We start from the raw sequence: 57671 nt of genomic DNA, 5'->3' as shown, positions 1-57671 counted from the left end.
CCTGCATCTGGGGCAGTGCCTGCGCTCGCCCGCCGGGGAGTGGTCGCTCATCGACTTCGAGGGCGAGCCCTCGCGCCCGCTGTCCGAGCGCAGGATGCCGCAGCCGTCGGTGCGCGACGTGGCGGGCATGCTCCGTTCCTTCGACTACGCGGCCTGCTCGCACGAACCGTGGGCGCCGCAGTGGGCGGGCGACTGCCGGGCCGCGTACTGCACGGGATACGCGGAGGTCTCGGGCCGCGACCCGCGTACGGACCCGGTCCTGATGCGTGCCTACGAAACGGACAAAGCGGTCTACGAAGTCCTCTACGAGGCCCGGCACCGCCCCGACTGGCTCCCCGTACCCCTCTCGGCGATCAAGCGTCTCGCCACGAACGGCCCCGCCCCCGAACAGCCCTGATCCGCCCATCGCCCAGGAGGCTCCCCCGTGACCCCCCGCCCGCAGCCGCGCAAACCGTCCGACGACTCCGGCAAGAAGGGCAGGAGAAAGGCGGAGCCCGCGGGCCGGACGCCCGAACCGCCCCGGCAGAAGCAGCGCAAGACCAGCCGCCCCACCTCGCCCGTTCCCCGCGCCGACCGTGCCCGTCTGCTCGGCGGCACGCACCACGATCCGCACGGGGTGCTCGGCGCCCACGTCGTGCGCGACGGCATCGCCTTCCGCGCGCTGCGGCCGTACGCGCGCTCCGTGACCGTCGTCGCCAAGGATCTGCGGGCCGAGCTCCAGGACGACGGGGACGGGTTCTTCTCCGGGGTGGTCCCGCTGCGGGAGATCCCCGGCGACTACCGCCTGCATATCGCGTACGACGACGCCGAACTCGACATCCACGACGCGTACCGCTTCCTGCCCTCGCTCGGCGAGTTCGACCTGCATCTGATCGGCGAGGGCAGGCACGAGCAGCTGTGGCACGCGCTCGGATCGCGCCCGATGGTGCACGAGGGGGCGACCGGGACACGCTTCACGGTGTGGGCGCCCAACGCCCTCGGCGTGCGCGTGGTCGGCAACTTCAACTTCTGGGACGGCACCGCCTTCCCGATGCGCTCGCTCGGCGGCAGCGGCGTATGGGAGCTGTTCGTGCCGTCGGTCGGCGAGGGCGAGCTCTACAAGTACGAGATCACCCGGCCCGACGGCTCGAAGACGCTGCGCGCCGACCCCCTGGCCCGCCGCACGGAGACCCCGCCCGCGAACTCCTCGATCGTGCACGAGTCGCACCACGAGTGGCATGACGCCCAGTGGCTCGAACGCAGGGCGGAGGTGCCCGTCCATCAGGCGCCGTTCTCCGTGTACGAGATCCATCTGGCGTCCTGGCGGCCGGGCCTGACTTATCGCCAGCTGGCCGAGCAGTTGCCCGCGTACGTCGCCGACCTGGGGTTCACGCACGTCGAGCTGATGCCCGTGGCCGAGCATCCCTTCGGCGGTTCCTGGGGCTATCAGGTCACCGGTTTCTACGCGCCGACCGCCCGCCTGGGCACGCCCGACGACTTCAAGTTCCTCGTCGACGCGCTGCACAGAGCGGGCATCGGCGTCCTGATGGACTGGGTGCCCGCGCACTTCCCGCGCGACGACTGGGCGCTCGCCGAGTTCGACGGGCGCACGCTGTACGAGCACGAGGACCCCGGCCGGGCCGCGCATCCCGACTGGGGCACCCTGGAGTTCGACTACGGCCGCAAGGAGGTGCGCAACTTCCTTGTCGCCAACGCGAGTTATTGGTGCGAGGAGTTCCACATCGACGGCCTGCGCGTGGATGCCGTCGCCTCGATGCTCTACCTCGACTACTCGCGCGAGCACGGCGAATGGACCCCGAACGCGCACGGCGGCCGCGAGAACCTCGACGCCGTCAACTTCCTCCAGGAGATGAACGCCACCGTCTACCGCCGCGCCCCCGGCGTCGTCACCATCGCCGAGGAGTCCACGGCCTGGGACGGCGTGACCCGCGCGACGCACCACCAGGGCCCGGGCGGCTTCGGCGGGCTCGGCTTCGGCCTGAAGTGGAACATGGGGTGGATGCACGACTCGCTCGACTATGTGGCGAAGGAGCCGGTGCACCGCAAGTTCCACCACAACGAGATGACGTTCTCGATGGTGTACGCGTACAGCGAGAACTACGTCCTGCCGATCTCGCACGACGAGGTCGTGCACGGCAAGCGGTCCCTGGTGTCGAAGATGCCCGGCGACTGGTGGCAGCAGCGCGCCAACCACCGCGCCTACCTGGGCTTCATGTGGGCCCACCCGGGCAAGCAGCTCATCTTCATGGGCCAGGAGTTCGCCCAGGGCGCCGAGTGGGCGGAGGGGCACGGCCCGGACTGGTGGCTGCTCGACCCCGCGTACGGCGCCGAGGCCGACCACAGGGGCGTGCGCGACCTCGTGCGCGAACTCAACACCGTCTACCGCCGCGAACCCGCCCTGTGGCAGCGCGACACGGACCCCGGCGGCTTCGCCTGGGTCGACGGCGACGCGGCCGAGGACAACGTCTTCGCGTTCCTGCGCTACGGCGCCGACGAGACAGACGGCGCGCCGTTGCTCGCCGTCTCGAACTTCTCACCGGTGGTGCGGCACGAGTACCGCCTCGGCGTCCCCGGCGAGTTCACCGCCTGGCACGAGGTCCTGAACACGGACGAGGCCCGCTACGGCGGCGGCGACGTCACCAACCCGGACCCGGTCAAGACCGAGCCGGTGGCGTCGCACGGCCGCCCCGCGTCCCTGCGTCTCACCCTGCCGCCGCTGGCCACGGTGTGGCTGCGACCTGCTTGAGCGCCACCGGCAGCTCCCGCGTATGCAGGATGCCCAGGCGCTGCGTGGCCCGCGTGAGGGCCACGTACAGGTCGCTCGCGCCGTAGCCGCCGGGCTCGACGACCAGGACGGTGTCGAACTCCAGGCCCTTCGCCTGACGCGGGTCGATCAGGACGACCGCCCGCGTCAGGTCCAGGGCCTCCCCGGCCGTCACACCGGGGAGCTTTCCGGCGAGCTCCGCGTGCAGCTCGCGAGGGGCGATGACCGCGAGGCGGCCCTCGTCCCTGGTCTCGGCCGCCACCGCATCGGCGACGGCCGCGGCGAGGTCGTCCGTGCGGTGGGCCCACGGGAGTACCCCGGTGGACCGCACCGAACTCGGCGGTTCGAAGCCGGGGTACTCGACGCGGGGCACCTCGGCGGCCACGTCCATGATCTCCACCGGCGTGCGGTAGTTGACGCCGAGCCGGGTGTACTCCCAGCGGTCCTCGACGTACGGGGCGAGGATCGACTCCCAGGAGCCGCAGCCACCGGCCTCCGCCGTCTGCGCGGGGTCGCCGACCAGGGTCATCGAGCGGGTCGGGCAGCGCCGCATGAGCAGCCGCCAGGCCATGGCGGAGAGCTCCTGCGCCTCGTCCACGATGATGTGCCCGAAGGCCCAGGTCCGGTCCGCCGCCGCGCGCTCGGCGGCGCTGCGGTGATCCTCTTCCTCCTGGCGCTCGGCCATGCGCTCGGCGTCGATGATGTCGTGCGCGAGCAGGACCTCGGACTCCTCATCGTCCTTGTCCTCGAACTCGTACGTCCGCGAGGCGTACGACACGTCGAGCACGCCCTGCGCGTAGGCGATCTGCTTGGCCCGTTCGGCCTCCGCCATCGCCCGCGCCGCGCTGTCGTCGTTGCCGAGCAGTTCGGCGGCCTCGTCGAGCAGCGGTACGTCGGCGGCCGTCCAGGCGGTACCGCGCGGACGCCGGATCGTCCGGGCGTCCTCGTCCGCGAGGTGCGTCGGCTCCTCCAGGAAGTCCGTGAGGAAGCGCTCCGGGGTGAGCTGCGGCCACAGCTCCTCGATGGCCGCGTGCACCTCGGGGCTCGCGGCGATCGCCTTGCCGAGCTGGGCGATGTCGTCGGGGCCGAGGAAGTTCGGGCCGCCGTACGGGTCCGCGCCGAGGCGTTCGGCGATCTGCTCGGTGAGCATGTCGATCACGCGGAAGGCGAAGTGCGGCCGGCCGAGGTTGTGCGGGACGTCCGCCTCACGCGCCGCCTCGCGTGCCTCTTGGGCGATCGTCCAGTCGAGGATCAGGTCGCCGTCGTCGTGCTCGATGATCAGCGGGGCGCCGGGCTCGGGGGTCTGCTGCCGGTCGCGCACGGCGGCGGCGAGCACGTCCGCCATTTCCGCGCGGCCCTTCACCTCGGCGGCTTCGGGGGTGTCGGTGCCGGTCGCGGTCACGCCGGGGAACAGCTCGCCGACCGTCGAGAGGAGCACGCCGGTCTCGCCGAGCGCGGGCAGGACCTCGCTGATGTAGCCGAGGAAGGCGGGGTTCGGGCCGACGATGAGGACCGCGCGCTTGGCGAGCAGCTGGCGGTGGGCGTAGAGGAGGAACGCGGCGCGGTGCAGCGCCACGACCGTCTTGCCGGTGCCGGGGCCGCCCTCGACGACCAGGACACCGTGGTGCGGGGCCCGGATGATGCGGTCCTGCTCGGCCTGGATGGTCTGCACGATGTCGTGCATGCGCCCGGTGCGGGCCGAGTCGAGCGCGGCGAGCAGCACCTCGTCGGCGTCCGCGCCCTCGTGGCCGGTGCGGGTGGTGTCGCTGAGATCGAGGAGTTCGTCGTGCAGGGCCGTGACGTCGCGGCCCTCCGTGGTGATGTGTCTGCGCCTGCGCAGCCCCATCGGCGTATGTCCGGTCGCGAGATAGAAGGGGCGCGCGACTTCGGCACGCCAATCGATCACGAGTGGGGTGCGTTCGATGTCGGACGCGCGGATTCCGATGCGCCCGATGTGGTGATCACGGCCGTCGCGGAATTCGAGCCTCCCGAAGCAGAGGCCGTTCTCTCCCGCGTTGAAGGCGGCCAGCAGTCCGGACCGCTCGGCCACCAGGACGTCACGCTCAAGCCTGGCCTGCAGACCGTTGCCGACCTGCGACAACGACGCCTGCACGGCGGCTTGTGCCTCCTCGCGCAGCGCGTCGAGGCGCGCGTACAGCCCGGAGACGAATTGCTGCTCTTCCCGCAATTCCTCGGTTGACAATTCAGCCCCTCGCCAGTTACAGTGCTCTTATACAGATTCTCGCGATTCCGGTCTGCCCAAATGCGCAGGGGGTCGCGAAAGGATCCAATATACGCGAAGAAATGCCCCGAACGTCAATTCGTCCGGGGCATTTCTCTTTCTGCGTGCGTCTTCCGTACGTTCTGCCTGCGCCTTCCGTACGTCAGAGCACCTCGGCCTCGGCGAGATCGGCGAGGAGCCTGCGCTTGGGCCGGGCGCCCACCATGGACTTCACCGGCTCACCGCCCCGGAACACCAGCAGGGACGGCACGGAGAGGATGTTGTACGCGATCGCGGTCTGCGGGCTGTGGTCCACGTCGACCTGCACGATCTTCAGCCGGTCCGCCTCCTCGCGCGAGATCTCACCGAGCACCGGCGCGAGCTGCCGGCACGGCCCGCACCACTCGGCGCCGAACTCCACGAGCACCGGCAGTTCCGCCTTGAGCACCTCTCCCTCGAAGTCCGCGTCCGTCACCTCGGCCACGCCGTCCGCCTTGACCATCCCCATGTCTGCTCCTTCTCAGCCCGTCAGCTCGCACTGCGGGTCCGGTCCCCCCGGAACCGCCGCCTCGGCGCGCACCAACTGCGCGCCCACCTGTTCCCGTACCGCACTCAACTCGGCGATCAGCGAGTCGAGTTCAGCGAGCTTGCGGCGGTACACGTCGAGGGACGCGGGACAGGAGTCGCCCGCCGGATGCCCCGAACGCAGGCACTCCACGAACGGCCGCGTCTCCTCCAGGTCGAACCCGAAGTCCTGAAGGGTTCTGATCTGCTCCAGGAGACGTACGTCGTCCTCGTCATAGGTGCGATATCCGTTGCCGCTGCGCCGAGCGGGCAGCAGCCCCCGTGACTCGTAGTACCGAAGCGTCCGCGTGGTGGTGCCGGCCCGCTCCGCAAGTTCGCCGATGCGCATGTCCACGACGGTAATCCTTGACGCAGGCGTCAAGGCCAGTGCGCCGGTTCGCTAGTGCGCCGGTTCGGGCGCGCGGACGGCCTCGATGACGGCCGTCCAGCCGTCCGCGCCGTGCCCCTTGGCGATGGCCCGGTCCAGGACGGCCTTGATGCCGTTCAGGGACTGCACGTCCAGACCGCGGTGCGCGGAGGCGTGGATGATGTGGTCGACGTTGGCGGCCTCGGTGACCAGGGGAGCCTGGTCGCCCGGGTACGCGCCGGAGTCGACCTCGACCGCCGTCGACTCGACGGCCTCCGGGAAGATCGAGAGCAGTGCGCTCAGGTAGGGGGCGAGGTCTGCCCCCTTCACGCCGTCCGCACCGGCCAGCGCGAACGCGTGCACGAGACCGGACATGCTGGTCCAGAAGAAGTCGAGCAGGGCGTTGTCGTAGACGGCGGCGAGGCCGTGATCCTCGCCGAGGTGCACGTTGTTGCCGCCCAGCGCCTTGAGCGTGCCCTCGTGCTTCTCGTACACGGACTTGGGGCCGCTGTGGAAGAGCAGCGCGTCGGCGGTGCCGATCACGGTCACCGGCACCAGGATCGCGCCGTCCAGATAGTCGATCCCCTGCCCGGCGGCCCAGGCGGCGGCCTCGCGCGAGCGTTCCGGGGTGTCCGAGGTGAGGTTGACCAGGACGCGGCCCGAGAGGTCCGCGGCGATCGGGCCGAGCACGGCCTGCGACACGTCGTAGTCGTAGAGGCAGACGACCACCAGGTCCGAGGCGCGGACCGCGTCGGCGGCGGTGACCGCGCGCGTGGCGCCCCTGCTCACCAGGTCGTCGCCCTTGCCCGGCGTGCGGTTCCAGACGGTGGTGCGGTGACCGGCCTCGAGGAAGGCGCCGGCGAGGGCCTGCCCCATGGCGCCGAGGCCGAGAACGGTGACGGTGGCAGTGGCATGGGCATGGGCATGGGCATTGGCGTTGGCATCGGAGGCGGAAGGGTTGTTGTGGCTCTGGTTCGTCATGACGACCATGCTTGGCGGGCGCCCGCTTCCTCACAAGTACCGACTAATTAGTCAGGTACTTACGAAAAGGTAAGCATGCGCGGGGAGTTGAGAGGCTCGCTCAGCCGAAATCCAGCTCGCCGTACGGCCGCTTGAGCTCGTAGAAGTCCGGTGTGCCCGCCATCAGGACCACCCCGTCCCACAGCCGTCCCGCCGCCTCTCCCTTCGGCGCGGGCGAGACGACCGGACCGAAGAGCGCGCCCGTTCCCCGCACGGACAGCACCGGCGTGCCGACCTCGGGGCCGACCAGCGCGAGACCCTGCTGGTGAGAGGCGCGTACGGCAGCGTCGTACTCCTCCGTCCAGGCCGCCGACGCGAGCTCTACGGGCAGTCCGGCGTCGGCGAGCGCCGGCTCGATGCCGTCCCACTCCCCGCGCTCGTGCAGTCGTACGCCCAGCGCGTCGAGGTAGGCCCCCAGTGCGTCGCTGCCGTGCCGCGCGTCCACGGCGGCGCAGACCCGGCCCGGCCCCCGCATGTAGTCGCCCCACTCCCCCTCGGGATCCTCGGGGTCGACGTCGAGGCCTTCGTTCAGCACCGACAGGCTCATCACACGCCAGCGCACGGTGACGTCCCGCACCCGCTCGACCTCGCGGATCCACCGCGAGGTGAGCCAGGTGTACGGGCACACGGGGTCGAACCAGAAATCGGCGATCTGCGGGGCGCTCACTCAACTACCGTACGAGAGAGGCGAGTCAGCCCAGCTTGAGCACGCCGAGCGCCTGGTCGGCCATCCCGGACTCGCCGAGGGCGTTCGGGTGGACCGGCACGAAGTTCGTGCCGAACAGGACGGGCTCGATCCAGCGGGTGCCCTTCGGCTTGCAGGCGTCGTGCCCTTCCGACGCGGCGGCCAGGTCGACGAACGTGGCGCCCGTCTCGGAGGCGGCACGCTGCACGGCCGAGTTCAAGTGGGCCTGGAGATCCCGCAGGTAGGGGACGTCTCCGGTGGCGATCGGCATCTTGGCGAAGCACGTGGGGTCGGCCTTGGCCGGGACGATCCAGGGGTAGCCGAGGATGCCGATGCGGGCGTTCGGGGCCTTGGCCTTGATGTCCCGCAGGGCCTTCTTCAGCGCGGGATACGTGCTGTCGTCGATCTCCTTGGTGAACTTGTCGCCGTTGGCGTCCTTGCAGGGGCTGCCCTTGCCGCCGGAGAGCACGCCCGCGCTGCCGCAGGCAAGGATCGCGCCGATGAACGTGTTGTTGTCGTTGCCGCCGATGGTCAGCGTCACGACGTCGGTGTCGGCTTTGACGGCGTCGAGCTGCGGGGCGACACCGGGGTACTGCGAGGCCGCGAAGTCCTTGGTCTGGGCTCCGCCGCAGGTCACGTCGGTGAGCTTGGCGCCGGTGCGGTCGGCCACGACATGCGGGTAGTTGGCCGTCGAGCGCGCGCAGAGGAGCGGCGCGGTCGCGTCGAGGGGCAGGACGCCGGATCCGGCGCTGTAGCTGTCGCCGAGGGCCACGTAGTCGAGCGGTTCGCTGCTGCCGGTGGTCGCCCCGGCCGGTGCGGCCAGACCGAGAGTGGCGGTTCCGAGGGCGGCGAGAGCGGCCGCGAGACGGACGGCGCGGGAGCGGGTGCGGGCGCGTGCGCGTGCGCGGATCACCATCTGGAGTCTCCTTTGAATCCGATGGGGGGTCAGTTCCGGAGAGGAGCGATCAAGCCGCGGGCGCCAACAGCCTTGCTGCGTGGGGGATTTGGGCAGGCTTCAGCGGCTTTCGACGGTTCTTGGTGGTACAACGCTGAAGTTACTGGCAAGTTTGAAAAACAGTCAACAGTTTGCGCACGGGCCCACCTAGTTGGCGGAATGCTCCGCGAACGCACGCCGCACACGCGTGCAGAATTCCTCCACCTCACCCGGCTCGGGTTCCGCGCCCGCGGCGAACATCGCGGCCTGGAGGGCGGGTCCGTACGCATCGCCGTGGCGGTCGATGTCGGACGTACGGGCGGGCTGCACCACGAAGTGGATGTGGCCGGGGACGCGCCCGGCGTGGGACCAGAGGCAGACGTAGACCTGCTCGCACTCCTCGCCGACCGCCGCGCGCAGGGCGGAGGTCACCCGGGTCAGGAGCGGCCCGAGCCCGGCGCTCTCCCCCGCGTTCATCTCGTGCACGCCGGTGATGTGACGCAGCGGCTTGACGATGAGCGTGCCGGCGCCGAGCGGGCCCACGCAGTGCTCGACGGTCCAGTGCGGGGTGCGCAGGAGCGTGCCGCCGGGCAGCGGGGCGGTGCCGTCAGCGAGGCGGCAGGCGGTGCAGTTGCTCCTGGCCGCCGGCTCCTCCGGTTCTCCCGGCCTCACTTGTCCGTCCGGTACAGGCGGATGTCGCGGTTCACGAAGAGGTGGACGTAGCCGCAGCGCCAGCAGATGAGCCCGGTCGCCGACTCGTTCGCCCAGGCGAGGTTCATGAGCTCCATGCCGGAACTGTTGAGCTTGACCTCCCGGTCGCGGAACAGATCCCCCTTGCAGACCTGACAGTTGATCCACATCTCTCCGATGGCGGCTCGCCTCGGCTTGTTGCCCATGAGCTCCCGGCCCCTTCCCCGAATTCCCCGGATTCCCCGGATTCCCCGATGTCCGTGTCCCCGTCATCCAACTGACTCCGAGGTTATCCGGCACGGAAAAAGCGGGCGGGCCCGCCGCGGTCACGTTCGCACCGCGGCGGGCCCGCCCGCCTCGCACGCCACCGATCCGGTGGCCGACGGCTAGGCCGTCAGGGACTTCTTCTCGCTGTTGTCCGGCTGCGTCGGGACGCCGTCCGCGGCGTCCGGGTCCACCGGCCCGGACTCGGACGCGCCCTCGTCGAGCAGCGTCTTCTCGTCGAACGGCAGCCGTCCCGCAAGGACGTCGTCGACCCGCTGCCGGTCGACCTCCTTGGTCCACGTACCGATCAGGAGCGTCGCCACCGCGTTGCCGGCGAAGTTGGTCAGGGCGCGGGCCTCGCTCATGAAGCGGTCGACGCCGATGATCAGGCCGACGCCGTCCACCAGGGCCGGCTTGTGCGACTGGAGGCCACTGGCGAGGACCGCGATGCCGGAGCCGGAGACACCCGCCGCGCCCTTGGACGCGATCATCATGAACAGGAGCAGGGAGATCTGCTCACCGACGCCGAGCGGCTGGTCCATCGCCTCGGCGATGAAGAGCGACGACATGGTCAGGTAGATCATCGTGCCGTCGAGGTTGAAGGAGTAGCCCGTCGGGACGGTGATGCCGACGACCGGGCGGCTGACGCCCAGGTGCTCCATCTTCGCGATGAGCCGCGGCAGGGCGGACTCGGACGAGGACGTGGACAGGATGAGCAGGAACTCGCGGCCCAGGTACTTCAGGAGCTTGAAGAGGTTGACGCCGGTCACCAGGCGAAGCAGCGTGCCGAGCACGATCAGGATGAACAGCGCACAGGTGACGTAGAACCCGACCATGATCGTGGCGAGGGCCTTCAGGGCGTCGGTGCCGGTCTCGCCGACCACCGCCGCCATCGCGCCGAACGCGCCGATCGGGGCGGCCCACATGATCATGCCGAGCACGCGGAAGACCAGGCGCTGGATGTGCCCGATGCCGCGCAGGATCGGCTCTCCGGAGCGGCCCATGGCCTGCAGGGCGAAGCCCACGAGGAGCGCGACGAGCAGCGTCTGGAGGACCTCGCCCTCGGTGAAGGCGGAGACGATCGTCTTCGGGATGATGCCGAGCGCGAAGTCGACGAGACCCTTGTTCGCCTCTTCGGCCGCGTCGTGCCCCGCGCCCTTCTCGGAGTCGGAGATGTCCATGCCCGAACCCGGGTGCAGGATGTTGCCGACGATCAGGCCGATGGCGAGCGCGACGACCGACATCGCGACGAAGTAGCCGAGCGCGAGCCCGCCCACCTTGCCGACCTTGGCGGCCTTGCGGACCGAGCCGACGCCCAGGACGATCGTGCAGAAGATGATGGGCGAGATCATCATCTTGATCAGGTTCACGAAGCCGGTGCCGAGCGGCTTGAGCTCCGTGGCGAAGTCGGGGAAGAGCAGTCCGACACCGATACCAAAAACGACGGCGATGATGACTGCGATGTACAGGTAGTGGGTGCGGTCCCGTTTGGCAGCGGGCGCCGGTGCCACCTGGCTGTCGGTGGTGTCGGCCACGAGGGCCCTCCTTGAACGACTACGTCGGCGTTTCGGCCAGTGCGTGCGGCTCACGTCCTGGGCAGGCGGATCTCGGGTGACTATCTCTCGCCCTGTGAGGGCGGTCACCCTTACGTTCATTTAGTTCGCACTTAAACGGCGAGGCAGACTGGCCTCATGTCCCTCGCCCGCCCGCCCCGGCCGCGCAGCCTCGCCGGGCAGCTCTTCGCGATGCAGATCGTCCTGGTCACCGTCGTGGTGGCCGGATGTGCACTGTTCACGTTCCTGAGCGACCGGCAGCAGGCCGAGGAGGGCGCGCGCCGCCAGGCGACGGCCGCGGCGCGTGCGGTGGCGGATTCCCCTTCCGTACGCGAGGCCGTGCGCGGCGAGGATCCGACGAAGATCCTCCAGCCGTACGCGACCGACGTGCTGCACCACACCGGGGTCGACTTCGTCACGATCATGAACAGGGACGGCATCCGCTGGACGCACCCCGACGAGGAGCAGATCGGCGAGCGCTTCCTCGGCCACCGGGCGGACGCCCTGCGGGGCAGGACCTTCACCGAGACGTACACGGGCACGCTCGGCCCGTCCGTGCGCGTGGTCACGCCGATCCGCGCCACCGACGGCAGCGACCGCATCACCGGCCTGGTCAGCGCGGGCATCACCATCGAGGAGATCAGCGCGACGGCGCGCGGCCAGCTCCTCGCGCTCCTCGGTGTCGCGGCGGGCGCGCTCGCGCTCGGCGCTGTCGGCACCTACGTCATCAACGCCCGCCTGCGCCGCCACACCCACGGGATGAACGCCGCCGAGCTGAGCCGTATGCACGACTACCACGAGGCGGCGCTGCACGCGGTGCGCGAGGGTCTCCTCATGCTGGACGGGCAGCGGCGCATCGCCCTCATCAACGACGGCGGGCGCGAGCTGCTCGGTGTGTCGGGCGGCCTGGTCGGCCGGAACGTCGCCGAGCTCGGCCTGCCCGTGCCGCTGACGGGCGCGCTGCTCGCGGCCGAGCCCCGCGTCGACGAGCTGCACCTGACGGCGGACCGCGTGGTCGTCGTCAACACCTCGCCCGTGTCGAGCGGTGAACGCCGCGGCACGGTGGTCACCCTGCGTGACCACACCGAGCTCCAGGCCCTCACCGGCGAGCTCGACTCGGAGCGCGGCTTCACGCGCGCCCTGCGCTCACAGGCCCACGAGGCTGCGAACCGGCTCCACACGGTGGTCTCCCTCATCGAGCTCGGCCGCGCGGACGAGGCGGTCGACTTCGCCACGGCCGAGCTCGAACTCGCCCAGACGCTGACCGACCAGGTGGTCGCGGCGGTGAACGAGCCGGTCCTCGCGGCCCTGCTCCTGGGCAAGGCGGCCCAGGCGAACGAACACGGCGTGGAGCTGGTCGTCTCCGCCGACAGCAGCATCGACGACGGCATGCTGCCGCCTGGGCTGCCCGCGCGCGACCTGGTGACCGTCCTGGGCAACCTGATCGACAACGCGGTGGACGCGGCGCAGGGCTCGCCCGCGGCCCGGGTGACGGTGACGGCACGCGCGGACGGGTCGGGGCTGACGCTGCGGGTGTCCGACACGGGCCCCGGCGTGGACCCCGCGCACACGGAGGCGGTCTTCCGGCGCGGCTGGTCGACGAAGGCCACGTCCGGCCGGGGACTCGGGCTCGCCCTGGTCCACCAGACGGTGACGAAGCACGAGGGGACGCTTAAGGTGCGGGAGGCGGCCGGGGGCGGCGCGGAGTTCGAGGTGCTGCTGCGGACGGATGCCGCTTCCGCGGCCCCCGCGATGCCGGGTGCCGGTGACGAGGCGTCCACCGGACCGGACGCAGCAGACGGAGGCACCAAGTGACAGAGCCGATTCGCGTCCTGGTCGTGGAGGACGACCCCGTGGCGGCGGACGCCCACGTCCTCTACGTGAACCGCATCCCCGGCTTCCGGACCGTGGGGAAGGCGCACAGCGCCGCCGAGGCGAAACGGGCCCTCGACCGGACCGAGGTGGACCTGATCCTCCTCGACCTCCACCTCCCCGACGGCCACGGCCTCCAGCTGGCCCGCACCCTGCGCGCCGCGGGCCACCGCACGGACGTCATCGCCGTCACCTCGGCCCGCGATCTCGCGGTCGTACGCGAGGGAGTCTCGCTCGGCGTGGTCCAGTACGTGCTGAAGCCCTTCACCTTCGCCACGCTCCGCGACCGCCTCACCCGCTACGCCGAGTTCCGTACCGCGGCGGGCGAGGCCACGGGGCAGGACGAGGTGGACCGCGCCCTGGCCACCCTGCGCGCGCCGAGCCCCGCCGCCCTGCCCAAAGGGCTCAGCGGCCCCACCCTGGAGAGAGTGACCCGCACCCTGCGCGACGCGCCGCCCGAAGGGGTCACCGCCGCTGCCGCCGCCGAGAGCGTGGGCATCTCCCGCATCACCGCGCGCCGCTATCTGGAGCACCTGGTCACCACGGGCCGCGCCACCCGCACCCCGCAGTACGGACACGTCGGCCGCCCGGAGTACGTGTACCGCTGGCTGACGTCGGCGGCCTGACACGCCGGTCGGTGGCCTGACACCCCGGTCGACGGTCTGACACCCCGGTCGGCGGTCTGACCCGCCGGTCGACGGTCTGACCCGCCGGTCGACGGTCCGACATCCCGCCTCACCCCAAGCGCCTTTCCATACAAGCCGATTGGCAGTCGGCAGACCCACCGGTAACGCCTCGGCGCCGCCCCCAATAACAACGTTGTCACGTTGATGACAAGGGGCGACGCACGGGCATTGACCTTGCTCCGAACCCGCCCTTACGTTCACCGGGCAGCCCAGCGTTGCGCCCCGCGTGGTAACCCAGCCGCGTCGGCCAGTAGGAGGTCGTGCCCGTGCGCCCCACCGCCCCTCTGCTCCTCGTCACCGCCCTGGTCGCGGCCGGCGGCCTCACCGCGTGCGGCGGGGGCTCCGGCGACGATCCGGACACCGTGAAGGTCTCCTTCAAGCAGTCCACGGACAACCAGATCAAGGTCATGGACACCTATCTGGCGGACATCAAGAAGCAGTTCGAGAAGGAGAACCCCGGCAAGAAGGTGAAACTGGTGCCGATCAAGGCGCCGGACTCCGAGTACTACACCAAGCTCCAGCAGATGATGCGCTCCCCGAAGACCGCGCCCGACCTGGTCTACGAGGACACCTTCCTCATCAACTCGGACATCACCAGCGGATACCTCAAGCCACTGGACCAGTACCTGAACAAGTGGAAGGACTGGAACCAGTTCATCAGCACGTCCAAGTCGGCCGCGAAGGCGGCGGACGGCAAGACGTACGGCGTCCCGGACGGCACCGACACCCGCGGCCTGTGGTTCAGCAAGGCCATCTTCAAGAAGGCCGGGCTCCCCGCGGACTGGCAGCCGAAGTCGTGGGACGAGATCTTGGAAGCGGCCCGGACGATCAAGAAGAAGGTCCCCGGCGTCACCCCCATGAACGTCTACACGGGCAAGCCCGCGGGCGAGGCGGCCACCATGCAGGGCATGGAGATGCTCCTGTACGGCACGGGCCAGAACCCCATGTACGACCCGAAGTCCAAGAAGTGGGTCACCGGCAGCCAGGGCTTCAAGGACTCCCTGGAGTTCGTCGAGACCGTCTACAAGGAGAAGCTCGGCCCCGACGTCACCGACGCCCTCGACCCGAACTTCGCCACCCGCGTGCGCGGCGAACTGCTCCCCGACGACAAGCTCGGCATCAACCTCGACGGCTCCTGGCTGCCGCAGGACTGGGGCAAGGGCGCGGGTCACGAGTGGCCCGAGTGGTCGAAGAAGCTGGGCCTCGCCCATATGCCGACGCAGAACGGCGAGGCGCCCGGCAAGGTGAGCATGTCCGGCGGCTGGACCTGGGCGATCCCGACCAAGGCGTCCAACCCCGACCTGGCCTTCAGGTTCATCAAGACGATGCAGACCAAGGCCAACGCCCAGAAGTGGTACGTCGCCAACTCGGGCATCGCGGTCCGCAAGGACGTCGCCGCCGACCCCGCGTACCTCAAGGCGCAGCCCGGCCTGAAGTTCTTCACCGACCTGGTGCCCTCGACGCACTACCGCCCGGCGTACCCGGCGTACCCGAAGGTCTCCACCGCGGTGCAGGAGGCCATGGAGAAGGTCACCACGGGCGACGGTTCGGTGGCGGACGCGGCGAGCGGGTATGACGACGAGGTCAAGGCCGCTACGGACGGCGAGGTCGTCAACAAGTAGCCGCGGGCGGGTGCGTGTGGGCGTCGGTCCGCACGCACCCGCGTCGGCATCCGTCCGTACGCAAGGGAAGTGAGAGCCCGAGGTGACCACCGCACCCCCCGCCGGGCCCGGCGACATCGCGAAGACCGCTCCGGGCCCGGGCACCCCGCGCCCGTCGCGGCCCCCGTCCCGCTCCAAGCTGACGGGCCGGGCCCTGTCCCGCGCGCTGCCCGTCTCCCCCGCCGTGATCCTGCTGCTCCTGTTCCTGGCGGGACCGATCGGCTACTGCGCCTACATCGCCTTCACCGACCTCCAGCTCACCGGCCAGGCGGAGTCGAGCTTCGTCGGTTTCGACAACTTCCGTAAGGCCTTCGGCGACGAGGCGTTCCTCAACGCGGTCTGGCTGACCCTCGTCTTCACGGTCGTGTCGTCGCTGATCGGCCAGAACACCATCGGCCTCGCGCTCGCGTCCCTGATGCAGCGCGCCTCCAAGCCGGTCCGCACGGTCACCGGCGCGATCGTGATCACGGCGTGGGTGCTGCCCGAGGTGGTGGCGGCCTTCCTCCTGTACGCGTTCTTCCGCCGCGAGGGCACGCTGAACGCGGTCCTGGACTTCCTCCACCTCCCCTCGCAGAACTGGATGTACACGCTGCCGATCCTGGCGGTGTCGTTCGCCAACGTGTGGCGCGGGACGGCGTTCTCGATGCTGGTCTACTCGGCGGCCCTGAACGAGATCCCCAAGGAGATCACCGAGGCGGCCGAGGTGGACGGCGCGGGCGGCTGGCGCCGCATGTGGCACATCACGCTCCCGATGATCCGCCGCTCCATCGGCACGAACCTGATGCTGAACACCCTCCAGACCCTCTCGGTCTTCGGCCTGATCTGGGTGATGACGCGAGGCGGCCCCGGAAACCGCAGCCAGACCCTCCCCCTGTTCATGTACGAGCAGGCCTTCCAGAAGAGCATGATCGGATACGGCACGGCGGTGGCCCTGCTGCTCCTGGTCGTCGGCTCACTCTTCTCCCTCGTCTACATGCGCCTGCTCCGCACGGAGGTCTGAGTGTCCGCCAACACCGTCAAGTCCCCTTCCAGGAGCCTGAGTTCCCGCCGTACGAGCCGCCGTCTCGCGGCGGACGCCGGCCTGCTGGTGGTCGCCCTCGCGTTCGTACTCCCGCTGGCCTGGGTGATCCTGTCCTCGCTCGACACCGAGGCCGACCTCAAGGTGAAGGTCCCCGACGGCATCACCCTGGACAACTACGACGCGGTACTGACCCCCGAGATCACCTTCACGCCCCTGCTCAACAGCCTGCTGCTGTGCGGCGGCGGCACACTCCTGACGGTGGTCTGCGCGGCGCTCGCCGCGTACCCGCTCTCCCGCTTCAGGTCCCGCCTGAACCGCCCCTTCATGCTGACGATCCTCTTCGCGACCAGCCTCCCGATCACGGCGATCATGGTCCCGGTCTACGCGCTGTTCGTACAGGTCGACCTGATCGACACGATGCAGGGCACGATCTTCTTCTTCGCCGCGTCCCAACTCCCGTTCGCCATCTGGCTGATGAAGAACTTCATGGACGGGGTGCCCAAGGAGCTGGAGGAAGCGGCATGGACGGACGGCGCGTCGTCGTTCCAGTCACTGCTGCGGATCGTGCTCCCCCTGATGGGCCCGGGAGTCGCGGTGGTGACGGTCTTCTCCTTCGTCATGATGTGGGGCAACTTCTTCGTCCCCTTCATGCTGCTCCTGACTCCGGAACAGATGCCGGCATCGGTGAGCATCAACGACTTCTTCGGCAACAAGGGAACGGTCGTCTACGGCCAACTGGCAGCCTTCTCGATCATCTACTCGACACCGGTGATCCTGCTGTACGTACTGATCTCGCGGAGGCTGGGCGGGGGGTTCGCGTTGGGGGGTGCGGTGAAGGGGTGACGGCACGCTTCCGCGCCTGGAGGGGGAGAGACGGGCGGGGGATGGACAACACGGGGCCACGCGCGTACGGAACTGTGACATGAGTTCGCGGCGATAAATCCCTCCCGCCCCATTTCTCTGCAGATATCTATCTGGTATCCGGGTGAGGCCCCGACTAGCGTGCGGATCTCGCGCCGACCCACACGCCACACCTGCCAGGAGCCGACAGTGACCCGCCCCCTCCGCCTGACGACGGTCGCACTGTCCGCGGCCGCAGCCCTGCTTCTGACGTCCTGCGGCAGCGACGACGAGCCGTCCAAGGGCGACGACAAGATCGCCGGTGCGGATCAGGGGGGCGAGAAGTCCTCGTCGCCGAGCGAGCCCGCGGAGGCGGTGGCTGACCGCCCGAAGATCGAGCTGCCGTCGGACGTGTCGTTCACCTTCCAGTGGGCGAAGACCGGGGACAAGGCCAAGGACGCCGTGCTCGCCGACAGGGAGCAGGCGATCAAGACGGTCGACATGGCCATCGCCGAGAAGGATCCGACCCACAAAGCGATGCGCTTCTACCACGAGGGCGACGCCGCGGCCGCCGCGCAGAAGTACATCCAGGCCTACGTGAAGGCGCAGGCGCGCACCACCGGCGCCTACCGCTACTACGACGCGACCGTCACGGCCGACGGAGCCGGTGCGGCCCTCACGTACTGCGAGGACCAGTCCAAGGTCTACGACAAGTACCTCAAGAAGGACAAGATCGAAAAGTCACCCGCCACGAAGAACAGCTACGTGTTCTACGCGGCCAAACTGCGCAAGAACGATGCGGGCGCCTGGGTGACGACGCAGCTGAACGCGACTCGGGGGAGCGAAAAATGCCAACCATGAAGCACAGATCAGCGGCGCTGGCAGCCGCGGCGGCGTTGAGCTGCGTACTGCTGTCCGCGCAACCGGCGGCCGCCGAGAAGGACATCGGCGGGGGAACGCCGGCAGAGACGCCCGCCGTATCGGGCGACGAACAGGACGGAACTCTGCTCGCGACCGCCGGCGGAATCGTCTACGACCGTTCCAAGAACGGGTCCGGCGCCAAGGCGGGCGCCATCGCGCCCACCGGCAGCTACTCGCCGCCGCCCTGCTGGTACGGCCCCGCGTACACCCCCGCACAGTTCAAGAAGGAACGCGAGGCGACGTGGGCGGTCGACTCCACGGGGCACGAGTGGGACCTGAAGCAGCGGAAACGGTACGTCGAGGGCGAGCCGTACAAGGACTTCAACATGGACAAGGCCGGCAAGGGCTACTGGTGGTCGTCCTTCCCCAACAAGTCCTACCCGCCCGGCTGGGACAAGTGCACGAAGGAGACCTTCTGGGTCGACAAGGGCGACCCGCCCCCGGCCGACGTCCCCGAGGCCATCGACCCGGAGATCCTGGCGAAACTCGCGTACGCCGAGATCCGCGTGCCCGGCACGAAGGTGACGCTCGCGCCCGAGGGCGAGACGAAGGTCAACCTCCCCACCTGGGCGTGGCTGGACGGCGCGAAGTTCAAGCCCGTGTCGGTCACGGCGTCCGTGCCCGTGCTCGGCATCGAGGCGACGACGACCGCCGAACCCGTCTCCCTCAAGATCGACCCGGGCACGGCGGACGCCGAGACGTACCCCGCGTCCGGTGTCTGCGAGCTGAAGGGCGACAGGATCGGCGAGCCCTACGCCAAGGGCAAGTCCAAGGAGACCCCTCCCTGTGGTGTGAAGTACCTCCGCTCCTCGGGCGACGGTTCGTACCCGCTGAAGGCCACGGTCACGTGGAAGATCCACTGGACCGGCACCGGGGTGAACGCCGAACAGCCACTGCCTGACGGTGAGTTCGGCGCGGACCAGGACGTCGTCGTGGGAGAGATCCAGGCCATCAACCGCTAGGCGAACGGAAGACGGCGCCGCGACGACGTTCCGCGGCGCCGAGGGGGGAACACCGTGCGGGGGCGTTTGCTGAACGACCGGTACGAGCTGATCGAGCGGATCGGCGCGGGCGGCATGGGCGAGGTGTGGCGGGCCCGTGACCGGAGCCTGGGGCGCGAGGTGGCGATCAAGCTCTTCGTGCCTTCGGCGTCCGCGGACGAGGGCGAGCAGGAGCAGCTTCTGGCCCGGTTCCGGCAGGAGGCCCGCGCGGCGGCCTCGCTGGACAGCCCGCACATCGTCGCCGTCCACGATCACGGCACGGACGGCACCACCCCGTACCTGGTGATGGCCCTCGTACAGGGCCGTTCGCTCGACCAGGTGCTGCGCGAGAGTGTCCGCGTGCCCGTGGCGGACGCTCTGCGCTGGGCCGCGGACGTCTGCCGCGCCCTGGACGCGGCGCACTCGGCGGGTGTCGTGCACCGCGACATCAAGCCCGGCAACGTGATGATCGCGCAGGACGGCGCGGCGAAGGTCGTCGACTTCGGCATCGCGACGTTCATGGAGCGGGTCGCGGGCGACTCGCGCCTCACGCAGACCGGGCAGCTGCCGTTCGGCAGCGTGCCGTATCTGGCGCCGGAGCGGTTCCGGCAGGAGCCGGGCGACGGGCGCACCGACCTCTACGCGCTCGGCTGTGTCCTGTACGAACTCCTCGTCGGGCACCCGCCGTTCACCGGCTCGGCGGTCGGCGTCATGTACAACCACGTCAACGACGCACCGCTGCGGCCTTCGCGGGCGCGGGCCGAGGTGACGGCGCCGGTGGAGCGCATCGTCCTCGACCTCCTGGCGAAGAACCCCGCCGACCGTCCTGCGGACGCGGCGACGGCGCTGGAACGGATTCTGGCGGCGGGGCGGGGGGATGCGCGGGGTGCGCGGGGTGCGCGGGGTCAGGACGTGGAGGACAGCCGGGACGCCGTCGCCGACGAGGCGGGTGTGGCTGACGCGGCTGATGTGGTTGATGTGGCTGACGCGGTACCGCAGGCCCACCCGCCGACGGTCCGGGTAGGAGGCGTGGCGCAGATCGCGGACGCCCGCACCCAGCCGGCCGCGGGCTCCGTGAGCAAGCAGGCGCCGGGCGACGGCCCCCGGCGCCGCTCGCGCAAGCGTGTGCTGATCGCCGCCGCGCTCGTCCTGGCCGTCAGTGTCCCGACGGGCCTCGGCATACGCTCCCTCGCCGCGTCGGAAACCGAGACCACGTCCGGCAACAAGGACACCGCCCCGGCCGTCTACGAGATCGGCGTCGCCCACAGCTACGAGCACGTCGGCGCGAGGGACGCCGCCGACGAGTACGAGGAGTCGGAGTACAAGCAGTTCACGACACAGCAGCGGCGCACGGTCGAGTCCGCCTTCGCCGAGACGCTCGGCGCCAAGAGCGGCGACCGCTTCCGTCTCGTACCGCTTGCGGCCGACCCGGACATCCCGACGCGCAAGCTGCTCGCCAAGCACCCGGACATGCTCGCCGTCATCGGCGACACCAACGACTTCTCCTGGGTGCACGACACGGACGAGGCGTTCCTGCCCGAGATCGCCACCTGCTCCGACGTCGCTTTCTCCGGCGCGCAGTTCGCGATCCCGGCGGACGAGGCGCGACAGGGCGAGGCGATGGCCGAGTACCTCCTGACGCAGACGAAGGCACGCCGGGTACTGGTGGCCGAGGACGACATCTGGACGAACCGTTCGGGCGGCATGGGCGCCGCGCTGCGCAAGGCGGGCGTGAGCGTCGAGTCGCTGAAGACCGGCCCCACCGAGGTGAAGGCGGCGAAGATCCCGACGCTGGTCGAGGAGGCGCGGGCCGACGCGGTGGTGCTGCCCATAGCCGCGGACGTGGGCACGTGGGCCAAGAAACTCAAGGCCGACGGCTTCACGGGCCCCATCATCGCCGAGGGCGATTCGACCGGCATCTGCGAGGACTCCGAGGAGCGCAGCAAGGCCGAGGAGCAGGACAAGACAGTCCCCGACGGAGTCCTGCGCACCCGCAACTACACCGGCGAGCCGGGCGACAACCTCCCCGCACGCGGAAACGACGAACTGTACGACGGCGCCCTGGCCCTGGCCACCGCGCTCAAAAAACTCCCCGCCGACGCCTCGGCGACCTCGCTCCGGCACACCCTGGACCGCGAGATCCAGAACGTCTCCATCAACGGCGTCATCGACGAGATCGCCTTCGAGAAGGGCCGTTCGGCGCGGGAACGCCCGGTGTGGTTCGACCGCCGCGATGAGGACGGGTGGGCAGAAATCGGCAAGGTGGACAAGAAGTACGAGCCCACAAAGCAGTGAACCCCTGATCCGACCCTACGACCGGATGGCGTCCCGGATCCGGGCCGCGACCTCGGCCATCTCATCCGGCGTCACGTCCAGAACGTCGGCGGTCTCGGTCATCAGGACATAAAACTGCTGCTCGGCGTAAGGCACTCCGGGTGGCAGGGCAGCGATGTGCCAGTGGAGATGACTGTTCCCTTCCTGGCTGCCGAGGGAGTAGAGGTAGGTGCGCTCGGAGTCGAAGACGTGCTCGACGGCGAGGGCGACTTTCCGCACGACGCGCATGAGCCGCAGGTAGGCGGTCTCATCCAGCTCGCGCACAACGTGCTCGACGTGCGCCTTGGGCGCGACGAGGACCTTCCCGGGGAGGGTGGGCCACCGATCCAGGAACGCGACGTGGTGGTCGTCCTCGTAGACGATGTGATGGGCGTAGCCGGGATCCCCGTCAAGAAACGCACAAACAAAACAGGGCCCGACGCGGGCCCGCTCCATATATGCCTCAAGATCCATGGCTTTCCGCCCCGCGCTCATACGCAACTCCTGAAGGGCTGAGACTTGCTATTCCGGTCACCGCGCACATTCCGAATGTGGCGGTACGGAGTGGGCCACTCCCAACTCCTGCTCCGTTCCACACCAGAGAACACCAACGGCACATGCCTGGACCTGCATTTCGAGGGAGTGGCCGCCGTTCGACTAGGAACCCGGTACGTGGCTCCCGGGCTGCGCCTGGCCGACGTGCAAGAGCAGGCAACCCTGACATCGCTGGCGCCGGACCCAACCGGGGCGAGGTCAGGAGCAGGCCCCCGCCTTGTGGCACTCGCGATCGAGTCCGCATCGGGCGGAGTCGGCCTGGTGCTCTGCAGCAGGGTCCGCGCCCTGAGAGGCGGCTCGGACCCCCTCGGTGACGGCGGCACCGAGGAGAGCGAGCTTCTCTGGAGCCACCCGCCGCGGACGTGGGACATCCCCGAAGAGATTCTCGCCCGTTCCGTCTTCGGCCCGCTCGGCGGCATCGTCGAGATCGGTGTTGTTGCCGCGACCGGTACGTGGGAGCTCGCGGGCGTGTCCGTGGGTGGGTTTGTGGCCGCCCGCCGGGGAGGCGTGGCGCGGCTGCTCGGAGTCGTTCGAGAAGTCGGGGGCTTCGGGGAAAGCGTCATGGGGATCTTCGACGAGCTCGGGTATGCGTGCGAGCACCCCGTCGAGGCTCCGAGCCTGCTCCTGTGGTCCTCCGGGTATGAGGACGTGTCGAGTCAGTTTGAGCAGCCTGCCGCCGTCCGGCGGATGTGCCGCGTCGGTGCCGAGCTCCAGTTGACCTGGTTCCTCGATGCGATGGTCGAGGCCGCGATCGTGCGCGGTCACGAAGCCGCGCGCGGCGCCCCGCTGATCGCCGAGGCCCTGCACATCGCGGTCGGGCTTGTCGGCCCGGCTCTGGACGGCGCGCACGGCGTCGGCACCGTCCTGCGAATGTGGCGCGTCGCCCACCTCGCCGGTCTGCTGCTCCCCGGTTCGCCGGCCCGCCCCGAAGCCCGCACGCTCTTTCGGGAGTACGGGCACGCGCTGGACGCCGTACTGGGCGAGAACCGCGCGCCGTAGCTTCCCACCAATCCGCAACCTTGTGGGAACGCACCGTAGTCGTCAGGCCCCGACACCCATACCGTGTGCCCGTGCAAGCCAGCCAGCCTCCGTCGCACCAGCCCACCCCTCCGTTCAACTTTCCCGCCGCCCGGCGGCTCCGTGAAGCCCTCGGGATGGCTCACGGGCATGTCGCCTACGGGATGCGGGCCAGTTACGGGCTCGCCTACATAACCCCCGACACCATCGCCGCCTGGGAGCGCGGGCTCGCCTCGCCCACCTCCGCGGAGCTCACCGCCCTGGCGGGGACCCTGTGGTGCTCGCCTGGGGAGCTCATGGGCGCCGCCACCACCCTGCGCGAGCACCGGCTCGCGCGCGGGCTCGCGCCCGAGGACGTGGCGCGGGGGTCCGGTGTGGAGCTTCAGGCGTATCTGCGGATGGAGGAGACCAACAGCTGGCGCGGCAACGAGCGGCAGTCCGCCGCCCTCGCCGAGGTGCTGCAGCTGCCCCTGCCCGACTTCATCGCCGTCATCGGCCGCGCCGACGACCTCGCCGAACTGCTGCGCAGCGCCGTGACCAGCCGCTGGCAGGGGTACGTGCGGCCGGTCAGCAAGCTGCTGCCCGTGCCGAAGCGGCACGTCGAAGACGTGTTGCAGCAGTTGCACGCCGACTATCAGTCACGCATGGTGCGGACGCTCAGCTGGGGCGGCGGCACCGGGGCCGATGCCTCGGGGAGCGCCGGGCGGGACTTCCTGGACAAGATCCTGGAGCACTTCTGGGCTCAGGTGAGGGGGACCGACCGGGGGTGAGACCGGGGTTGAGATCCGGGCTGAGACCGGGGTCGAGACCGGAGACTCCCCCCGGCCGGGCCGCCTCGGAGAGGTCCTAGAAGACCGACTCCGCCTCGTCCATCCGGTCCTTCGGCACCGTCTTCAGCTCGGTGACCGCCTCCGCGAGCGGCACCATCGTGATGTCCGTGCCCCGCAGCGCCGTCATGCGGCCGAAGTCGTCGCGGTGCACCGCCTCCACCGCGTGCCAGCCGAAGCGGGTGGCGAGGACGCGGTCGTACGCCGTCGGGGTGCCGCCGCGCTGGACGTGGCCGAGGATGACCGGCTTGGCCTCCTTGCCCAGGCGGGTCTCCAGCTCGAACGCGAGTGCCGTGCCGATGCCCTGGAAGCGCTCGTGGCCGAACTGGTCGATCGCGCCGACGCCGTAGTTCATGGTGCCCTCCTGCGGGTGGGCGCCCTCGGCCACGCAGATCACCGCGAACTTCTTGCCGCGCGAGAACCGCTCCTCGACCAGCTTGACCAGGTCGGCGGGGTCGAAGGGACGCTCGGGGAGGCAGATGCCGTGCGCGCCGCCCGCCATGCCGGACTCCAGGGCGATCCAGCCCGCGTGGCGGCCCATGACCTCGACGACCATCACGCGCTGGTGGGACTCGGCCGTCGTCTTGAGGCGGTCCATCGCCTCCGTGGCCACGCCCACCGCGGTGTCGAAGCCGAAGGTGCGGTCCGTGGAGGAGATGTCGTTGTCGATCGTCTTCGGTACGCCCACGACCGGCAGGCCCGCGTCCGACAGCATCTTCGCGGCCGTGAGCGTGCCCTCGCCGCCGATGGGGATCAGGGCGTCGAAGCCGATCTCCTTGGCGAGCGCGGGGGCGTCCTCGCAGGCCGCGCGGAAGCGGTCGCGCTCCAGGCGCGAGGAGCCGAGAATCGTTCCGCCACGGGCCAGGATGCCGCTGACCTCGTTGAGGCCGAGGGAGCGGTAGCGGCCGTCGAGCAGGCCCGCGTAACCGTCCTCGAAGCCGATGACCTCGTCGCCGTAGTGCGTGACGGCTCGGTGCACGACCGACCGGATCACAGCGTTGAGGCCTGGGCAGTCGCCGCCTGCGGTGAGAATTCCGATGCGCATCGTGCTGTGTCTCCTGCTCGCTGTTGATGCGTGTGAGCCGGTCCGATTGTTTCATGGCCGCGAACCCGACGCCGTTCACGCCGAACCCGAGGCCGTTCACGCCGGACCCGCCGCCGTTCACACTCAAGGCCGCCGCTCACGCCCCGGGCCGCCCCTCGCACATCGGGTACCCCCTTCCGTCACGGAGAGCCCTCAAGAGCACAGAGAGTCCTCCCTGCCCGGGGCTGCTCCGCCCGATCCTGGGGAGAAGGCCTTTAGGCCCGCTGAATCGGGGCCTTTGTCCGGCGGGCGACCTAGCCAGCCGCAGAGGTATTGTCAAGAGGGCACGACAACCATATCGGGTCATTTGTCCGGGCTTGAGGCCATGCGGCCCCGAGCCCGCGGAGAAGGCCAGCGACGAAGGGGAGAGCACGCGTGACGCGCAGCGTGTACGTGACCGGGATCGACCGGGGCGACGGCCGCCAGGTCATCGAGCTGGGAGTCATGGAGCTCCTGACCCGCCAGGTCGACCGGGTGGGGGTCTTCAGGCCGCTCGTCCATGACGGGCCCGACCGGCTCTTCGATCTTCTCCGCGCCCGCTACCGTCTCGCGCAGGACGCCGCCTCCGGCTACGGCATGGATTACCACGAGGCTTCCGCGATCCAGGCGGAGCTGGGCACCGACGAGCTGGTCTCCCGGCTCGTCGACCGCTTTCACCGGGTGGCCAGGGACTACGAGGTCGTTCTCGTGCTCGGCACCGACTTCGCGGACACGCAACTCCCCGACGAGCTGTCCCTCAACGCCCGGCTCGCGAACGAGTTCGGCGCCTCCGTGATAGCCGTCGTCGGCGGCAAGAACCAGACCGCCGAATCCGTCCGCGCCGAGACCCGCAACGCCTACCGCGCGTACGAGAGCCTGGGCTGCGACGTCCTCGCGATGGTCACCAACCGCGTGGCGCCCGCCGACCGCGACGAGATCCACGACAGCCTCACCGGCCTCCCCGTGCCCAGCTACGTCCTGCCGGACGAGCCCGCCCTCGCCGCCCCCACGGTCGCCCAGATCACCCACGCGCTCGGCGGCCGTGTCGTGCTCGGCGACGACGCGGGGCTCGCCCGCGACGCGCTCGACTTCGTCTTCGGCGGCGCGATGCTGCCGAACTTCCTGAACGCCCTGACCCCGGGCTGCCTGGTCGTCACCCCGGGCGACCGCGCCGACCTCGTCGTGGGCTCCCTGGCCGCGCACAGCGCCGGTACGCCGCCCATAGCGGGTGTCCTGCTCACCCTCAACGAACAGCCCGGCGAGGCGATCCTCAAGCTCGCCGACCGGCTCGCGCCCGGCACCCCGGTCATCGCCGTCTCCGGCGGCTCCTTCCCCACCGCGGGCGAACTCTTCGCCCTGGAGGGGAAGTTGAACGCCGCCACGCCCCGCAAGGCGGAGACGGCCCTCGGGCTCTTCGAGCGGTACGTCGACACGGCCGGCCTGCGCAGCCGCGTACAGGCCCCCAGCAGCGACCGCGTCACGCCGATGATGTTCGAGCACAAGCTCCTGGAGCAGGCCCGCTCCGACAAGCGCCGCGTCGTCCTGCCCGAAGGAACCGAGGAGCGTGTCCTGCGCGCCGCCGATGTGCTGCTGCGCCGCGGTGTCTGCGATCTGACGCTGCTCGGCCCCGTCGAGCAGATCCGCAAGAAGGCCGCCGACCTCGGCGTCGATCTCGCCGACTCGCAGCTCATCGACCCGAAGAACTCCGAGCTGCGGGACGCCTTCGCCACCGAGTACGCCGAGCTGCGCGCCCACAAGGGCGTCACCGTCGAGCTCGCGTACGACGTCGTCTCCGACGTGAACTACTTCGGCACCCTGATGGTGCAGGGCGGCTTCGCCGACGGCATGGTTTCGGGTTCTGTTCACTCCACGGCCGCCACCATCCGGCCGGCATTCGAGATCATCAAGACCAAGCCCGACGCCTCGATCGTCAGCTCGGTCTTCTTCATGTGCCTGGCCGACAAGGTGCTCGTGTACGGCGACTGCGCCGTGAACCCGGACCCGAACGCCGAGCAGCTCGCCGACATCGCCGTGCAGGCCGCCGCGACCGCCGAGCAGTTCGGCGTCGAGCCGCGGATCGCGATGCTCTCGTACTCGACGGGTACGTCGGGGTCGGGCGCCGACGTCGACAAGGTGCGCGAGGCGACCGAGCTGGTGCGCCGGAGCCGCAGCGACCTGAAGATCGAGGGGCCGATCCAGTACGACGCCGCCGTGGAGCCCACGGTCGCGGCGACGAAGCTGCCGGACTCGGAGGTCGCGGGGCAGGCCAGCGTGCTGATCTTCCCGGACCTGAACACCGGCAACAACACGTACAAGGCCGTCCAGCGCTCGGCCGGCACGATCGCCGTCGGCCCGGTCCTCCAGGGTCTGCGCAAGCCGGTCAACGACCTGTCGCGCGGTGCCCTCGTGCAGGACATCGTGAACACCGTCGTGATCACCGCGATCCAGGCCCAGGGCCCGGCCGCCGCCCCCGCCATATGACCTGCTCCGCATGACCTCCGTATGACGTCTACAGAAAGCATTTCCCCTGTGAGCGCCACCCGCGTCCTCGTCCTCAACTCCGGCTCGTCGTCGGTGAAGTACCAGCTGCTCGACATGCGCGACGGCACGCGTCTCGCGGTCGGCCTGGTCGAGCGCATCGGCGAGGCGACCTCGCGGCTCAAGCACACCCCGCTGGCGGGCGGCGGCCAGGAGCGTGAGCGCGAGGAGCCGATCGCGGACCACGAGGCGGCCCTGAAGGCGGCCTCCGCCGAGCTGAGCGCCGACGGGCTCGGCCTCGACTCCCCCGAGCTCGCCGCGATCGGGCACCGGGTGGTGCACGGCGGCCTGAAGTTCACCGCGCCGACCGTCATCACGGACGAGGTGCTCGCGGAGATCCAGCGGCTCGTCCCGGTGGCACCGCTGCACAACCCGGCCAACATCACCGGCATCCGCACGGCGCAGGCCCTGCGCCCCGACCTGCCCCAGGTCGCCGTCTTCGACACGGCGTTCCACACGACGATGCCGGAGTCGGCGGCCCGCTACGCGATCGACGTGGCCACCGCCGACCAGCACCGCGTGCGGCGCTACGGCTTCCACGGGACGTCGCACGCGTACGTGTCCCGCAAGACCGCGAAGCTGCTCGGCAAGGCGCCCGAGGACGTGAACGTCATCGTGCTGCACCTGGGCAACGGCGCGTCCGCCAGTGCCGTGCGGGGCGGGCGCTGCGTGGACACATCGATGGGGCTCACGCCGCTTGAGGGGCTCGTGATGGGTACCCGTTCCGGTGACGTGGACCCGGCGGTCGTCTTCCACCTGGCCCGCGTCGGCGGGATGTCGATCGACGAGATCGACGCCCTGCTCAACAAGAAGAGCGGTCTGGTCGGACTCTGCGGCGACAACGACATGCGGGAGATCAGGCGCCGGATCGACGAGGGCGACGAGGCCGCCTCCCTCGCCTTCGACATCTACATCCACCGTCTGAAGAAGTACATCGGCGCCTATTACGCGGTGCTCGGCCGGGTGGACGCCATCGCGTTCACGGCGGGGGTCGGTGAGAACGCCGCGCCGGTGCGGGAAGCTGCCGTCGCGGGTCTGGAGGAGCTGGGGCTCGCGGTCGACGGAGAACTCAACGCCGTACGTTCCGACGAGGCCCGCCTCGTCTCGCCGGAGTACGCACGGGTCGCGGTCGCCGTCGTCCCCACCGACGAGGAGCTGGAGATCGCGCAGCAGACCTATTCACTGGTCGGTAACCCGTCATAACCGCAATTCACGGCAATTAATCACCGCAACGCCTGAGCGCACTTCCGCCCATTTGTAGATTCCACCAGACGGAATATTCCGTAGCGAAACAAACCGATAGGATCGCCCCATGCGCCGTTCCAAAATCGTCTGCACGCTGGGCCCCGCCGTCGACTCCGAAGAGCAGCTCGTCTCGCTGATCGAGGCCGGCATGAATGTGGCCCGCTTCAACTTCAGCCACGGCACGCACGCCGAGCACCAGGGGCGGTACGACCGCGTCCGTGCCGCTGCCGACAAGACCGGCCGTGCCGTCGGCGTCCTCGCCGACCTGCAGGGTCCGAAGATCCGTCTGGAGACCTTCGCCGAGGGTCCCGTCGAGCTGGTGCGCGGTGACGAGTTCACCATCACCACCGAGGACGTCCCCGGCGACAAGTCCATCTGCGGCACCACCTACAAGGGTCTGCCCGGTGACGTCTCCAAGGGCGACCAGGTCCTGATCAACGACGGCAACGTCGAGCTGCGCGTCGTCGAGGTGGACGGGCCGCGCGTGAAGACGATCGTCGTCGAGGGCGGTGTCATCTCCGACCACAAGGGCATCAACCTGCCCGGCGCGGCCGTGAACGTGCCCGCGCTCTCCGAGAAGGACGTCGAGGACCTGCGCTTCGCCCTGAAGATGGGCTGCGACATGGTCGCCCTGTCCTTCGTGCGCGACGCCGGCGACGTGAAGGACGTCCACAAGGTGATGGACGAGGAGGGCCGCCGGGTCCCCGTCATCGCCAAGGTGGAGAAGCCGCAGGCCGTCGCCAACATGGAGGGCGTCGTCGCGGCCTTCGACGCCGTCATGGTCGCCCGCGGTGACCTGGCCGTCGAGTACCCGCTCGAGAAGGTCCCGATGGTGCAGAAGCGCCTCGTGGAGATGTGCCGCCGCAACGCCAAGCCGGTGATCGTCGCGACCCAGATGATGGAGTCGATGATCACCAACTCGCGCCCCACGCGCGCCGAGGCGTCCGACGTCGCCAACGCGATCCTGGACGGCGCGGACGCGGTCATGCTGTCCGCCGAGTCGTCCGTGGGCGCGTACCCCATCGAGACCGTCAAGACGATGTCGAAGATCGTCCAGGCGGCCGAGGGCGAGCTGCTCTCCAAGGGGCTCCAGCCGCTCGTGCCCGGCAAGAAGCCGCGTACGCAGGGTGGTTCGGTGGCCCGTGCCGCGTGCGAGATCGCGGACTTCCTGGGCGGCGAGGCGCTGATCGCCTTCACGCAGTCCGGTGACACCGCACGGCGGCTCTCCCGCTATCGCGCCGCACAGCCGATCCTGGCCTTCACCACCGACCAGGCGACCCGCAACCAGCTCACCCTGAGCTGGGGCGTCGAGTCGTACGTCGTGCCGCACGTCGACAACACCGACGCGATGGTGGACCTCGTCGACGCCGAGCTGGTCAAGCTCAACCGCTTCAACGACGGCGACACCGTGGTCATGACGGCCGGTTCGCCTCCCGGCGTCCCCGGCACCACCAACATGGTCCGGGTGCACCACCTGGGCGGCTGACACACCCCGGCACAACACCGAGGGCGCCCCCTGATGCAGGGGGCGCCCTCGGCGCTTTGCGGCTCCCGGTGAAGATCAGTCGAAGATCAGTCGGTGATCGTCTGGTGCAGACCGGGGATGTGCAGGGTGCCTCCGAACTGGCCCGCCTGCTTGACCTTCACGTCGGTGAAGTAGATCAGCGGGATGTTCAGGGGCGGCGGGTGCTCCGGGTCGAACGTGATCGGGATGAGGCCGAAGAGCTTGCCCGAGATGCTCTCCGTGTACATCGTCGTCTTGCCCTCACGGATGGTGGACGTGGAGCCCTTGGCGGCCTGGACGTGGTACTTCTTGCCGGCCGGGCCGTCGACGATCTGGTGCAGGTCCCCGATGTCCGTGCTGTCGATCACGTACTTCAGGGCCTGCTTGCTGCTGCCGTTGGCCGTCTGCACGTTCACGACACCCTGGTAGTCGGCGCCCTTGAGCGTCAGGGAGCTGGCCTCCAGGTTCCACGGCTGGTTCGGAAGCGGCGCGGGCGTCTGCTCGTTCTCGCCGTCGACCTTCTTCTCGACCACGCACGGGAACGGCTTCTTGCCGTTCTCGTCCGGTGCCATCGGGTCCTCGGCCTCTTCCTTGGCCTTCTCCGCAGCCTCGTCGGCCGCCTTCTCGGCGTCCTCCTTGGCCTTGTCGACCTCGTCCTTGGCCTTGTCGGCGCCGTCCTCGACGTCCTTCGTGACCCCGTCGACGGTGTCCTTGACGGGCTTGGTGACGTCGTCGACCGTGTCCTTGACCGGGTCCTTGCCGGACTCGGAGGACTCGGTGTCCCCGGACTTGGTGTCCTCCGAGGCGGACGGGGTCGGCTCCGGGCTCTCGGACTCCTTCTCGTCGGGCGTGAAGATGTCCTTGAGCGCGTCGCCCACGCCCAGCGGGTCGAGCGGGTTCTTGGTCTTGGAGGGCTCCGGAGCGGGCTCCTCGGACTTGTCCTCGGAGTCCGACGGGGTCGGCTCGGCCTTGTCGGCACCGTCGGTGTCCGAACCGGCCTTGTCACCGGCGGAGGGCGAGGGCGTCGGCTCGGCGGTGGCCTTGCCGGAGTCGTCCTTGCCGCTCTTGTCGGCGGCGTCCTTCTTGTCGGCCTCCGCCCGCTCGGCCTTCTCCTTCTCCGCCTTCTCCTCGGCAGCCTTGTCGGCTTCCTTCTCGGCGTCCTTGGACGCCTCGTCGGGTGCCGTGACGCACGGGCCGTCCTGGAAGGGGTTCTTCGGCTGCGGCTTGGCCTGCGCGAGCTGGGGAGTCAGACCCATGCCCATGAGGACCGCGGTCGGCATGGCCGCGATGGCTATCGCCTTGCCCGCCGGCACGTGCAGGCGGGTCAGGAGCGGCTTTCTGGGTGCCGCGTGGCGCGGCCCGGATCTCGCGCGGGGCTGCCCCGCGGAGTCCTCATGGTGCACCTCGTCAGCCGGCACGGTGCCTCCCGTTCGTCCCGTTGTCCGGGCTCGTTCCTGACAGATCGTCCGTAGTGCCGCTCACCCCGTTCGCGGCCCCCGCGGCCGCGGGCTCCGGCGCTCCGTGATCGGAGCTGTCGGCCTGCGCCTTCGCGGACTTCTTCGCCGGCTTGGCCGCCGCCCAGGAGATGCCGAGGGCACCGCCGGTCAGGGCGAGCAGGAAGCCGATGACGAAGCCGCCGAAGTTGGAGACCACCAGAGAGACGAGGGCGAGCAGGATCGCCGCGACACCCGCGAAGATCCTGGAGTGCGGCTGGAACCACATGGTCAGGCCGAGCACGACAAGCAGGACGCCGATGATCAGCGAACCGGCACCGGCGGTCGTCGCCATCCGGATCGTCATCGTGCCGAGCGTGAGGTTCGCGTACGGGAAGTACATGATCGGGATGCCGCCGAGCAACGTCAGCAGACCACCCCAGAACGGGCGCTGACCGCGCCACCCTCGGAACGATCGGCGCATCCGGCCGAGCTTGTCGCCCAGTCCCACTTGCGCTTCGGCGCTCATGTCGTACAGCTCCTCGGGGAATGGCGTTGGTTCTGTGTGTCCTGCGGATTCGGGCACGGGGACGGTGTGAGTTCAAGATCCGTCGCGTCCCCGCGCCCGGCCGTGTTTCGCAAGAAGTGCCGCTGCTAAGGCATCAGTTGCCTCAGTAGCACTCGTGCTTGCCCTTCTTGACCGACATGCCCAGGCCAGAGAGCTTGAAGGTGCCCGCCGTGGTCGCCCACGCACGCTGCTTGACGTCGGTGAACTTCACCTTGTCAGCCTGCTGCGCGAACGAGTCCGGGGCGTACTTGTCGCCCTTCGACGGGCCCGGGCCCTTGGTGGTCTGGTCGACCGAGACGCCGATGTCCACGTTCGTGAACGTCGCGTCGGCCTTCAGGTCATCGGCGTCGATGTAAAGCTTCTTCGCCTCGACCCTGGGGCCGCCCTTGGCGCCGGCCTTGAGGGTCATCGACACATCGCCGAAGACGGGGACCGGAACGACGACGGACTGACACAGGTTGGTGATCTTGGCCGAGTCGAGGCCGACGACGGCGACCGGGTGGTTACCCGACTTACCGCTGTCAAGCGCCCCGTACTGGACGAAACCCGTACCGTCGAGCTGGTCGGCAGTCACCTTGAACTGCTGACCGGACACACTGAACGATGCCGCGAGTGCACCCTGCGAGAGGGCCACGCCTATCGCGGCAGTCGCCGCGACGCTCGGCACCATGACTACGGCGAACCGCTTCCATCTGGTTCCGCCACGAGCCACGGACTCCATGACTTTCCTCCTTCTCGGACGTACATCTCCGGCCCTGACTGCTCCCGTTCGGGCGGCTCAGCCGGGCAGGGATGGGAGAAGCGCTACGTCCTCGGGAAGGAGAGCGCCCGCGTGGGAAGCGCATATCGCGCCACTCACCGGCGATCACCCCCGAGCGACAACCACTGGTCGCACGCGACACGCACAACCTGCCGGACAGGCCCTGCCGGACGGCAGAGACCCCCCTGTCCTAGACCGGCGACGGGGTGTCTCCGGCCTGCTCGGTGGGGACCCAGAAACCCCGCTCCCGACTGGCTTTCGGGACTGCGGGTTATTGGACCGAGCGTCGCCGATCGTGGTGCATTCTCGTCCCCCGCACAAGGGGGTTCGTTACTGGCTAGTAACGGCCCGATAACCGAAGCACGACCGCCCGGTATCGGTCGGGCACAGACGGTGCATCCATGGCCAGGAACAGACCGGGATGTTGAAGGACACAACAGGACAGAAACCTGACCTGGACTTACTCCAAGTAACAGTGGCCGCGTTTACCAAGTTTTGGTAAAGCGCGGCCACTGTGACGCCTGTGCGGCGAATTTTCACTCGGGCATCACAAGCCCCAGCGTTTAGGGACTGGTCAGCGAACGACCCCGCGAAGGGTCGGTCAACCTGCTCGGTCGAGCCGATCAGGGGCGGTCAGAAAAGCACCCGCGCGAGCTGCGTGCGCGCCGCGGTCACCCGCGGGTCGTCCGAGCCGACCACTTCGAGGAGTTCGAGCAGCCGTACGCGCGCGGCGTCCCGGTCGTCGCCCGCCGTACGCCGGACCGCCTCGATGAGCCGCCCGAAGGCGTCCTCCACATGGCCGCCCACCAGGTCCAGGTCGGCGGCGGCGATCTGCGCGGCCACGTCCGAGGGACGGTCGGCGGCGTCCTTGCGGACCTGCTGCGCGTCCAGACCCTGCACGCGCTGCAGCAGTTCGGCCTGGGCGAGGCCGAGCTTGGCCTCCGTGTTGGCCGGGTCGTCGTTCAGTACGTTGCGGTAGGCCTGGACGGCGCCGGCCAGATCGCCCGCGTCCAGCGCCTGGACGGCGGCTTCGAGCAGGGCGTCGTGCGGACCGGCGGGGACCTCGGCGACGGGGGCTTCCTGCTGCGCCCCGCCCTCGGCGTCCGGGTCCACCACGAGGCCGGTCAGGCCGAAGCGCTCCTCGCCGACCTGGATCAGCTGGTCCAGGGTCTGGCGGATCTGCTCCACCGGGGCCGCGCCCTGGAAGAGCGGCAGGGCCTGTCCGGCCACCACCGCGAAGACGGCGGGAATCCCCTGGACGCCGAACTGCTGCATCAGCATCTGATTGGCGTCCACGTCGATCTTGGCGAGGACGAAACGGCCGTTGTACTCCCGCGCGAGGCCTTCGAGCAGCGGGCTCAGCTGCTTGCAGGGCTCGCACCACTCGGCCCAGAAGTCGATGACGACGGGCACTTCGGTGGAACGCTGAAGGACCTCGCGCTCGAAGCCCGCCTCGTCGACGTCGATGACGAGACTCGACGGGGAGACGCCGGGCACCGTGCCCCCGCCCTGCCTGGCCGCTTCGGCGCGCGCCTGCTCCGCCTTCGCCTTGGCCTCCTGGGCCGCCTTCACGGCGGCGAGGTCGACGACTCCGCTCATGGACATGTTCCGTGGCTGCATGAGTACATCCTCCCCCAAGCCGTACGGGAACCGCGCCCGTCCGAAGCCCCCCGCCGGATTGCGGGGCCGCGGACGGCCGTGGCGCCAAGGTCCCGAGGAGGACCGATGGTTGTCGGCGCAGGGTCCCCACCCTGTTGCCGGTGCTTGCCGCTCTGGTGTTGCTGTGGTTGTCGCTTTAGTTGTCACTGCGGTTGTCGCTCGGCGAAAGAGCGTGGGCGCCGAGGAGTTGCCGTTCGTCCCGCCCACATCTCTTTCGCTACGAGTCGTAGCGTAACTGCCGAGCGCCGCCACGTGGGCGGCGGGCCTTCGCGAACCACGGTGATCTGCCTCACTCGCCGCTGATCGCCACCGCTCTGGCCTGATACGTACTGGCCGGTATGGTCACGGGATGCAGAGCCGCATCCCCCCTCCCGTCCGCACCGGCGGCCGTCCCCGTAACGCGGCGGCGGACACCGCGATCCTGGAGTCGACCCGCCAGGCCCTGGTCGAGCTCGGCTGGTCCAAGCTGACCCTCGGCGACGTGGCCACCCGCGCGGGCGTGGCCAAGACGACGCTCTACCGGCGCTGGGCGGGCAAGAGCGAGCTGGTCGTGGACGCGGTCGCCGAGCTGTTCGACGAGCTGGAGCTGCCGGACCGCGGCAGCCTGGCCGCGGACATCGAGGGAGTGGTCCTGCAGTTCGCGGCGCTGCTCGGCCGCCCGGAGACGAAGACCGCGCTGATGGCGGTGGTGGCCGAGTCGACGTCGGACGAGCCGCTGCGCGAGCGCATCCGTACGTCGATCGTGGACCGCCAGAAGCGGTTGGTCCTCGCGGGGCGCAAGCGGGCGCAGGACCGGGGTGAGCTGCCCCCGGAGCCGGACCCCGCCACCGCGGGACACACGGCCGACCTCATCTTCGACGTGATCGCGGGCGCGGTGGTCCACCGCGCCCTGGTCAGCGCGGAACCAGTAGACGAGGACTGGGCCCGCCGCTTCACGTTGCTCTTGCTCGGGGGGTTGGCGGCGGCCGCGGGGCAGTGACGGGCCCCTGGGCCTCGACCGCCGGTCCTGTGCCGCCCCACCGGCCCGCAGGTGAAGCTCAGACCTGATAGCGGTCAGCCGCGAAAAGGTGGAGATTCTCCGCGACCCACGCGGACGTCCGCCGCAACCCCTCGCTCAAGGAAACCGACGGAGTCCACTCCGCCCACTCCCGCGCCCTGGAGTTGTCGGAGAGGAGCCGCTGGACCTCGCTGCCCGAGGGACGCAGGCGGGCCGGGTCGACGACCACCTTCGCCTCGCGGCCGGACGCCGTGATCAGCGCCTCCGCCAGGTCACCGATGGAGATCTCCTCGCCCACACCGAGGTTCACCGCGTGCCCGAGCGCCGCCTCGCACGCCGCGAGGGCCATGAAGCCGCGCGCGGTGTCCGTCACGTACGTGAAGTCCCGCGTGGGCGTCAGCGAGCCCAGCTTGATCTCCCGTGCCCCGGAGTGCAGTTGGGCGAGGATCGTGGGGATCACCGCGCGGGCGGACTGCCGGGGCCCGTACGTGTTGAAGGGGCGCACCACCGTCACCGGCAGCTCGAAGGCGTGGAAGTGCGAGAGCGCCATCATGTCGGCGCCGATCTTCGACGCGGAGTACGGGGACTGCGGCTGGAGCGGGTGCTCCTCGGAGATGGGGGCGGTCAGCGCCGTGCCGTACACCTCGCTGGTGGACGTGTGGACGAGCCGCCGCACCGAGTGCCGCCGGCACGCCTCCGCGACGTTCTCGGTGCCGACGACGTTCGTCTGGACGTACGCCCCCGGGGAGTCGTACGAGTACGGGATGCCGATCAGCGCGGCCAGGTGGAAGACCGTGTCGCAGCCCGCCACCGCGTCCATCACGCGCCCGGCGTCCCGCACGTCGCCCGCGAGCATCTCGACCCGCGGGTCCCCGAGGAGATGCGCGAGGTGGCCCTTCTCCGCGTACGGCTTGTAGTGCACGAAGGCGCGGACCTTCGCCCCCTGTTCCAGGAGCAGGTCGACGAGCGTCGAGCCGATGAAGCCCTCTGCTCCGGTGACGAGGACCGTGCGGCCGGTCCAGCTGAAGGTGCCGTCGTTGATGCTCATGCGTACTCCAAGTGCGGTGTGTGGTGGGTGAGTTCGATGACCCGCTCGGCGAGCAGGTCCGCGGCCCTCGCGTGCGGGCCCGGATCGGCCGCACCGCTCATGGCGGTGAGCCGCGCCGGGTCGGCGAGCAGCGGCCCGACGAGTTCCGCGAGCCGCGCCGCCGTCGTCTCGCCGTCGGGCAGGAGCAGCCCCGCGCCCGCGTCGGAGAGGACCCGCGCGTTGTGGGTCTGGTGGTCGCCGGGGGCGTGCGGATAGGGGACGAGGACGGCGGGCACCCCGGTGGCGGCGAGTTCGGCGACCGTCGCCGAACCGGCGCGGCAGACGACCAGGTCGGCGGCGGCGTACGCGAGGTCCATCCGGTCCAGGTAGGGCACGGCGCGGGCGGTCGCCTCCACGCCCGCGTCCGCAAGACGCCGCCGCGTCTCGTCGAGGGCCGCGGGCCCCGTCTTGATGAGCAGCTGTACGTCGCCGCGGTGCCGCCAGCGCTCCGCGAGCCCCACGGCGGCCTCGGTGAGGCGGGCCGCGCCGAGGCTGCCGCCGTTGAAGAGCAGCAGCCGGGCCTCGTCCGGCACCCCGAACTCCCGGCGGGCCGCGGCCCGCAGCGCGCCCCGGTCAAGGGCGGCGAGCGGCGCCGCGATGGGCATCCCGGTGGTGTACGCGCGCTCCCCGCCCGGCAGGTGCTCCCGGCTGCGGTCGAAGGCCACGGCGATGTTCGGGGTGAGGCGGGCCGCGAAGCGGTTGGCGCGGCCGGGGACGGCGTTGGACTCGTGGATGAGGCTCGGCAGACCGGCCATCCGGGCGCCGACGATGACGGGGGCGCTGGGGTAGCCGCCCATCCCGACGGCGACCTGCGCGCCCTGCTCGCGCAGGATCGCCCGGCACTGGGCGCCGGACTTCACCAGGGCGGCGGGTAGCAGGAACCGCTTGGCGCCGAGGGACGGGTCGAACGGGATCATGTCGACGGTGTGGAGGCGGTATCCGGCGTCCGGTATCAGCCGGGTCTCCAGCCCCCGCCGCGTACCGACGAAGGAGACGACCGCGCCCGGCACGGCCCGGCGCAGGGCGTCGGCGAGGGCGAGCCCGGGATAGATGTGCCCGCCGGTGCCGCCCGCGCCGATGACGACGGAGAGAGGGGCACAAGCCCCTGCCCCGGGAGTTCGCATATCGGGTGTTCGCATGGCAATGGAGCATCACGAGCAGGTCTAAGAGGGTTTTAAGAGCCGCGTTTGGCACCTTGGGTCCATGAGCTTCACGAGCAGGCCGGTGCCACCCGTGACCGGCGGCGGCGCGCCGCCCGCAAAGATCCTCGTCGTCGACGACGACCCCGAGGTCCGCGCGGCGGTGGAGGACGCCCTCACGGTCGAGGGGCACGCCGTGCGCGGCGCCGTCGACGGCAGCCGCGCGCTCGGCGCCATCGCCCGGTGGGAGCCGGATCTCGTGGTGCTGGACGTGATGATGCCGGTCATGGACGGTCTCGCCGTCTGCCGGCAGATGCGCGCCCTCGGCGACCGCACACCGGTCTTGGTCCTCACCGCCCTCGGCTCCGTCAGCGAACGCGTCGACGGCCTCGACGCGGGCGCCGACGACTACCTCGTGAAGCCCTTCGCCCTGGACGAACTGGTGGCCCGGGTCCGCGCCCTCCTGCGCCGCGCGGCGCCCGAGCCGCACTCCCCCGCCGACGGCGACGACCTCGCGTACGCCGATCTGGTCCTCGACCCGTCGACCCGTACCGGCCGCCGGGGCCACCGCACGGTCGAGTTCAGCCGCACCGAGTTCACCCTGCTGGAACTGCTCCTGCGCAACGCGGGTCAGGTGCTTCCGCGCGAGCTCATCCAGGAGTCGGTCTGGGGACGCGACTTCGGGCCCGACTCCAACTCCCTCGCCGTGTACGTCGGTTACCTGCGCCGCAAGCTGGAGGCGGGCGGCGAACCGCGCCTCGTGCACACCGTGCACGGCGTCGGCTACCGGCTCGGCAGCCCGTGAGCGCCCGGCGCAGGCTCGGCGCCCGGTGGCGGCGCAGGCGCCCGCTGCGCACCCGGCTCGCGCTTGCCGCGGCGGCGGCCGTCGCCCTGGTCGCGGTCGGCGTGTGCGTGGCCGCGTTCCTCGTCATCCGCTTCAAGCTCTACCAGCAGCTCGACCAGAACCTCGCCCAGTCGGCGAGCCTCATCGCCCAGCAGCGGAACTTCGACAACGAGCCGGGCGTCGTCACGGGCGAGTGCCGCTATCTGGGCGCCCCCGCCTGCTCGCAGATCGTGCCCGCCGACCCGGCGGACGACCCCGCGAAGCCCTATCTCCTCCCGGTCGCCCACTTCACCCGCGAGGTCGCGCGGGGGCAGGCGGCGCCGTACTACACGAGCCTCACGCTGCACGGGCGGCCGACCCGTATGTTCACCACCCACTACGGCAAGGGGGACGCCGTCCAGGTCGCGCTGCGCGCCGACATCGCCGAGCGCGGCGTGCGGCAGGCCGCGGGGCTCCTGTCCGCGGTGGGCGGCGCCGGAGTGCTCCTGTCGGGGCTCGGCGGCTACTGGGTCTCGCGCACCGGCCTCGCGCCGGTGGCCCGCCTCACCGCCACCGCGGAACGCATCGCGGCGACCCGGGACGCGCGCCACCGCATCGAGCTGCCGCCGGGGCCGCCGGGCCGCGAGGACGAGGTGACCCGCCTCGCCGCGTCGTTCAACGCGATGCTGGCCGAGCTTGAGGAGTCGGTCGCCGCGCGCCGCCGCCTGGTCGCCGACGCCTCGCACGAACTGCGCACCCCGCTGACCGCGCTGCGTACGAACGCCGAACTACTCGCCCGCGCCGACCGGTTGACCGACGCCCAGCGCGACCGGGCGTCCGGCGCCCTGGCCCGCCAGCTCCGCGAGGTCACCGGCATGGTCAACGACCTGATCGAGCTGGCCCGCGACGAGGAGCCGCAGCCGCTCCTGGAGGAAGTCCGGCTCGCTCCCCTGGTCGCCCACGTCGTGGACGCGGCGCGCGGCCACTGGCCGCAGGTGCCGTTCACGCTGCACACGACGCCGGAAGCCGAGAGCGTCAGCATCCCCGGCGTCCCGGCCCGCCTCTCACGGCTCGTCACCAACCTCCTGGACAACGCGGCCAAGTTCAGCCCGCCGGACACCCCCGTGGAGGTCACCCTGACCCCCGCCGCCCTGACGGTCCGCGATCACGGCCCCGGCATCGCGGAGGAGGACCTGCCGTACGTCTTCGACCGCTTCTACCGCGCCGAGAAGGCCCGCGCCCTGCCGGGCTCGGGCCTTGGCCTCGCGATGGCCCGCCAGATCGCCCACGCGCACGGGGCGGAGCTCACGGCGGAGGGAGCGCAGGGCGGGGGCGCGCTGTTCAGGCTGACGCTGCCGGGCTAGTTGTTCTTCCAGGCGCAGCTGCCCAGGGTCGCCTTGCCCTTGGCGACGAGGCGGTCCGCTTCCCCCGCGGGCAGGACGCGCGTGTGCTTGCCGCGGCAGACGACCGTGCGGTCACCGTGTCCGGCCAGGTCGACGAGGATCTGGTCCCAGTGGCGGTACTGCACGTCGTGCCCGGAGTCCGCGTACGTGCGCACCTTCGCCTTGCCGGGCAGCGCGTCCTGCCAGGTCTTGAGGGTCGCCGGCGGGACGGTCGTGTCCTTCTTGCCGCCGTAGAGATAGACCGGGGCGTCGAGCTTCTTCAGGTCCGGACCCGGCCGCCCGCAGTACAGCTTCTGCTCGTGCACCTGCGGCGCGGGGTCGGCCTGCTGGCCGCGCTGGTTGTAGGTGCGCGCGCCTTCCTCGTACGCCGTGTCGGCGAAGCCCGGTATCGACTTCACGGGGCTGTCGTCGGGGAAGGCCCACCACTTGCGCGGGTCCTTGATGGAGTCCTTCACGGTGTCGGCGAGCTCGTCGTCGGACATCGAGCAGTACTCGGGCTTCGTGCCGTAGGGCGGCAGGGCCGCCGCCAGGTGCAGGGCCGAGACGCGCTCGGGGGCGCGCCCGGCGAGCTCCGCCGCGTAGGGTCCGCCGCCCGAGATGGCGATCACGCTCACGTCGTCCACGCCGAGCTTGTCGAGGACTTCGAGGGTGTCGTCGGCGAAGTCCGCCTTGCCCAGCTTCTCGTCGTACTCCGTGTCGCCGAAGCCGTTGCGCTCGACGGAGATGAGGCGCAGGTCCAGGTTCTCGCGGGTCGACCTGAAGAAGTCCGTCATGTGCGCGGCACGGGCGCTCGTGCCGGTGCCGCCGATGAAGAGGACGGGCTTGCCCTTCTTGTTCCCCGTGTCGGAGTAGTGAGCCGTCCGGCCGTTCGAGAGCTTCGCCGCGTGCACCGCGGGGCCGAGCGAGTCGAAGGTGTCCTGGACCTTCGGCTCCGCGGGCGGGCTCGCGCTGACCTCACCCGATCCGTACACCGTCAGCGCACCGAGCAGCGTGAGCGTGGCGGCTCCGATGGCGATCACGGCGGTACGAGTGGGGCCGGGCAGGCTCACGGGTGACACAGGGTGACTCCAGGGGCAGGACGTTTGGACGGGCGGCGCCTACCCAGCCCCGTGCATCTGACACCCATCAATTTCAGTCGGGTTCCAAGCGGGCCCCGAAAGGGCCCGCAGGGGCCTTTCAGGGGCGCGGGGAACTGCGCGACCAGCCACAAACGGCCCGCAGCTCCCCACACACCGCACAATCCCGAGCTAGAACCCCGGCGGCTCGGTATAGATCCCCCACTCATCCCGCAGCGCCCCGCAGATCTCCCCGAGGGTCGCCTCGGCCCGCACCGCCTCCAGCATGGGGGCAATCATGTTCGTACCGCACCGCGCAGCGGCCAGCATGGCATCCAGCGAGGCCCGCACCCGAGCATCGTCCCGCGCCGAGCGGCGAGCACCAAGCACCTTGACCTGCTCCCGCTCGACCTCGTGGGAGACCCGCAGGATCTCCAGGTCGCCGGTGACGGAGCCGTGGTGGACATTGACGCCCACGACCCGCTTGTCGCCCTTCTCCAGGGCCTGCTGGTACTGGAACGCCGACTCGGCGATCTCCCCGGTGAACCAGCCGTCCTCGATGCCGCGCAGGATGCCCGAGGTGATCGGCCCGATCGGGTGCTGCCCGTCCGGGTGGGCGCGGCGCCCCCGCTCCTTGATCTGCTCGAAGATCTTCTCGGCGTCGGCCTCGATGCGGTCGGTGAGCTGCTCGACGTACCAGGAGCCGCCGAGCGGGTCGGCCACATTGGCGACGCCCGTCTCCTCCATGAGCACCTGCTGCGTGCGCAGCGCGATCTCGGCGGCCTGCTCGCTCGGCAGGGCGAGGGTCTCGTCGAGAGCGTTCGTGTGCAGGGAGTTCGTGCCGCCGAGCACCGCGGACAGGGCCTCGACGGCGGTCCGTACGACGTTGTTGTACGGCTGCTGGGCCGTCAGCGAGACGCCCGCCGTCTGCGTGTGGAAGCGCAGCCACTGGGCCTTGTCGGTCCGCGCGCCGTACACGTCGCGCATCCAGCGGGCCCAGATCCGGCGCGCGGCTCGGAACTTCGCGATCTCCTCGAAGAAGTCCAGGTGCGCGTCGAAGAAGAAGCTGAGGCCGGGCGCGAAGACGTCCACGTCCATGCCGCGGCTCAGGCCGAGCTCGACGTACCCGAAGCCGTCCGCGAGGGTGTACGCGAGCTCCTGCGCGGCCGTCGCCCCGGCCTCGCGGATGTGGTAGCCGGAGACCGAGAGGGGCTTGTACGCGGGGATGTCGCGCGCGCAGTGCTCCATCAGGTCGCCGATGAGGCGCAGGTGCGGCTCGGGCTGGAAGAGCCACTCCTTCTGCGCGATGTACTCCTTGAAGATGTCCGTCTGGAGCGTGCCGTTCAGGACGGCCGGGTCGACGCCCTGCCGTTCGGCGGCGACGAGATACATGCAGAAGACGGGGACGGCGGGTCCGGAGATCGTCATCGACGTCGTGACGTCACCGAGCGGGATGTCCTTGAACAGGACCTCCATGTCGGCGGCCGAGTCGATGGCGACCCCGCAGTGACCGACCTCGCCGAGGGACTGGGGCTCGTCGGAGTCCCGGCCCATCAGGGTCGGCATGTCGAAGGCCACGGAGAGTCCGCCGCCGCCCGCGGCCAGGATCATCTTGTAGCGCTCGTTCGTCTGCTCGGCGTTGCCGAAGCCGGCGAACTGGCGGATGGTCCAGGTCCGGCCGCGGTAGCCGGTGGGGTGGAGTCCGCGCGTGAAGGGGTATTCGCCGGGCCATCCGATCCGCTCGAATCCCTCATAGGCGTCCCCGGGGCGTGGCCCGTAGACCGGCTCGACCGGGTCGCCGGAGAGCGTGGTGAAATCCGCGTCGCGCTTCTTCGCGGTGTCGTACCGGGCCTGCCAGCGACGGCGGCCCTCCTCGATGGCGTCAGCGTCCATACCTTCGAATTTACTAGGACGTCCTAGTAAATGTCGATGGCTCACCGCCACGGACCTGTCCGTGGCGGTGCGGTTACGCCTTCGCGGTGGCCGGGGAGCCGTCGACGATCAGCGGCTCGACCTCACGCACGACCTTGCGCTCGACGAAGAACGCGGCCGTGGGGATCGTGCCCGATACGAGCACCCAGAGCAGCTTCCCGAAGGACCACTTCGCCTTGGAGCCCAGGTCGAAGGCGAAGATCAGGTAGATGATGTAGAGCACGCCGTGGACCTGGGAGACGACCAGCGTCAGACCCTCGCCCTTGTCGAAGCCGTACTTTGCCACCATGCAGGCGCACAGGATGAGGAGCATGACGGCGGTGACGTAGGCCATCACCCGGTACCGGGTCAGCACGCTGGATTTCATGGCTACGAGCGTAACCGCCCGAAAAATCCCCGCAGCGGCGGGGAGCACATCATGCTTCTTGTGCTGTGCACCTGCATGGTCGGACCATCCCCGCTGCGGCGGGGACAACGCGCTGACCCGCGAAAACGTTAGCGCGCCTACTCAGCCCTTTTCCTCGAAATCCTCCGCCGCCACCCGCAGGGGCCGCAGCATCGCGAAGATCTCCGCGCACTCCTCGGCGTCGTACACACCGAGCCCGAAGTCCATGGCCATCAGCTCGCGGGTGGCCGACTCGACGACCTCGCGGCCCTTCTCCGTGATGGAGGCGAGCGTGCCGCGCCCGTCGTTCGGGTTGGGGCGCTTGTCGACGAGGCCGGACTTGACCAGGCGGTCGACGGTGTTGGTGACGGATGTGGGGTGGACCATGAGCCGCTCGCCGATCTTGGACATCGGCAACTCGCCCGCCTGCGAGAACGTGAGAAGGACCAGCGCCTCGTACCGCGCGAAGGTCAGCCCGTACGGCTTGACGACCGCGTCGACCTCGCCGAGCAGGATCTGGTGCGCCCGCATGATCGAGGTGATCGCGCCCATGGCCGGTACGGATCCCCAGCGCTGCTTCCAGAGCTCGTCGGCGCGGGCGATGGGATCGAAGGGAAGGCTGAGCGGCTTCGGCACGCCAAAGACCTTACCCGCCGGTCACATGGTGGTCAGCCCCGTCTCGCAATTCGGTCGATTGTTCCCGTGGATCGGCGGGTTCGCGCCGGGTCGTACGGTGCGTGGCGCGGGCCTCGGCCGCGAGCGCGAGGCAGCAGACCGTGCCGATGACGCCCGCCGCCGTGACGACGGTGCTCACCGCGAAGAACTCCGCCGCGAGCCCGGCGAGCGCCATCCCGACGCCCTGGATCGTCATGAGCCCCGCCGTGTGCACGGTCATGGCCCGCCCGCGCAGCTCCTCGGGCACCGCGTCGACGAACCACCGGTCGACGCCCAGGGTGTACGCGGATCCGGCACCGGCGAGCGCGAGGGCGAGCATCGCCCACAGGAGCCCCGGCGTGACGGCGTACACCGTGAGCGGCAGGAGCGTGAGGGAGGCGAGCGGCAGGGCGATGCGGGCCCGGCCGGCCGCGGAGAGCGCGGACCCGGCGTACAGCTCCGCCGCGATCGTGCCGACCGGCAGTGCGCACATCAGGAGGCCGACGCCCGCGACGCCGACGCCGATCTGGTCCGCGTAGGGGGCGGCCAGCGCCTCCGGGGCGACCATGAACATGGGCGGCGCCCACAGGAGGAGCAGCAGCGCCCTGATCCGCCGGTCGCCGAGCACGTGGCGCGTGCCGCTGAGCGAGTACTTCATCAGCGCGGTGTCCGCGCCCCCGCGCGCGGGCCTGCGCTTCGTCCCGCACCGCAGGAGCAGCGCGGAGACGGCGAACGTACAGACGGTGATGAGGAGCGCCCCGCGCGGCGGGACGACGGTGAGCAGGACGCCGCCGAGCCCGAACCCGACGAGCACGGAGCTCTGCGAGACGATCCGCAGCAGGGAGCGCCCGAGGACGAACAGGTCGCCGTCGCCGAGGATGTCGGTGAGGGTCGCCATGCGCGTCCCGTTGAACACGGGCGAGACGACGGCGATGACGCACCGCAGCGCGAGCAGCCCGAAGACGGGCGTGGCGGGCAGGGCCATGAGGGCGGCGCATCCGGCACACACCACGTCGCACAGGACGAGCACCCGCCGCGCCGGATAGCGGTCGGCGATCCCGGAGAGCAGGGTCCCGCCGACGAGATAGGGCAGCATCCCGAGCGCGAAGGTGAGTGCGCTGAGCAGCGGTGAGCCGGTGAGCCCGTAGACGAGCACGGTGAGCGCGACCTCGCTGACGACGACGCCGAGCAGCGAGAAGGCGTGGGCGAGGAAGACGGCGCGGAACTCGCGGATCGTGAAGAGGCGGAGGTAGCCGGTGGGTTCGGGGGCGGTCATGGGGGCGGGCGCGGCAGTGGGTTCGGGGGCGGGTACGGCAGTGGGGTCGGTGGTAGGGGGGTTCTCTTCGGGCATGCCCGCACCCTGCACGCGCGCGTGCCCCTCGCCCTAGAGTTTCGGTTCCAGGCGAATCACCGGGCCTGGCGGTCATAGGGGGAGGTGGGGGCGTGCCGAACCGGTTGCATTTCGGGCCGGACGATCTCCTGCGCTGCCGGTTCGCGGTGTCGCCGCTGTGGGAGACGCAGGAGGCCGTACGCACCCTGAAGCGGCCCGACCGGCACGGGTACCACCCGCAGTGGCTGCGGCGGATCCGCGGGGCGAGTGCCGGGCTCGAACTCGGCGCGCTGTGGCTGCTCATGCCGTCGCGCGGCTACAGCCCGGACTTCATCGGCCCGCCCCCCATCGGCCCCGCCGCCACCTTCGAGGAGGAGATCGCGGCCGTGCGCGCGGCCGACCCCGCTTCCGCGCGGGACGAGCTTGCGCGGGCGCTCGCAAGCACCGCGGGGGCCGCCGATTCACCGCTGGGGCGGACGCTGCTCGCCGATCCCGCGCGGGCGGTGCGGGATCTCGCCGATGCCATGGAAGCCGCCTGGCACACCCTGGTCGAGCCGGACTGGCCCCGGCTGCGCGCGCTCCTGGAGGCGGACGTCGCCTTCCATTCGCGGCGGCTCGCGGAGGTGGGCCTCGGCGCCCTGGTCGCCGAGCTCGACCCGAGGTTCACCTGGGCCGCGGAGACTCTGACCGTCGCGCGGCGGGACGACCATGTGCGGCATCTGGCGGGGCAGGGCCTGGTCCTGATGCCCAGTGTCTTCGCCTGGCCGGACGTGGTGGGCGGCCACGATCCGCCGTGGCAGCCGACCCTGGTCTATCCCGCCCGGGGCATCGCGGGGCTCTGGACCGAGCCGAGCGACCGTACGTCCGAGGCGCTGGTACGGCTCCTGGGGCGGGGCAGGGCCGCCGTCCTGGCCGCGCTCGCCGAGCCGGCCACCACTTCCGCGCTCGCGCACCGCCTGGGGCTCGCCCCCTCGTCGGTCTCCGCGCACCTGGGCGCCTTGCGGGGCGCGGGGCTCCTTGTCTCGCGGCGGTACGGGCATCAGGTGCTCTACGAGCGCACGCCGCTGGGCATCGCGCTGGCGAGCGGCGGCAGCTGACGGAGCCCGGCCCGGTCGGCAGCTGACCGGGTCAGGCCCCGGTGTCGTAACCATGGGTGATTGGACCGTTATGTAACGATTGCGGCCCACCCGTCGCCCAAGGGGGCTGGATGCACCGGCTGCTCCGTACGTTCACCGCACTCACGGCCCTCGCGGCCATCGGACTCACGGCAGGGTGCTCCGCCGACTCCGGCTCCAAGGGCAAGGAGCGGACGGCCGCCGAGGCGGGCGCCACCACCGGCGCCGCCGAGAAGGCCCCGCAGAGCGCCTTCTGGGTGGACCCGGAGAGCGCCGCCGCACGGCAGGTCAAGCAGTGGGAGCAGGAGGGCCGCACCCAGGACGCCGACGCGCTGAAGCGGATCTCCGAGCAGCCCATGGCGGTGTGGCCCGCGGGCGACGACCCGGCCCCCGACATCAAGGCGGCCGTCGACGGCGCCGCGCAGAGCGAGCGCACCGCCGTGCTCGTCGCGTACAACATCCCGCACCGCGACTGCGGCCAGCACTCCGCGGGCGGCGCGCACAGCTCGGACTTCTACCGGCAGTGGATCGACACGTTCGCCGGCGCCATCGGCGACAAGTCCGCGGTCGTCATCCTGGAGCCGGACGCCATCGCGCACATCGTGGACGGCTGCACGCCCGCCGAGTACCACGCCGAGCGGACTTCGCTGCTCTCCGAGGCGATCGAGCGGCTCAAGCGGCAGCCCCGCGTGAAGGTCTATCTGGACGCGGGCAATCCGGGGTGGATCGACCAGGCGGACAAGCTCACCGAACCGCTCACGCAGGCCGGGATCGCCCGGGCGGACGGCTTCTCGCTGAACGTGTCGAACTTCCAGAGCGACGAGACCATCAAGGCGTACGGCCGCAGCCTCTCGGGGACGGTCGGCGGCAAGCACTTCGTGATGGACACCAGCCGCAACGGCAAGGGCCCGCTCGCCGGTGACCGCGAGGACGCCTGGTGCAATCCGCCGGGCCGCGGCCTGGGCACCCCGCCCACGGACAAGACCGGCGAGGCGCTGCTCGACGCGGTCCTGTGGATCAAGCGGCCCGGCGACTCGGACGGACCGTGCAGGGGCGGCCCGGCGGCGGGCCAGTGGTGGCCCGACTACGCGCTCGGTCTCGCGCGCAACGCCAAGGCCGCCTGACCGCACGGTCCAAGGGAATCCGGTCGAGGGAATCCGGTCGAGGGAATCCGGCTACTTCACGTGGATCCACTTCGCCTCTGACGACGAGCCGTCCTGGTCCGTCACGAACAGCATGTACCAGCCCGGCGGCACGAGGGCGGTGTCCTGCCTGGGCACGTCCACCGTCACCTCGCCCTTGCCCTTGGTGAGCCCCAGCGCGATCGACCGCTGCTCGACGTCCGTCGTGTGCGTCACCGCGCTGGGGCGCATCAGACGGGCCGAGGCGATCTTGCCGGGGTGCTCGGTGCGGAACGTCGCGCGGCCGTCCGCCGCGAGCTCCTCAGGGCCCTCGCCGAGGACCGGACGGTTCTCGCCCGCCTTGTGCAGCGTGGGCGGCGTGAAGACCTCCATGCGCTGCTCGAAGTGGCCGAGCTTGGTGTTCTGCCGGTTGTCGTAGAGCGGGTCCGAACCGAAGGTGACGACCCGCCCGTCGGGCAGGAGCAGCGCCTCCGAGTGGTAGTTGCGGCCCACTTCGGGGGAGGCCGCCGTGCGGAAGCTGTTGCTCTTGGGGTCGTAGAACTGCGCCTTGTGGATGTTGCTCCCGCCGCGGCCGCGGTAGTCGCCGGAGCCGTTGGACGTGAACACCGAGTCGTCCGGCAGGATCACGCTGTTCAGATAGCGGGTGCCCTGCGGCAGATCGGGCCCGGTCTTGAAGGCGGGGTTCTTCTCCTTGAGGTCCACCACGGCCGTGCGCGGGGTCGCCTTCTCGGACTCGCCGACGCCTCCGCCGCCCAGGATCATCACCTTCTGGTCCTGTGCCGGGGGCAGCAGGACGGACGCGGACGTCTCGGTCTGGTCGAGGTCGACGAGGCCGGGGATCTTGTCGAACTTGTTGGTCTTCAGGTCCCACAGGCCGGGGGCGCGGCCCTTGTCGGCGGGCCCGTAGCCCGCGTTCGACGCCGGGTAGAAGAGCTTGCCGCCCTTGGTGAGGAAGAGCGCGGGATAGGTCGGGAAGTAGCGCTTGGGACCGTCGGTCCACTTCTTGGTCTTCGGGTCGTAGATCTCGTTGTCGCCGGGGTCGATCATGCCGACGTCGTCGAGGCCGGAGACCGCGAGCACCTTGCCGTCGTCGAGGCCGACGAGCGTGGGGTACCAGCGGGCCTTCTCCATGGGCTCCACGGGGATGTACTTCTCGGCCTTGGGGTCGAACTCGTACGCCGCCCTGATCCCCTGGAAGTCCTGCTTGTCCATGGTGATCTTCTCGGCGATCCCGTAGGCGTTGTCCGCGTCCTTGCCGGTGAGGCCCTCGATCTCGTACTGCGCGGACTTCTTGGTGACGAACTCCTCGCCGTCCCTGGCGCCTTCCACGAAGACGCGCGTCTCGCTCGCCTTGACCGTGGTCTTCCAGGGCTTCATGACACCGGACTTGGTGTACGTGATCTCGTAGTCCCGCTTGGCCTTGGGGACCTTCACGTCGAACTTGCTGACGTACTCGACGCCCGACGGCGAGCGGAAACGGGTGCCCTTCTTCAGGACGAGGGGCTTGTCGGGGTTCTCGTTCTTGACGCGCATGCCGCCGCCTGCGCGGTTGACCTCGCCGTCGAGGAGTTCGTAGCGCGCCGTGCCGCCCGCCACCAGGAGGCGGCCGTCGGGGAGCTGGGCGTGGCCGGAGCAGAAGAAGTCCTCCGGGGTCGCGACCTTCTTGAAGGTGTCCTTCTTCGGGTCCCACAGGATCGTGTCGAACGACCCGGCGTCGAACTTCTTCTGCTCGTTGCCGGAGCCCGCGACGATCAGGACCTTCCCGGTGTGCAGGAGCGCGGCGTGGATGGCGTTGGTGCGGAACTCCTCGGGGATGCCGATCTGCTTCCAGGAGCCGTACTTGGCCTTGTAGCCGGGCTGGGCGATCTTGTACGCGTGGTACTTCTCCTCGGCGAAGGAGAGTGCCGCCGGTGCGTTGAGTCCGACGAGCAGCGCGCCCGCGCCGACGCCGAGGAGTGTCTTCTTGGTCCGCTGGGAGGGCCGGTACACCATGGGTCAGTTACCTCCTGTCGTCGTACCGGTGGCGAATGCCGGCTCCGGTTCGCCGTCCGCGCTCGCGCCTGCGGTCGCCAGGCCTTCCGCGTCCTGCCTGCCGCGCCTGCGCGCCCGCTCGCGGACCTCGCCGCGTGCCTTGCGTGCCCGGTGCTCCCTGAGCAGCGTGAAGCTCCAGATCGCGATCGGGGCGAGCGAGATGACCATGGCGAGGACGGCCCAGGTGCGCATCGCCACGTGGGTGTGGCCGAGGACGAACGAGGCGACCAGCGAGCTGGAGAGAACCGCCGCCCAGAAGAGGTGGATCCGGAAGGTGAGCACCCGGTCCGGGCTCGCGTCGCCGCCCTTGGGGGTGACCACGAAGCGGCTCGGGCGGCGTACGAGGGCGGCGCCGAGCGACTTGGCGTAGATGGGTGCGGAGAGCGCGGACATCGCCATGCCCGCGAGGCCTCCGGAGCCCTCCGGTTCGTGCGGGGAGACGTTGTGGCGCCGGTTCCAGAGGTAGAGGCCGATCTGGAGCGCCGCCGCGTCGCTGTAGAGCATCAGCCAGACCGATGCGGCGACTTGGGTGCCGGACGCCCCGAACCAGAGGAAGAGGACACAGCTCAGCACGCCGAGCAGCCAGTTGACCGCCGTCATGGGGTAGTAGACGAGCATCATCGTGTACGAGAAGAGGCGGCCGGGCGGCATCGTGAACGGTGCCTTCCAGAACTGCTTGAACAGCGTCTCGTACGTCCCGCGCGACCAGCGCATCTGCTGGGTGAAGAAGTCCGTCCAGGAGGCGGGGCCCTCGCCGACGGCGAGCACGTCCGGGGTGTAGACGGACCGCCAGTGGCGCCTGGTGGCGGGGTTCTTGTGGCGGTGCAGCTCGAAGCCGGTCGCCATGTCCTCGGTGATGGAGTCGTACAGGCCGCCGACCTGGCGGAGCGCCTGGATACGGACGACGTTGTTGGTGCCGACGAACATGGGTGCGCGGTAGCAGTTGCCGGCGCGCTGGATCAGGGCGTGGAAGAGGAACTGCTGGGATTCGGCGGCCTTGGTGACGGGGCTGTCGTAGTTCCCGTACACCTGGGGTCCGACGACGAACGCCACGTCCTGGTCCCGGAAGTAGCCCATCATCCGCTCCAGGAAGTTGGGGAGCGGTACGTGGTCGGTGTCCACGGAGGCGAAGAAGTCGTACGCGTCGCCGTGCATCGCGAGCCAGGCGTTGTAGTTGCCGTGCTTGGTGCGGGCCTTGTGGACGCCCTTCTCGCGGTTCCACTCGGGGACGCCGTTGCGGGTGAAGTGGCGTACGCCGAGTTCCGCGCAGAGCGCCTTGGCGTCGTCGTTGTCGCCCTCGTCGAGGAGCCAGACGTCGAGCGGTCCGGTGTGCCGTATCCGCATGGCGCCTTCGAGGGTGGCGCGGACCATGCCGAGGGGTTCCTTGCCCGGTACGTACGTCGTGAGGAAGGCGACGCGGGTGCCCGGTTCGGGGGTGACCGGAATCGGGTCCCTGGCCACCATCGTCGCGTGGGCGATCGAGATGACGTTGACGAGCATGAAGAGCTCGATCAGACCGATCGCGACGAGCATCGTGACGTCGAGACCGATGAGCCAGCGGTCGGCGCCCTCGCGTTCCGTCCAGTGCGTCGGCCACACGAGGTACACGAGCAGGAGGCCGGTGAGCACGGGCGCGAGTGTCATCAGGATGACGGCCCGTATTCGGTGGGGCTCACTGGAGAGAAGCTTTTTGTACTGCACCCGATAGCGGTCGCCGTCGTCCGGCTCGGTGAGCGGACCGGCGAGTGTGCTGTGGGTGTCGTAGTCGTAGCCCTCCGGCCGCACAGCGCCTCCAGGTCGTGGGTGATCTGGCTCAGGCAGGTTCAGATGAGAACTAGCCGATATCCATACAAAAGTGGAGTTTTGTCGGCGTGTCGAACCGGATGCGTCCGTGTGAGGGGTTTTACCCTGAGCGGTTTTGCTGGAGTTGCGGTGCGGCCGGGCTTCCAGATCATGAAGAAAGCCCCCGCCGGTCGGTGACCGGCGGGGGCTTCTCGGTGTGCGGGGGCGCGATTCGGGAGTCGCGGTACGGGGCTGCGGTACGGGGGCCGCGGTACGGGGGCCGCGGCAAGGGCGGCTACTCGGAGAGGTGGCGCTCCACCGTCTCGACCTTCGACGTCATCCCGTCCGTCACTCCGGGGCGGATGTCCGCCTTCATGACGACGGAGACCCGCGGCGCCCGCGCCTCGACCGCCGCGACGGCGCGCTTGACGACGTCCATCACCTCGTCCCACTCGCCCTCGACGGAGGTGAACATCGCGTCGGTCCGGTTGGGCAGGCCCGACTCACGGACGACACGGACCGCGTCGGCGACATACTCGCCCACATCCTCGCCGACGCCGAGCGGGGTCACGGAGAAGGCGACGATCATGCGCTGACGACCCCTTCGCGGCGGGCACGCGAGGCGATCACGGCGGCCTCGGCCTCACGCTTCAGCTTGCGCTCGGCGAAGAAACCGCCGGCCGGCAGGACGGAGAGGACGAAGTAGAGGGCGGCCGTCTTCACGTTCCACTTCGTGCGGTTCCAGGCGTCGAGCCAGAAGAGCACGTACAGCACGAAGAGCACGCCGTGGACCATGCCCATCACCGGGACGGCGTTGAATTCCGTGGTCCGCTTCAGCACCGAGCAGACGATCAGGAGCAGAAAGGAGACGGCCTCGGGGGCCGAGACCAGACGGAGGCGGCGGAGTGCGGAAGCGGTCTTGATGTCCACGGATCACCTTCGGTGTGAGGCGGGAGCGAGGGGGCGGGCCGCCCGGCGGCATCGATCTTGTGAATGCGCGCACAAGCGACCCCCATTGTGACATCGGGGTGTTCTCGGGATTCGCTCAGGGGCCGATGCCCTGTTCCGACCCCATATCCGACGGCTACCGTCGATACGTGGCAACGTTCCGACTGCAAGGCAGCAGGGTGCTCGCCGTGGACATGTCCGGCGACGCCGTCAAGGCGAAGAACGGCTCGATGGTCGCGTACGACGGCCGGATGGCCTTCAAGAAGATGACCGGCGGTGGCGAGGGCGTGCGGGGCATGGTGACCCGCCGCCTCACCGGCGAGCAGATGACGGTGATGGAGGTGAAGGGGCACGGCACCTGCTGGTTCGCCGACCGGGCCACCGAGATCAACCTCGTGGCGCTGCACGGCGAGAAGCTCTTCGTCGAGGCCGGCAATCTCCTGTGCACGGACGCGGGTCTGCGCACCGGCACCCATTTCACCGGCGTCCGCGGTGCCTCTCAGGGCAACGGCCTGTTCACCACGACCGTGGAGGGCTCGGGCCAGGCGGCGATCATGTCCGACGGCCCCGCGGTGGTGCTGCGGGTCAGCAGGCAGTATCCGCTGACGGTGGACCCGGGGGCGTATGTCGCGCACCAGGGGGACCTCCGCCAGAACCTCCAGTCGGGCGTCACTTTCCGTACGTTGCTGGGCGAGGGCGGCGGCGAGGCCTTCCAGATCCGCTTCGAGGGCGAGGGGCTTGTCTATGTCCAGCCCAGCGAGCGGACGACGATCGCGGGGGACGTCTGACATGCCCTTCCGGGAGATCAACTCGAAGATGGTCGAGGCGACCGTCCTGCCGGGCCAGCGGCTGTTCAGCCAGCGCGGCGCCATGCTGGCGTACAAGGGGGACGTCGCCTTCACCCCGAACGTCCAGGGCGGGCAGGGCGGCCTGGCCTCCATGATCGGCCGCCGCGTCGCGAACGAAGCGACGCCCCTGATGACCGTCGAAGGCAGCGGCACGGTCCTCTTCGGGCACGGCGGCCACCACATCCAGGTGATCAGCCTCACCGGAGACACCCTCTATGTGGAGGCGGACCGGCTGCTCGCCTTCGACGGGACGCTCCAGCAGGGCACGATGTTCATGGGCTCCCAGGGCGGCGTCATGGGCATGGTCCGCGGCCAGGTCACCGGACAGGGCCTCTTCACGACCACCCTCAAAGGGCAGGGCGCGGTCGCCGTCATGGCGCACGGCGGCGTCATCGAGGTGCCGATCACCCCGCAGCGCCCGGTCCATGTCGACCCGCAGGCCTATGTGGCGCACCACGGCGACGTGCGCAACAAACTCTCCGCCGCGCTCGGCTGGCGCGACATGGTGGGGCGGGGCTCGGGCGAGGCCTTCCAGCTGGAGCTGTCCGGGAGCGGTGCGGTGTACGTCCAGGCGTCGGAGGAGAAGCTGTGAACCCCTCAGTGCCCATGGGGCCCGCGGGAGCGCCCGCGGTCCTCGACCCGATGACGCTGCCGAGCGACGACAGCGTGAACGCGTACACCTTCTGCGTGGAACTGAAGGGGAGCCAGTGGTTCCTGCAGAAGGGCAAGATGATCGCCTACTACGGGTCGGTCGAGTTCAACGGCATCGGGCACGGCCGCCTGGACCGCCTGGTGCGCACGAGTTTCCATTCGCCCCTGCACGCGAGCGACTGGGTCGTGGCCGACGGCCAGGGCAAGATGCTCCTCGCCGACCGGGCCTTCGACGTGAATTCGTACGACCTCGAAGACGGCAACCTGACCATTCGCTCCGGCAACCTCCTCGCTTTTCAGCCAACTCTCGCGCTGAAGCAGTCCATCGTTCCGGGCTTCCTGACCCTGATCGGGACCGGGAAGTTCGTGGCCGCGTCGAACGGCCCGGTGGTCTTCATGGAACCGCCGATCCGGGTCGATCCGCAGGCCTTGGTCGGCTGGGCCGACTGCCCCTCGCCCTGCCATCACTACGACCACGGATATCTGACCGGAGTCATCGGGGGCGTGCGGGCACTGACGGGGATCGGCGGAACTTCGGGCGAGGAGCATCAGTTCGAGTTCGTGGGGGCGGGCACGGTGCTCCTGCAGTCCTCGGAGGCGCTCATGGCCGAGCAGGCGACGGGTGCGCTGCCGCAGCAGGCGGGGGTGCCGGGGAGTCAGGGCACACCGGGGCAGCACGGCCAACACGGCCAACACGGCCAACACGGACAGCAGCCGGGGCAACCGCGCCTTCCCGGACAACTGGGGGACCTCCAGCGTCGCTTCGGCCTGTGAGCGGTAGTCTGCAGAGTGTGACGGCGAACGTCTGTGCCCCTCCGTCACCAGGGGGGCAAGAGGCACGCGTCACACACCGACATTCGTTCACCTTTCAACTTCTTAGGTAGAATCGATTCCATGGAGACCGAGACGGCCCCGCAGTGGCTGACCAACGAGGAACAGTGCGCCTGGCGCACCCACGTGGAGGTCAACAGGATGCTGACCTATCAGCTCGAGAAAGACCTCCAGCCGTTCAACCTGACCATGAACGACTACGACATCCTCGTGCATCTCTCCGAATCGGACGAGAAGCGGATGCGTATGAGCGACCTCGCGGCCGCCACGCTGCAGTCCAAGAGCCGCCTGTCCCATCAGATCACCCGCATGGAGAACGCGGGCCTGGTCCGCCGGGAGAACTGCGAGTCCGACCGGCGCGGGCTCTACACCGTGCTCACGGACGAGGGCATGGAAACCATGCAGCGCGTCGCCCCGCACCACGTGGACTCCGTCCGCCGGCACTTCGTCGACCTGATCTCACCCGAAGCACTCGGCGAACTCCACAAGGCCCTGACCCCGATCGCGGAACACCTCCGCTCCCAGCGGGGCAAGCCCTGACCCGTACCGCCCTCACCGGCCAGCGGCCGGGACCCTGAGCTCGAAGAGCGCTCCCCCGCCGGGAGCCTCCCGGACCGTGAGGGTCCCGCCGTGGCGCGCGGCGACGTCGCGCGCGATGGCCAGGCCGAGCCCCGCCCCGCCGTCATCCCTGGTGCGGGCGTCGTCGAGGCGGACGAAGCGCTCGAAGATCCGGTCGCGTTCGCCCTGCGGCACACCGTCGCCGTCGTCGGCGACCTCAAGGACCGCCCACCCGCCGTCGGAGCGGGTGGCGACCGTGACGTGCGAGCTCGCGTGGCGCTGCGCGTTGTTCACCAGATTGCCGAGCACGCGCGCCAACTGGCCGCGCGATCCGGCCACTTCGGCGTTCTTGAGATCCATACGGACGTCGGCGCGGTCCCGGGTGCGCTGCGAGAGCTCCTCGCGCGCCAGGGCCGCCAGGTCCACATGGCCCTCGCCCGGCTTCTCGCCCGCGTCCAGGCGGGCGAGCAGGAGCAGATCGGCGGCCAGTTCCTGAAGCCGTACGGTGTCCTCGACCGCGCCATGGACGTCCAGCAACTCCGGGTGCGCCGCTCCCACTTCGAGCTGCGTGCGCAGGGAGGCGATGGGGCTGCGCAGTTCGTGCGAGGCGTCGGCGACGAAGCGGCGCTGGCGTTCGACCGAGGTCTGCAGGGCGGCGAGCGTCTCGTTCGTGGTCGTGGCGAGGCGGGCGATCTCGTCGTGCGTGTCCGGCTCGGGCACGCGGCGCGCGAGGTCCTCGGACGCGGTGATCTCCGCCATCTCGGAGCGGATCGCGTCCACCGGGCGCAGGGCGCGGCGCGTCACCAGCCAGGTCACCCCGGCGATCACGGCCAGGAGCACCGGGAAGCCGATGAGCATGGACGTCAGGGCCGTGGACACCGCGTTCTCCCGTGTGGCGAGCGAGGCGCCCGCGTGGACGGTGAGATCGCCCTTCGTCTCGGTGTTCACCTCGACCGCGGCGAAGCGGTAGTCCTCCGTCTCGCCGTCGACGGTGGCGGAGCCGGAGGTGAGGCGCGGCTCGTCGTCGGAGACCTCCCCCATTTCAGGGGCCTCGCTCTCGCCGTCGCCGTCGTCGTCGCCGTGGCTCTTGGGGGGCGTGGTCGCCCCCCGCACGGGCTTCACGGCGTCGACGCCCGTGCCGCTGATGCGCTCCAGGTCCTCGGTGGCGGCGACGAGCCGTCCCTTGCCGTCGACGACCTGCACCGGATGTTCCTCGTCGTCCAGGTCCAGATCGCCGTAGGCCGTGTTGCCCGCGAGCTGCGAGGCCACCCCGCGGGCCGCGGACTCCGCCTGGCCGCCCGCCTGGTCGGTCAGACTGGCGCGCAGCGAGAGCAGCACGGCGGCGCCCGCGGCGACCAGCGCGATGGCCACGACGACGCTGGCGCCGAGCGTGGCGCGGGCCCGTACGGAACTGAAGAAGCGCTTCATCGGGGGGTCTCCAGGCGGTATCCGGCGCCGCGCACCGTCTTGATCAACTGCGCCCCGAGCTTGCGCCGCAGGGCGCTGATGTACACCTCGACGATGTTGGGGTCGCCCTCGTAGGCGAAGTCCCAGACGTGTTCGAGGATGTCGCCCTTGGAGACCACCTCGCCGGTGCGCAGGACGAGTTGCTCCAGGACCGCGAACTCCTTCGCGGTGAGCGTCACCTCGTCGTCTGCGCGAAAGACACGGCGTGCCGCGGTGTCGATCTTCAGGTCGCCGAGGGTGTGGACGGGGGACGGGCCCGCGTTGCCGCGGCGGCGCAGGAGCGCCTTCACGCGGGCCACGAGCACGACGTACGAGAAGGGCTTGGTGAGGTAGTCGTCGGCGCCCGTGTCGAGCCCTTCGGCCTCGTCGTACTCCCCGTCCTTGGCCGTGAGCATCAGGATCGGTACGTCGTGTCCGGCGGCGCGCAGGGTGGAGCAGACGCGGTAGCCGTTCATGCCGGGCAGCATGATGTCAAGGATGACCAGGTCGTACGTGCCCTCGCTCGCCCGGTGCAGTCCGTCGACGCCGTCGTGCACGACGTCCACGGCGTAGCCCTCGGCCGTCAGGCCCTTGGCGAGCGACAGGGCCAGCCGCTTTTCGTCCTCCACGATCAACAGGCGCATGCGTTCAGGGTCCCAGAGCGAACCTGAAGAGTTCTTCAGGTGGCTTCAGCTTGGCTTCAGGGTCGTTCAGCCAGATTGGTTCTTGTCGAAAGCGAACGGCAGCGGCCCATCGGCCGCGGGCCACCGACTCGGGAGGAACCCCTCATGAAGCGCAACATCGTCATCGCCACCGTCGCAGCCCTGGCCCTCGTCGGGGGCGGCACCGCGACAGCGCTCGCCAGCAGCGGCGACGACGAGTCGTCGGCCGCCGCGAAGAAGTCGAGCGTTCAGCTGAAGAACGACGACCGGGACAACGACCGTGACGACGACCGGTACGACGACGATCGGAACGACGACCGCAACGAC

53 protein-coding genes (2 of these 53 only partly in view) are annotated in these 57671 nt (G+C 70.0%); 25 read left to right on the top strand and 28 right to left on the bottom strand.

All coding sequences use genetic code 11. The features are described 5' to 3' along the window. Both ABZ906_RS26990 and glgB read left to right on the top strand, forming a co-directional pair. Nucleotides 1-397, top strand: the 3' end of a protein-coding gene (locus tag ABZ906_RS26990) for a phosphotransferase (RefSeq protein WP_361386743.1). The gene continues 1016 nt to the left of window position 1, outside the view; 397 of the gene's 1413 nt are visible here — the last part of the coding sequence; its start codon lies off the left edge, out of view; it ends in the stop codon at nt 395-397. Between the two features lie 186 nt (nt 398-583). Then, nucleotides 584-2746: a 1,4-alpha-glucan branching enzyme gene (glgB, locus tag ABZ906_RS26985; RefSeq protein ID WP_361201285.1), complete on the top strand. Its 2163-nt coding sequence runs from the start codon at nt 584-586 to the stop codon at nt 2744-2746. On the opposite strand, the gene ABZ906_RS26980 is transcribed toward glgB, so the two are convergent. The 9 genes from ABZ906_RS26980 to ABZ906_RS26940 all read right to left on the bottom strand — a co-directional run bounded on the left by ABZ906_RS26980 (nt 2703) and on the right by ABZ906_RS26940 (nt 11020). Beyond that, nucleotides 2703-4967 carry a helicase gene (locus tag ABZ906_RS26980; RefSeq protein ID WP_361386740.1) on the bottom strand — a complete coding sequence of 755 codons (2265 nt, stop codon included), beginning with the start codon at nt 4965-4967 and terminating at the stop codon, nt 2703-2705. The genes glgB and ABZ906_RS26980 overlap by 44 nt on opposite strands. 181 nt (nt 4968-5148) lie before the next feature. Further along, a complete protein-coding gene (trxA, locus tag ABZ906_RS26975) occupies nt 5149-5487 on the bottom strand; it encodes a thioredoxin (protein WP_361386820.1) in 339 nt (112 codons plus the stop codon). 18 nt (nt 5488-5505) lie between these two features. Beyond that, entirely contained in the window at nt 5506-5898 is a 393-nt protein-coding gene (locus ABZ906_RS26970; RefSeq protein WP_361201272.1) for a MerR family transcriptional regulator, read from the bottom strand. A gap of 51 nt (nt 5899-5949) precedes the next feature. Continuing rightward, entirely contained in the window at nt 5950-6897 is a 948-nt protein-coding gene (locus tag ABZ906_RS26965; protein ID WP_361386737.1) for an NAD(P)-binding domain-containing protein, read from the bottom strand. Between the two features lie 100 nt (nt 6898-6997). Next, complete coding sequence (locus tag ABZ906_RS26960; RefSeq protein ID WP_361386734.1) at nt 6998-7603, bottom strand: disulfide bond formation protein DsbA; 606 nt, start codon at nt 7601-7603, stop codon at nt 6998-7000. Between the two features lie 25 nt (nt 7604-7628). Continuing rightward, nucleotides 7629-8537, bottom strand: a complete 909-nt coding sequence (locus ABZ906_RS26955) for an SGNH/GDSL hydrolase family protein (RefSeq protein WP_361386731.1) — start codon at nt 8535-8537, stop codon at nt 7629-7631. Nucleotides 8538-8723: 186 nt separating this feature from the next. Continuing rightward, the gene (locus ABZ906_RS26950; RefSeq protein WP_361386728.1) at nt 8724-9227 is read right to left on the bottom strand and encodes a hypothetical protein; all 504 of its coding nucleotides are present in this window, start codon (nt 9225-9227) and stop codon (nt 8724-8726) included. After that, nucleotides 9224-9451 (bottom strand): hypothetical protein, encoded by a 228-nt coding sequence (locus ABZ906_RS26945; RefSeq protein ID WP_361201262.1) that lies wholly within the window; start codon nt 9449-9451, stop codon nt 9224-9226. The genes ABZ906_RS26950 and ABZ906_RS26945 overlap by 4 nt, the downstream gene beginning before the upstream one ends. 180 nt (nt 9452-9631) lie before the next feature. Then, entirely contained in the window at nt 9632-11020 is a 1389-nt protein-coding gene (locus ABZ906_RS26940) for a cation:dicarboxylase symporter family transporter (protein WP_361201281.1), read from the bottom strand. Between the two features lie 180 nt (nt 11021-11200). Between ABZ906_RS26940 and ABZ906_RS26935 the strand changes: the two genes are divergently transcribed. The 8 genes from ABZ906_RS26935 to ABZ906_RS26900 all read left to right on the top strand — a co-directional run bounded on the left by ABZ906_RS26935 (nt 11201) and on the right by ABZ906_RS26900 (nt 21338). Beyond that, the gene (locus ABZ906_RS26935) at nt 11201-12877 is read left to right on the top strand and encodes a sensor histidine kinase (RefSeq protein ID WP_361386725.1); all 1677 of its coding nucleotides are present in this window, start codon (nt 11201-11203) and stop codon (nt 12875-12877) included. Then, nucleotides 12874-13560, top strand: coding sequence for a response regulator (locus tag ABZ906_RS26930; protein ID WP_361201258.1), 687 nt, complete (start codon nt 12874-12876; stop codon nt 13558-13560). Before ABZ906_RS26935 ends, ABZ906_RS26930 begins: the two co-directional genes overlap by 4 nt. 320 nt (nt 13561-13880) lie before the next feature. Beyond that, nucleotides 13881-15242, top strand: coding sequence for an extracellular solute-binding protein (locus tag ABZ906_RS26925; protein ID WP_361386722.1), 1362 nt, complete (start codon nt 13881-13883; stop codon nt 15240-15242). A 178-nt stretch (nt 15243-15420) separates the two neighbouring features. Next, nucleotides 15421-16281, top strand: a complete 861-nt coding sequence (locus ABZ906_RS26920; protein WP_361201279.1) for a sugar ABC transporter permease — start codon at nt 15421-15423, stop codon at nt 16279-16281. Further along, entirely contained in the window at nt 16282-17145 is an 864-nt protein-coding gene (locus ABZ906_RS26915; protein ID WP_361386719.1) for a carbohydrate ABC transporter permease, read from the top strand. A 207-nt stretch (nt 17146-17352) separates the two neighbouring features. Beyond that, entirely contained in the window at nt 17353-18003 is a 651-nt protein-coding gene (locus ABZ906_RS26910; RefSeq protein WP_361386716.1) for a hypothetical protein, read from the top strand. Then, nucleotides 17991-19025, top strand: a complete 1035-nt coding sequence (locus tag ABZ906_RS26905) for a hypothetical protein (RefSeq protein ID WP_361386713.1) — start codon at nt 17991-17993, stop codon at nt 19023-19025. Before ABZ906_RS26910 ends, ABZ906_RS26905 begins: the two co-directional genes overlap by 13 nt. Before the next feature lie 54 nt (nt 19026-19079). Continuing rightward, nucleotides 19080-21338, top strand: a complete 2259-nt coding sequence (locus ABZ906_RS26900) for a protein kinase (RefSeq protein WP_361386710.1) — start codon at nt 19080-19082, stop codon at nt 21336-21338. A 15-nt stretch (nt 21339-21353) separates the two neighbouring features. Here the strand turns inward: ABZ906_RS26900 and ABZ906_RS26895 are convergent, their stop codons facing one another. After that, nucleotides 21354-21830 carry an HIT family protein gene (locus ABZ906_RS26895; RefSeq protein ID WP_361386707.1) on the bottom strand — a complete coding sequence of 159 codons (477 nt, stop codon included), beginning with the start codon at nt 21828-21830 and terminating at the stop codon, nt 21354-21356. A 300-nt stretch (nt 21831-22130) separates the two neighbouring features. Here ABZ906_RS26895 and ABZ906_RS26890 point away from each other — a divergent pair, with 300 nt between their 5' ends. Further along, nucleotides 22131-22910 (top strand): hypothetical protein, encoded by a 780-nt coding sequence (locus ABZ906_RS26890; RefSeq protein WP_361386704.1) that lies wholly within the window; start codon nt 22131-22133, stop codon nt 22908-22910. 155 nt (nt 22911-23065) lie between these two features. Beyond that, nucleotides 23066-23698 (top strand): helix-turn-helix transcriptional regulator, encoded by a 633-nt coding sequence (locus ABZ906_RS26885; protein ID WP_361386701.1) that lies wholly within the window; start codon nt 23066-23068, stop codon nt 23696-23698. A gap of 76 nt (nt 23699-23774) precedes the next feature. Here ABZ906_RS26885 and ABZ906_RS26880 read toward each other — a convergent pair whose 3' ends face one another. Next, nucleotides 23775-24800, bottom strand: coding sequence for a 6-phosphofructokinase (locus tag ABZ906_RS26880; protein ID WP_361181309.1), 1026 nt, complete (start codon nt 24798-24800; stop codon nt 23775-23777). Between the two features lie 414 nt (nt 24801-25214). Between ABZ906_RS26880 and pta the strand changes: the two genes are divergently transcribed. The 3 genes from pta (at nt 25215) to pyk (ending at nt 30087) form a co-directional block, all read left to right on the top strand. Continuing rightward, nucleotides 25215-27299, top strand: coding sequence for a phosphate acetyltransferase (pta, locus tag ABZ906_RS26875; RefSeq protein WP_361386698.1), 2085 nt, complete (start codon nt 25215-25217; stop codon nt 27297-27299). Between the two features lie 48 nt (nt 27300-27347). Further along, nucleotides 27348-28559, top strand: coding sequence for an acetate kinase (locus tag ABZ906_RS26870; RefSeq protein WP_361181313.1), 1212 nt, complete (start codon nt 27348-27350; stop codon nt 28557-28559). Between the two features lie 109 nt (nt 28560-28668). Beyond that, nucleotides 28669-30087, top strand: a complete 1419-nt coding sequence (gene pyk / locus ABZ906_RS26865; RefSeq protein ID WP_361181315.1) for a pyruvate kinase — start codon at nt 28669-28671, stop codon at nt 30085-30087. An 86-nt stretch (nt 30088-30173) separates the two neighbouring features. Here the strand turns inward: pyk and ABZ906_RS26860 are convergent, their stop codons facing one another. The 4 genes from ABZ906_RS26860 to ABZ906_RS26845 all read right to left on the bottom strand — a co-directional run bounded on the left by ABZ906_RS26860 (nt 30174) and on the right by ABZ906_RS26845 (nt 34486). Next, entirely contained in the window at nt 30174-31523 is a 1350-nt protein-coding gene (locus tag ABZ906_RS26860) for a hypothetical protein (RefSeq protein WP_361386695.1), read from the bottom strand. After that, nucleotides 31513-32067: a DUF6114 domain-containing protein gene (locus ABZ906_RS26855; protein ID WP_361181318.1), complete on the bottom strand. Its 555-nt coding sequence runs from the start codon at nt 32065-32067 to the stop codon at nt 31513-31515. The genes ABZ906_RS26860 and ABZ906_RS26855 overlap by 11 nt, the downstream gene beginning before the upstream one ends. Nucleotides 32068-32209: 142 nt before the next feature. After that, nucleotides 32210-32827 carry a DUF6230 family protein gene (locus ABZ906_RS26850; protein WP_361181320.1) on the bottom strand — a complete coding sequence of 206 codons (618 nt, stop codon included), beginning with the start codon at nt 32825-32827 and terminating at the stop codon, nt 32210-32212. Between the two features lie 672 nt (nt 32828-33499). Then, a complete protein-coding gene (locus ABZ906_RS26845; protein ID WP_361386692.1) occupies nt 33500-34486 on the bottom strand; it encodes a tetratricopeptide repeat protein in 987 nt (328 codons plus the stop codon). 388 nt (nt 34487-34874) lie between these two features. Between ABZ906_RS26845 and ABZ906_RS26840 the strand changes: the two genes are divergently transcribed. After that, a complete protein-coding gene (locus ABZ906_RS26840; protein WP_361386689.1) occupies nt 34875-35504 on the top strand; it encodes a TetR/AcrR family transcriptional regulator in 630 nt (209 codons plus the stop codon). A 58-nt stretch (nt 35505-35562) separates the two neighbouring features. Here the strand turns inward: ABZ906_RS26840 and ABZ906_RS26835 are convergent, their stop codons facing one another. Both ABZ906_RS26835 and ABZ906_RS26830 read right to left on the bottom strand, forming a co-directional pair. Then, nucleotides 35563-36570, bottom strand: a complete 1008-nt coding sequence (locus tag ABZ906_RS26835) for an SDR family NAD(P)-dependent oxidoreductase (protein WP_361386686.1) — start codon at nt 36568-36570, stop codon at nt 35563-35565. After that, a complete protein-coding gene (locus ABZ906_RS26830; protein WP_361181328.1) occupies nt 36567-37748 on the bottom strand; it encodes a UDP-N-acetylglucosamine--N-acetylmuramyl-(pentapeptide) pyrophosphoryl-undecaprenol N-acetylglucosamine transferase in 1182 nt (393 codons plus the stop codon). Before ABZ906_RS26830 ends, ABZ906_RS26835 begins: the two co-directional genes overlap by 4 nt. Nucleotides 37749-37812: 64 nt before the next feature. Here ABZ906_RS26830 and ABZ906_RS26825 point away from each other — a divergent pair, with 64 nt between their 5' ends. Together ABZ906_RS26825 and ABZ906_RS26820 are read left to right on the top strand one after the other, a co-directional pair. Continuing rightward, nucleotides 37813-38553, top strand: coding sequence for a response regulator transcription factor (locus tag ABZ906_RS26825; protein WP_361386683.1), 741 nt, complete (start codon nt 37813-37815; stop codon nt 38551-38553). Next, on the top strand, nt 38550-39935 hold the full coding sequence (locus tag ABZ906_RS26820) for a HAMP domain-containing sensor histidine kinase (protein ID WP_361386680.1): 1386 nt from the start codon (nt 38550-38552) through the stop codon (nt 39933-39935). Before ABZ906_RS26825 ends, ABZ906_RS26820 begins: the two co-directional genes overlap by 4 nt. On the opposite strand, the gene ABZ906_RS26815 is transcribed toward ABZ906_RS26820, so the two are convergent. The 5 genes from ABZ906_RS26815 to ABZ906_RS26795 form a co-directional block, all read right to left on the bottom strand. Next, nucleotides 39932-41032 carry an alpha/beta hydrolase gene (locus ABZ906_RS26815; protein ID WP_361386677.1) on the bottom strand — a complete coding sequence of 367 codons (1101 nt, stop codon included), beginning with the start codon at nt 41030-41032 and terminating at the stop codon, nt 39932-39934. The genes ABZ906_RS26820 and ABZ906_RS26815 overlap by 4 nt on opposite strands. Nucleotides 41033-41221: 189 nt before the next feature. Continuing rightward, nucleotides 41222-42922 carry a methylmalonyl-CoA mutase family protein gene (locus ABZ906_RS26810; RefSeq protein WP_361386674.1) on the bottom strand — a complete coding sequence of 567 codons (1701 nt, stop codon included), beginning with the start codon at nt 42920-42922 and terminating at the stop codon, nt 41222-41224. A gap of 73 nt (nt 42923-42995) precedes the next feature. After that, complete coding sequence (locus ABZ906_RS26805; protein WP_361181338.1) at nt 42996-43328, bottom strand: DUF3817 domain-containing protein; 333 nt, start codon at nt 43326-43328, stop codon at nt 42996-42998. A gap of 141 nt (nt 43329-43469) precedes the next feature. Further along, nucleotides 43470-43982: a MarR family transcriptional regulator gene (locus tag ABZ906_RS26800; RefSeq protein ID WP_361181340.1), complete on the bottom strand. Its 513-nt coding sequence runs from the start codon at nt 43980-43982 to the stop codon at nt 43470-43472. A 10-nt stretch (nt 43983-43992) separates the two neighbouring features. After that, nucleotides 43993-45276: an MFS transporter gene (locus ABZ906_RS26795; RefSeq protein WP_361386817.1), complete on the bottom strand. Its 1284-nt coding sequence runs from the start codon at nt 45274-45276 to the stop codon at nt 43993-43995. 167 nt (nt 45277-45443) lie between these two features. Here ABZ906_RS26795 and ABZ906_RS26790 point away from each other — a divergent pair, with 167 nt between their 5' ends. Further along, the gene (locus tag ABZ906_RS26790) at nt 45444-46427 is read left to right on the top strand and encodes a DUF5937 family protein (protein WP_361386671.1); all 984 of its coding nucleotides are present in this window, start codon (nt 45444-45446) and stop codon (nt 46425-46427) included. A gap of 110 nt (nt 46428-46537) precedes the next feature. Then, entirely contained in the window at nt 46538-47569 is a 1032-nt protein-coding gene (locus ABZ906_RS26785) for a glycoside hydrolase family 6 protein (RefSeq protein WP_361386668.1), read from the top strand. Nucleotides 47570-47620: 51 nt separating this feature from the next. On the opposite strand, the gene ABZ906_RS26780 is transcribed toward ABZ906_RS26785, so the two are convergent. The 4 genes from ABZ906_RS26780 to ABZ906_RS26765 form a co-directional block, all read right to left on the bottom strand. Beyond that, a complete protein-coding gene (locus ABZ906_RS26780; RefSeq protein ID WP_361181345.1) occupies nt 47621-49579 on the bottom strand; it encodes a kelch motif-containing protein in 1959 nt (652 codons plus the stop codon). A gap of 3 nt (nt 49580-49582) precedes the next feature. Then, on the bottom strand, nt 49583-51403 hold the full coding sequence (locus ABZ906_RS26775) for a cellulose synthase catalytic subunit (RefSeq protein ID WP_361386665.1): 1821 nt from the start codon (nt 51401-51403) through the stop codon (nt 49583-49585). Between the two features lie 292 nt (nt 51404-51695). Next, entirely contained in the window at nt 51696-51989 is a 294-nt protein-coding gene (locus ABZ906_RS26770; RefSeq protein ID WP_249587703.1) for an MTH1187 family thiamine-binding protein, read from the bottom strand. Continuing rightward, a complete protein-coding gene (locus ABZ906_RS26765; protein ID WP_361181350.1) occupies nt 51986-52330 on the bottom strand; it encodes a DUF3817 domain-containing protein in 345 nt (114 codons plus the stop codon). Before ABZ906_RS26765 ends, ABZ906_RS26770 begins: the two co-directional genes overlap by 4 nt. 167 nt (nt 52331-52497) lie before the next feature. Here ABZ906_RS26765 and ABZ906_RS26760 point away from each other — a divergent pair, with 167 nt between their 5' ends. The 4 genes from ABZ906_RS26760 to ABZ906_RS26745 all read left to right on the top strand — a co-directional run bounded on the left by ABZ906_RS26760 (nt 52498) and on the right by ABZ906_RS26745 (nt 55218). Further along, on the top strand, nt 52498-53136 hold the full coding sequence (locus ABZ906_RS26760; RefSeq protein WP_361181352.1) for an AIM24 family protein: 639 nt from the start codon (nt 52498-52500) through the stop codon (nt 53134-53136). A 1-nt stretch (nt 53137) separates the two neighbouring features. Further along, nucleotides 53138-53788, top strand: coding sequence for an AIM24 family protein (locus ABZ906_RS26755; protein ID WP_361386662.1), 651 nt, complete (start codon nt 53138-53140; stop codon nt 53786-53788). Between the two features lie 14 nt (nt 53789-53802). Then, nucleotides 53803-54621, top strand: a complete 819-nt coding sequence (locus tag ABZ906_RS26750) for an AIM24 family protein (RefSeq protein WP_361386814.1) — start codon at nt 53803-53805, stop codon at nt 54619-54621. A 120-nt stretch (nt 54622-54741) separates the two neighbouring features. Further along, the gene (locus tag ABZ906_RS26745; RefSeq protein ID WP_361181356.1) at nt 54742-55218 is read left to right on the top strand and encodes a MarR family transcriptional regulator; all 477 of its coding nucleotides are present in this window, start codon (nt 54742-54744) and stop codon (nt 55216-55218) included. A 12-nt stretch (nt 55219-55230) separates the two neighbouring features. Here ABZ906_RS26745 and ABZ906_RS26740 read toward each other — a convergent pair whose 3' ends face one another. Beyond that, nucleotides 55231-56664, bottom strand: a complete 1434-nt coding sequence (locus tag ABZ906_RS26740; protein WP_361386658.1) for a HAMP domain-containing sensor histidine kinase — start codon at nt 56662-56664, stop codon at nt 55231-55233. Continuing rightward, the gene (locus ABZ906_RS26735; protein ID WP_361386655.1) at nt 56661-57326 is read right to left on the bottom strand and encodes a response regulator transcription factor; all 666 of its coding nucleotides are present in this window, start codon (nt 57324-57326) and stop codon (nt 56661-56663) included. Before ABZ906_RS26735 ends, ABZ906_RS26740 begins: the two co-directional genes overlap by 4 nt. A gap of 144 nt (nt 57327-57470) precedes the next feature. On the opposite strand from ABZ906_RS26735, the gene ABZ906_RS26730 reads away from it, so the two are divergent. Beyond that, on the top strand, nt 57471-57671 hold the beginning of the coding sequence (locus tag ABZ906_RS26730) for a PepSY domain-containing protein (protein ID WP_361386652.1). 513 nt of this gene lie beyond the right edge of the window; the window shows 201 of its 714 coding nt (coding positions 1-201); its start codon is at nt 57471-57473; the stop codon falls past the right edge of the window.

This window comes from Streptomyces sp. NPDC046925, assembly GCF_040644915.1.
In the GTDB taxonomy this organism is placed as follows: Bacteria; Actinomycetota; Actinomycetes; order Streptomycetales; family Streptomycetaceae; genus Streptomyces.
Note: the sequence above shows the minus strand (reverse complement) of the source record. Positions and strands in the feature narration are given on the sequence as shown.

Excerpts from the sequence above, each read along its gene's own strand:
- ABZ906_RS26825 (WP_361386683.1), top strand. The coding sequence starts at position 37,813 with ATGAGCTTCACGAGCAGGCCGGTGCCACCCGTGACCGGCGGCGGCGCG.
- pyk (WP_361181315.1), top strand. The coding sequence starts at position 28,669 with ATGCGCCGTTCCAAAATCGTCTGCACGCTGGGCCCCGCCGTCGACTCC.
- ABZ906_RS26795 (WP_361386817.1), bottom strand. The coding sequence starts at position 45,276 with ATGACCGCCCCCGAACCCACCGGCTACCTCCGCCTCTTCACGATCCGC.
- trxA (WP_361386820.1), bottom strand. The coding sequence starts at position 5,487 with ATGGTCAAGGCGGACGGCGTGGCCGAGGTGACGGACGCGGACTTCGAG.
- ABZ906_RS26845 (WP_361386692.1), bottom strand. The coding sequence starts at position 34,486 with ATGCAGCCACGGAACATGTCCATGAGCGGAGTCGTCGACCTCGCCGCC.
- ABZ906_RS26970 (WP_361201272.1), bottom strand. The coding sequence starts at position 5,898 with ATGCGCATCGGCGAACTTGCGGAGCGGGCCGGCACCACCACGCGGACG.
- ABZ906_RS26780 (WP_361181345.1), bottom strand. The coding sequence starts at position 49,579 with ATGGTGTACCGGCCCTCCCAGCGGACCAAGAAGACACTCCTCGGCGTC.
- ABZ906_RS26810 (WP_361386674.1), bottom strand. The coding sequence starts at position 42,922 with ATGGACGCTGACGCCATCGAGGAGGGCCGCCGTCGCTGGCAGGCCCGG.
- ABZ906_RS26835 (WP_361386686.1), bottom strand. The coding sequence starts at position 36,570 with ATGAGCATCAACGACGGCACCTTCAGCTGGACCGGCCGCACGGTCCTC.
- ABZ906_RS26740 (WP_361386658.1), bottom strand. The coding sequence starts at position 56,664 with ATGAAGCGCTTCTTCAGTTCCGTACGGGCCCGCGCCACGCTCGGCGCC.
- ABZ906_RS26885 (WP_361386701.1), top strand. The coding sequence starts at position 23,066 with ATGGCTCACGGGCATGTCGCCTACGGGATGCGGGCCAGTTACGGGCTC.
- ABZ906_RS26945 (WP_361201262.1), bottom strand. The coding sequence starts at position 9,451 with ATGGGCAACAAGCCGAGGCGAGCCGCCATCGGAGAGATGTGGATCAAC.
- ABZ906_RS26955 (WP_361386731.1), bottom strand. The coding sequence starts at position 8,537 with ATGGTGATCCGCGCACGCGCACGCGCCCGCACCCGCTCCCGCGCCGTC.
- ABZ906_RS26855 (WP_361181318.1), bottom strand. The coding sequence starts at position 32,067 with ATGAGCGCCGAAGCGCAAGTGGGACTGGGCGACAAGCTCGGCCGGATG.
- ABZ906_RS26745 (WP_361181356.1), top strand. The coding sequence starts at position 54,742 with ATGGAGACCGAGACGGCCCCGCAGTGGCTGACCAACGAGGAACAGTGC.
- ABZ906_RS26770 (WP_249587703.1), bottom strand. The coding sequence starts at position 51,989 with ATGATCGTCGCCTTCTCCGTGACCCCGCTCGGCGTCGGCGAGGATGTG.
- ABZ906_RS26785 (WP_361386668.1), top strand. The coding sequence starts at position 46,538 with ATGCACCGGCTGCTCCGTACGTTCACCGCACTCACGGCCCTCGCGGCC.
- ABZ906_RS26840 (WP_361386689.1), top strand. The coding sequence starts at position 34,875 with ATGCAGAGCCGCATCCCCCCTCCCGTCCGCACCGGCGGCCGTCCCCGT.
- ABZ906_RS26755 (WP_361386662.1), top strand. The coding sequence starts at position 53,138 with ATGCCCTTCCGGGAGATCAACTCGAAGATGGTCGAGGCGACCGTCCTG.
- ABZ906_RS26750 (WP_361386814.1), top strand. The coding sequence starts at position 53,803 with ATGGGGCCCGCGGGAGCGCCCGCGGTCCTCGACCCGATGACGCTGCCG.
- ABZ906_RS26830 (WP_361181328.1), bottom strand. The coding sequence starts at position 37,748 with ATGCGAACACCCGATATGCGAACTCCCGGGGCAGGGGCTTGTGCCCCT.
- ABZ906_RS26850 (WP_361181320.1), bottom strand. The coding sequence starts at position 32,827 with ATGGAGTCCGTGGCTCGTGGCGGAACCAGATGGAAGCGGTTCGCCGTA.
- ABZ906_RS26895 (WP_361386707.1), bottom strand. The coding sequence starts at position 21,830 with ATGGATCTTGAGGCATATATGGAGCGGGCCCGCGTCGGGCCCTGTTTT.
- ABZ906_RS26935 (WP_361386725.1), top strand. The coding sequence starts at position 11,201 with ATGTCCCTCGCCCGCCCGCCCCGGCCGCGCAGCCTCGCCGGGCAGCTC.
- ABZ906_RS26735 (WP_361386655.1), bottom strand. The coding sequence starts at position 57,326 with ATGCGCCTGTTGATCGTGGAGGACGAAAAGCGGCTGGCCCTGTCGCTC.
- ABZ906_RS26880 (WP_361181309.1), bottom strand. The coding sequence starts at position 24,800 with ATGCGCATCGGAATTCTCACCGCAGGCGGCGACTGCCCAGGCCTCAAC.
- ABZ906_RS26805 (WP_361181338.1), bottom strand. The coding sequence starts at position 43,328 with ATGAAATCCAGCGTGCTGACCCGGTACCGGGTGATGGCCTACGTCACC.
- ABZ906_RS26965 (WP_361386737.1), bottom strand. The coding sequence starts at position 6,897 with ATGACGAACCAGAGCCACAACAACCCTTCCGCCTCCGATGCCAACGCC.
- ABZ906_RS26905 (WP_361386713.1), top strand. The coding sequence starts at position 17,991 with ATGCCAACCATGAAGCACAGATCAGCGGCGCTGGCAGCCGCGGCGGCG.